38 protein-coding genes are annotated in these 44,466 nt (G+C 42.4%); 27 read left to right on the top strand and 11 right to left on the bottom strand.

All coding sequences use genetic code 11. The features are described 5' to 3' along the window. The first annotated feature begins 710 nt into the window (after positions 1–710). Positions 711–1,637, top strand: coding sequence for a cation diffusion facilitator family transporter (locus ACHUET_RS14110; protein ID WP_058025953.1), 927 nt, complete (start codon positions 711–713; stop codon positions 1,635–1,637). 186 nt (positions 1,638–1,823) lie between these two features. Here the strand turns inward: ACHUET_RS14110 and lnt are convergent, their stop codons facing one another. Beyond that, positions 1,824–3,392: an apolipoprotein N-acyltransferase gene (gene lnt, locus ACHUET_RS14105; RefSeq protein ID WP_068039556.1), complete on the bottom strand. Its 1,569-nt coding sequence runs from the start codon at positions 3,390–3,392 to the stop codon at positions 1,824–1,826. 239 nt (positions 3,393–3,631) lie between these two features. Here lnt and ACHUET_RS14100 point away from each other — a divergent pair, with 239 nt between their 5' ends. Together ACHUET_RS14100 and ACHUET_RS14095 are read left to right on the top strand one after the other, a co-directional pair. Beyond that, entirely contained in the window at positions 3,632–4,276 is a 645-nt protein-coding gene (locus ACHUET_RS14100; RefSeq protein ID WP_082894290.1) for a DUF411 domain-containing protein, read from the top strand. 796 nt (positions 4,277–5,072) lie between these two features. Continuing rightward, complete coding sequence (locus tag ACHUET_RS14095; RefSeq protein ID WP_057758750.1) at positions 5,073–5,795, top strand: CHAP domain-containing protein; 723 nt, start codon at positions 5,073–5,075, stop codon at positions 5,793–5,795. A gap of 147 nt (positions 5,796–5,942) precedes the next feature. Here ACHUET_RS14095 and cadR read toward each other — a convergent pair whose 3' ends face one another. Beyond that, a complete protein-coding gene (cadR, locus tag ACHUET_RS14090; RefSeq protein ID WP_007394845.1) occupies positions 5,943–6,353 on the bottom strand; it encodes a Cd(II)/Pb(II)-responsive transcriptional regulator in 411 nt (136 codons plus the stop codon). A gap of 142 nt (positions 6,354–6,495) precedes the next feature. Between cadR and ACHUET_RS14085 the strand changes: the two genes are divergently transcribed. The 8 genes from ACHUET_RS14085 to ACHUET_RS14615 all read left to right on the top strand — a co-directional run bounded on the left by ACHUET_RS14085 (position 6,496) and on the right by ACHUET_RS14615 (position 15,897). Further along, positions 6,496–8,697 (top strand): heavy metal translocating P-type ATPase, encoded by a 2,202-nt coding sequence (locus tag ACHUET_RS14085; protein ID WP_102083145.1) that lies wholly within the window; start codon positions 6,496–6,498, stop codon positions 8,695–8,697. A gap of 121 nt (positions 8,698–8,818) precedes the next feature. Next, on the top strand, positions 8,819–10,867 hold the full coding sequence (locus ACHUET_RS14080) for a heme lyase CcmF/NrfE family subunit (protein ID WP_114701930.1): 2,049 nt from the start codon (positions 8,819–8,821) through the stop codon (positions 10,865–10,867). Continuing rightward, positions 10,868–11,530 carry a DsbE family thiol:disulfide interchange protein gene (locus tag ACHUET_RS14075; protein ID WP_114701929.1) on the top strand — a complete coding sequence of 221 codons (663 nt, stop codon included), beginning with the start codon at positions 10,868–10,870 and terminating at the stop codon, positions 11,528–11,530. Positions 11,531–11,613: 83 nt separating this feature from the next. After that, positions 11,614–12,096, top strand: a complete 483-nt coding sequence (locus ACHUET_RS14070; RefSeq protein WP_371532842.1) for a cytochrome c-type biogenesis protein — start codon at positions 11,614–11,616, stop codon at positions 12,094–12,096. Further along, positions 12,093–13,373 carry a c-type cytochrome biogenesis protein CcmI gene (gene ccmI / locus ACHUET_RS14065; RefSeq protein ID WP_114701928.1) on the top strand — a complete coding sequence of 427 codons (1,281 nt, stop codon included), beginning with the start codon at positions 12,093–12,095 and terminating at the stop codon, positions 13,371–13,373. The genes ACHUET_RS14070 and ccmI overlap by 4 nt, the downstream gene beginning before the upstream one ends. A 141-nt stretch (positions 13,374–13,514) precedes the next feature. Continuing rightward, the gene (gene lspA, locus ACHUET_RS14060) at positions 13,515–14,222 is read left to right on the top strand and encodes a signal peptidase II (protein WP_114701927.1); all 708 of its coding nucleotides are present in this window, start codon (positions 13,515–13,517) and stop codon (positions 14,220–14,222) included. A 275-nt stretch (positions 14,223–14,497) separates the two neighbouring features. Next, entirely contained in the window at positions 14,498–14,830 is a 333-nt protein-coding gene (locus ACHUET_RS14055) for a DUF3817 domain-containing protein (protein WP_131603940.1), read from the top strand. Between the two features lie 686 nt (positions 14,831–15,516). After that, positions 15,517–15,897 carry a recombinase family protein gene (locus ACHUET_RS14615; RefSeq protein WP_265088201.1) on the top strand — a complete coding sequence of 127 codons (381 nt, stop codon included), beginning with the start codon at positions 15,517–15,519 and terminating at the stop codon, positions 15,895–15,897. A gap of 202 nt (positions 15,898–16,099) precedes the next feature. Here ACHUET_RS14615 and ACHUET_RS14045 read toward each other — a convergent pair whose 3' ends face one another. After that, positions 16,100–17,683 (bottom strand): Fic family protein, encoded by a 1,584-nt coding sequence (locus tag ACHUET_RS14045; protein ID WP_114701979.1) that lies wholly within the window; start codon positions 17,681–17,683, stop codon positions 16,100–16,102. Positions 17,684–17,847: 164 nt separating this feature from the next. Beyond that, positions 17,848–18,444, bottom strand: coding sequence for a recombinase family protein (locus ACHUET_RS14040; RefSeq protein ID WP_114701980.1), 597 nt, complete (start codon positions 18,442–18,444; stop codon positions 17,848–17,850). A gap of 679 nt (positions 18,445–19,123) precedes the next feature. Between ACHUET_RS14040 and ACHUET_RS14035 the strand changes: the two genes are divergently transcribed. From ACHUET_RS14035 to ACHUET_RS14020, 4 genes are read left to right on the top strand one after another with little or no spacing between them, the layout of a single operon-like run. Further along, positions 19,124–19,732, top strand: a complete 609-nt coding sequence (locus tag ACHUET_RS14035; protein WP_394213703.1) for a TetR/AcrR family transcriptional regulator — start codon at positions 19,124–19,126, stop codon at positions 19,730–19,732. Continuing rightward, the gene (locus ACHUET_RS14030) at positions 19,729–20,880 is read left to right on the top strand and encodes an efflux RND transporter periplasmic adaptor subunit (RefSeq protein ID WP_394213701.1); all 1,152 of its coding nucleotides are present in this window, start codon (positions 19,729–19,731) and stop codon (positions 20,878–20,880) included. Before ACHUET_RS14035 ends, ACHUET_RS14030 begins: the two co-directional genes overlap by 4 nt. After that, positions 20,877–22,079, top strand: coding sequence for an ABC transporter permease (locus ACHUET_RS14025; protein WP_394213699.1), 1,203 nt, complete (start codon positions 20,877–20,879; stop codon positions 22,077–22,079). The genes ACHUET_RS14030 and ACHUET_RS14025 overlap by 4 nt, the downstream gene beginning before the upstream one ends. Before the next feature lie 4 nt (positions 22,080–22,083). Further along, positions 22,084–22,794, top strand: a complete 711-nt coding sequence (locus ACHUET_RS14020; RefSeq protein ID WP_087814831.1) for an ABC transporter ATP-binding protein — start codon at positions 22,084–22,086, stop codon at positions 22,792–22,794. A 336-nt stretch (positions 22,795–23,130) separates the two neighbouring features. Here ACHUET_RS14020 and ACHUET_RS14015 read toward each other — a convergent pair whose 3' ends face one another. The 3 genes from ACHUET_RS14015 to ACHUET_RS14005 form a co-directional block, all read right to left on the bottom strand. Further along, positions 23,131–24,039: a viperin family antiviral radical SAM protein gene (locus ACHUET_RS14015; RefSeq protein ID WP_394213696.1), complete on the bottom strand. Its 909-nt coding sequence runs from the start codon at positions 24,037–24,039 to the stop codon at positions 23,131–23,133. A 71-nt stretch (positions 24,040–24,110) separates the two neighbouring features. Then, positions 24,111–24,830 carry a lecithin retinol acyltransferase family protein gene (locus ACHUET_RS14010; RefSeq protein ID WP_394213694.1) on the bottom strand — a complete coding sequence of 240 codons (720 nt, stop codon included), beginning with the start codon at positions 24,828–24,830 and terminating at the stop codon, positions 24,111–24,113. Between the two features lie 19 nt (positions 24,831–24,849). Next, positions 24,850–25,203 carry a DUF4258 domain-containing protein gene (locus ACHUET_RS14005; RefSeq protein WP_394213692.1) on the bottom strand — a complete coding sequence of 118 codons (354 nt, stop codon included), beginning with the start codon at positions 25,201–25,203 and terminating at the stop codon, positions 24,850–24,852. A gap of 303 nt (positions 25,204–25,506) precedes the next feature. Between ACHUET_RS14005 and ACHUET_RS14000 the strand changes: the two genes are divergently transcribed. Further along, complete coding sequence (locus ACHUET_RS14000) at positions 25,507–27,264, top strand: hypothetical protein (RefSeq protein ID WP_394213690.1); 1,758 nt, start codon at positions 25,507–25,509, stop codon at positions 27,262–27,264. A gap of 58 nt (positions 27,265–27,322) precedes the next feature. Here the strand turns inward: ACHUET_RS14000 and ACHUET_RS13995 are convergent, their stop codons facing one another. Beyond that, entirely contained in the window at positions 27,323–27,598 is a 276-nt protein-coding gene (locus ACHUET_RS13995) for a hypothetical protein (RefSeq protein WP_394213688.1), read from the bottom strand. A gap of 129 nt (positions 27,599–27,727) precedes the next feature. After that, entirely contained in the window at positions 27,728–27,940 is a 213-nt protein-coding gene (locus tag ACHUET_RS13990; protein ID WP_201530165.1) for a helix-turn-helix domain-containing protein, read from the bottom strand. 236 nt (positions 27,941–28,176) lie between these two features. Between ACHUET_RS13990 and parA the strand changes: the two genes are divergently transcribed. From parA to ACHUET_RS13955, 7 genes are all read left to right on the top strand, one after another. Then, on the top strand, positions 28,177–28,824 hold the full coding sequence (gene parA, locus ACHUET_RS13985; protein ID WP_025643757.1) for a ParA family partition ATPase: 648 nt from the start codon (positions 28,177–28,179) through the stop codon (positions 28,822–28,824). Further along, on the top strand, positions 28,821–29,024 hold the full coding sequence (locus tag ACHUET_RS13980) for a hypothetical protein (protein WP_025643755.1): 204 nt from the start codon (positions 28,821–28,823) through the stop codon (positions 29,022–29,024). The genes parA and ACHUET_RS13980 overlap by 4 nt, the downstream gene beginning before the upstream one ends. 126 nt (positions 29,025–29,150) lie before the next feature. Continuing rightward, positions 29,151–30,734 carry a type I restriction-modification system subunit M gene (locus tag ACHUET_RS13975; RefSeq protein WP_394213685.1) on the top strand — a complete coding sequence of 528 codons (1,584 nt, stop codon included), beginning with the start codon at positions 29,151–29,153 and terminating at the stop codon, positions 30,732–30,734. After that, positions 30,731–31,720 (top strand): Fic family protein, encoded by a 990-nt coding sequence (gene rhuM / locus ACHUET_RS13970; protein ID WP_025643751.1) that lies wholly within the window; start codon positions 30,731–30,733, stop codon positions 31,718–31,720. The genes ACHUET_RS13975 and rhuM overlap by 4 nt, the downstream gene beginning before the upstream one ends. Further along, positions 31,720–32,910, top strand: coding sequence for a restriction endonuclease subunit S (locus ACHUET_RS13965; protein ID WP_075103738.1), 1,191 nt, complete (start codon positions 31,720–31,722; stop codon positions 32,908–32,910). Before rhuM ends, ACHUET_RS13965 begins: the two co-directional genes overlap by 1 nt. Positions 32,911–32,918: 8 nt before the next feature. Continuing rightward, positions 32,919–35,795, top strand: a complete 2,877-nt coding sequence (locus tag ACHUET_RS13960; protein WP_025643893.1) for a type I restriction endonuclease subunit R — start codon at positions 32,919–32,921, stop codon at positions 35,793–35,795. A gap of 120 nt (positions 35,796–35,915) precedes the next feature. Further along, on the top strand, positions 35,916–37,130 hold the full coding sequence (locus ACHUET_RS13955; RefSeq protein ID WP_394213682.1) for an IS256 family transposase: 1,215 nt from the start codon (positions 35,916–35,918) through the stop codon (positions 37,128–37,130). Here the strand turns inward: ACHUET_RS13955 and ACHUET_RS13950 are convergent. Both ACHUET_RS13950 and ACHUET_RS13945 read right to left on the bottom strand, forming a co-directional pair. Continuing rightward, positions 37,127–37,711: a hypothetical protein gene (locus ACHUET_RS13950; RefSeq protein ID WP_394213680.1), complete on the bottom strand. Its 585-nt coding sequence runs from the start codon at positions 37,709–37,711 to the stop codon at positions 37,127–37,129. The two genes, ACHUET_RS13955 and ACHUET_RS13950, sit on opposite strands and share 4 nt — an antisense overlap. Positions 37,712–37,717: 6 nt before the next feature. Further along, positions 37,718–38,233 carry a hypothetical protein gene (locus ACHUET_RS13945; RefSeq protein WP_025643898.1) on the bottom strand — a complete coding sequence of 172 codons (516 nt, stop codon included), beginning with the start codon at positions 38,231–38,233 and terminating at the stop codon, positions 37,718–37,720. A 287-nt stretch (positions 38,234–38,520) separates the two neighbouring features. Here ACHUET_RS13945 and ACHUET_RS13940 point away from each other — a divergent pair, with 287 nt between their 5' ends. The 4 genes from ACHUET_RS13940 to ACHUET_RS13925 all read left to right on the top strand — a co-directional run bounded on the left by ACHUET_RS13940 (position 38,521) and on the right by ACHUET_RS13925 (position 43,522). Beyond that, on the top strand, positions 38,521–40,686 hold the full coding sequence (locus tag ACHUET_RS13940; protein ID WP_394213678.1) for a MobA/MobL family protein: 2,166 nt from the start codon (positions 38,521–38,523) through the stop codon (positions 40,684–40,686). 361 nt (positions 40,687–41,047) lie between these two features. Then, positions 41,048–41,989: a replication initiation protein gene (locus ACHUET_RS13935; protein WP_058025554.1), complete on the top strand. Its 942-nt coding sequence runs from the start codon at positions 41,048–41,050 to the stop codon at positions 41,987–41,989. Between the two features lie 140 nt (positions 41,990–42,129). Then, positions 42,130–42,426: a hypothetical protein gene (locus ACHUET_RS13930; RefSeq protein WP_025643904.1), complete on the top strand. Its 297-nt coding sequence runs from the start codon at positions 42,130–42,132 to the stop codon at positions 42,424–42,426. Positions 42,427–42,553: 127 nt separating this feature from the next. Further along, positions 42,554–43,522: a DNA-binding protein gene (locus ACHUET_RS13925; protein WP_058025952.1), complete on the top strand. Its 969-nt coding sequence runs from the start codon at positions 42,554–42,556 to the stop codon at positions 43,520–43,522. The last annotated feature ends 944 nt before the right edge of the window (positions 43,523–44,466 follow it).

The raw sequence follows: 44,466 nt of genomic DNA, 5'->3' as shown, positions 1-44,466 counted from the left end.
ATAACCTCAAATATATCATCTTGCTTTGGCTGTCACCCTCCTTTATTTCTTCAGCATACTTTCTGACACACCACCTTTTTTGTTTGTCATGTAGATTGGGTTTTTATTATCTACTTTTTCATTAGATTGCTTAGGCTTTTTTTGTCGTCATTTAGCGTAGGTATTTCAACCATTTTGAAGTTAGCACTTAGTACATCCTCACAAGACGTTAAGTTTCTGACAATACTGGGATAGTTTACTATGAAGACCGGCTTAGTCGTCAGATGCAAGGTTTTACACGCGCTGTTAAGAAGCGGTAAATCATCTTTCTGAGAGAATACGATAATGAAAAGACAAACCTACACTCCTGAGATTAAAGAACGCGCCGTTCGTATGCTGATTGAAGCATTAAACGATTACACCTTTATGTGGTCATGTCATAAAAAGCACACTAATGAAACTATACTAACCAACATTCAAGACTAAGCTACACATACTAAAGAGCTTGAACATGAGAACAAGAAGCTTACGTAAGCCAGTTAGATTACAGTAAAATCCGCTTTTTTCGCCCAAGGAGAGATAGGACACACAATCAAGTTGTGGCTCAGTTTATTGATAAAAATAAGTGGGTCTACGGTATTAGAGCAATATTGACTGTGCAATATAGAAAATATGCAATAAACTTATTTTCTACCTTTAATAAAATGCAGCAACCTAAACAAGGGTAAATTATGAGTAATTCAGATAACCACAGTCATCAAGCTCCAGACCCTAAAAATATGAATAAAGCTTTTTATATTGGGATTGGTCTAAATTCTGCATTTACGCTCATCGAGTTTATAGTGGGCTATTCAACTAATTCATTAGCTTTAATCGCAGACGCTAGCCACAACTTAAGTGATGTTGCCAGTTTAATAATCTCGTTAATTGGAATGAAATTAGCACAGAAAGCATCTACTACGCTTTATACCTATGGCTACAAAAAAGCTTCTATAATGGCGTCTCTTATTAACGCCATATTGTTAGTTACAATCGTTATAGGTATTGCGTATGAGGCCTTGGGTCGATTTGATACGATACCGGAAGTTGCAGGAAAAGTTATTATTATTACAGCTCTAATAGGTGTATTTATAAATACTGTTTCTGCTTTTGCATTCTACAAAGGTCAAAAAGACGATATTAATATCAAAGGTGCTTTCTTGCATCTAATGGTAGATGCATTGGTCTCTGTAGGTGTCGTTATCTCGGGCATTATTATTTACTATACAAGTTGGAATATCGTTGATCCTCTAGTTAGCTTGATTATTTCAGTCGTTATACTGTTATCGACTTGGGGTCTACTAAAAGAGAGTATCAAGCTTGCTATCGACGGAGTACCTCAAAATGTTGATCTCAGTAAAATCACTGCTATCTTAGAGAGCTATAATTTTATTCAAAACTTTCATCATTTACATATCTGGGCTTTGAGTACCACTGAGAATGCTCTTACAGTTCATATTGTACCGAAGACCGATATAACGTTTGAAGAGACTATTACTATGAAAGAAAACATCAAGGAAGATTTGGCGCATCAGAATATACAACATGCAACTATTGAATTTGGTACTAAGGCAGATGACAATCAAAAATCGCGTGCATTAAATGAAAGTATCAACTAAAAGATGATAGACCGTATATAGCTATCTCTTTTTAAGTATGAGGCGCGTGCCTTATGTCAACATAATTTTTTCAATCAGTTCTTATGTGATCAATAGTTTAAAACTTTTATATTTACGTGCGTTAGGACGTTACCTAGAAAAAATAAAAAACTTACGCTGATTAAATTATTATGATTAAGTTTACTATTACCCTCGTCTTCTAAGTGTGGTTAGACCTTTGCCAAAATAGCTTATTAGTAATAACAGGGTTATTATTATCAAGATAGGATAATTTCCCATAAGCATAAAGGGCGTGTTACCAACCCGTGCCTGTATCTCACCACGTAGTACAGTACGCTCAAACTGCGGTGCGCGTTTTACAATACGACCTTTATGGTTAATGATAGCGGTAACACCAGTATTGGTCGCTCGAATAAACCAGCGCCCGTTCTCAAGCGCGCGCATTTGTACCATTTGCAAATGTTGCAATGGTCCTGCTGAAGTGCCAAACCAGGCATCGTTAGAGACGGTCAACAAAAAGTCAGTATCGATGGCATTTTTACGCGTGGTATCTGGATAAGCTACCTCATAACAGATAGCCGTCCCTATATTGTGTTCACGCACCTTTAGCGGTGACTGCTGATCACTACCACGACTATAGCTCTTAATATCCTGACTACCGGCCAAACTTGGGAAAATATCGAGCACGCCTTCAAATGGAATATACTCTCCAAAAGGCACTAGACGCTGCTTCTTGTATAGGCCTTCCGCTTCTACACCTCGAGCAATCACGCTATTGTAAAATGGGGGATACTTATCCGTACTGGCATTGAATGCCGCTTTATCCTTATAAGGGATACCAGTTATCCATGTCGTATTGGTCGCATTGGCCATTTCTATCATTTCACTAATAAAGCCCGCAGCCTCATCCTGAAACATCGGAATAGATGATTCAGGCCACACCACCACATCACGTCCCCACTCAGTGCGCGTTAACTTCGCATAAATCTTTAGCGTTTCTACTTGATATTGCGTCAGCCACTTTATATCTTGTGAAATATTACCTTGAATCAATGACACTGACAGATCAGGTGTGCCCTTAGGTTTTGTCCATTGCGGATTGACCAGCCATAATGATGTGCTAATGGCTAATAACAGTACAGAAACGACGGCATAACTACTGCGTCGAAGCAGTAGCTCTACTAAACTTGCAGCCAATAGTATGGCAACAAAAGAGACGGCAAAAACACCAGCAACGGGTGCTAAGGACGATAACCAATACTCTTCAGTAAATGCATAACCAACAAATAGCCACGGAAAGCCTGTGAATAACCAAGTTTTTAACCATTCTTGTAGCACCCAAAGAGCAGCAAATGAAAAGGGTTGTTTGCCTACCATACGGTTAAAGACTAGTGCTAAAAATCCATGAAACAGTCCCATACCGAGACCCATCAATCCAATCATAATCAATGCGAGCCACGTTGGAGTATCGCTATAATCATGGATGGCAGTATAGAGCCAAAAGCCGCCGACGCACCATAGCCCCATACCGTAAGCTTCACCGATAATAAAAGCGCGACGACCACTCATATTTGGTACCAACAGCGCATATAAAATCGCTGGTGACACTATTGCTAGCGGCCAGAACCCATGAGGCGCTAGCGCAAATAAAAAAATAGCCCCTGCAAGCCATGCTGCTACTAGCGTAAACCATAGCGGTAATTGATTTGAGTGAGTACTCAAACGCTTTTGTAGATTAATAGTAGACAGGCGCATCGCAAATTATCCAAAATTATGAGTTTTGAATTTTTAGTCAAAATCCAAAACTCGGATAGACCTGTTAATACTACAGGCAGCATTTCAAAATGAAAACTGCTTATGATACCAGTCCGCACTGCTCAATGGATAAATTTACGTACTCCGTTTGATGGGTTATTATGCTACATTACCAAACGATATGAAGTGTTACTTGACCTTCTATAGCTCACAATATCTACAGTACATGAGAGAGCACTATGACCCCCTTAAAAATAAAATCCAGTCTTATATTCAATCGTTATCTGTCTAAGGGGTTGCGTAGTACGTTAGTATTACTTGCCGCCTCATCACTATTTGCTTGTAGCCAACCGAGTAGTGGCGTATCTGATGCAAGCACAACATCGGCATCAACTGAAGATGTTTTGGCTGTTCCAAAGACAGCTGAACCAAACGTTATAAATAATTCTATGATGACATCAGTAAGTAAACCAGACTTACTAAAAAACGTATCAGCCACTGTCTATAAAGATGCCAATTGCGGCTGCTGTAAAGAATGGATAAGTCATGCAGAAGATAATGGTCTAAGTGCAACCGCGCAAGATGTTGCGGACTTAGCCGTATTTAAAGAGCGCTACAGCGTTCCAAATGAAATGCGTTCTTGCCATACTGTAGTCACTACGGATGGTTACGTCTTTGAAGGTCATGTACCCGCTAAATATATGGCGCAGTTTTTAGAAAATCCGCCAGTACAAGCTATGGGTCTTGCCGTACCTGGCATGCCTATTGGTAGCCCAGGTATGGAGTATCAAAATAAATTCATGCCCTATCAGGTTATGCAGCTCAATAAAGACGGGACAACCCAAGTTTATGCTGATATTGAATCGGTAGAGCAGCAATTATAGTGTGTTAGCAGTTAAGAATACTTTGATTATAGTGTTAGCGTTAAAAGTAAATGAGGTAGGTATAAGACTGTTCTATTGCTTATAAAATGATTCTTCATCAAAAAATTCATTAGCTATTGCGACTTTAAAATTAAAAATAACTTTGAATTTGTAACTTTTGATGACAATGTAAGCGAATTTATCGGTTATTAACCCTTAAAATAGATAAATGACTAAGGGTTAATACAAGAATATACAGGATGTATCGAAACAATTACGTAATATTACATAAGCTAGTAGGGAATTAGCATCTATATTAATATTATAAATTATTATATTATCTTAATAATTAGTTAGACCCTATATAGGGTAATTACTTCATCCAATAGAAAAACGTCTGAGGGTTAAATCTAAATTATAGATTTAACCCTCAGACGTTTTTTTGCTTATAAAACAGTAGAAATTGTGGTCAATCTAGTCAGCTATATTCTGTACATGTTACACAAACTTACATTGTAAAATGTGGGATATTAGCAATTTTTTCAACATCAAAAAAGTATTTTTGGGGTTTTTAAGGGTGATGACAGGCTAAACAGCCTATGCTAAAGTCGGCTTTGTGTTTTGGTCAGCAGCTTGATTTGTAACAGCTTCGTAAGACTTCAATGAGCTGTGATCGCCAATAATTATTTTTTATATGAATAATATGCAGCAGAAGTATCAGTCACTATGACGTATATATACTTGTGTTGTTGAGATTTAATTGACTGCGCTGTTGTTGATAACAGACGATTTTGAATTAACCGTAGGTATTAGATTTATGAAACAGGCTTTATTGATTTTGTCAGTACTGGGTATGGGCATAGCACAAACGAGTGGTGCTGCTATCACAATCTCTCAAACAAATAATACCATCACCAATACTTCTGTGGCATCAAACTACGGTTCATCAAAAAACATCTATAGCACCAAAAGTGGTGCTTATGTTTCTAATAATGATGAAATTAGTCAAGCAATTAGCAACCTAAGTGCGCAGGCCAAGCAAAAAGAGAATCAGCTTTCATCATTAAACAGCCGCTTATACGCTGAAAAACAACAGCAGCAAGTCAATAAGGTTCCTGACAGCAATTCAGCCCCCGCTATCGCTGCTGCTCGCGCCTCAAAAGTGGCTTTATCTGGCAGCTCTGGATATTGTGCCCGTTACGTACGTAAAGCACTACAATCAGCTGGTTATGAATTTACACCCAATCCTTCAGCCTATCAGTACGCCACTCGTGGCACGCTTGATAAAGCAGGTTTTAGCAAAATCAGTAATGATATGCCAACCCAAGTAGGTGATGTTATTGTCTATGATCGCTCATCAAAGCGCCCGCATGGCCATATCCAAATATTTGATGGCGAAAATTGGATTTCTGATTTCCGTCAGAACAGCATCAGCCCATACAGTGGTGTCTATGCTTATACGACATGGCGCGATTCAAAATACGTGGATGACGCATCCGCATCAGATCGTAATATCTACCTTGCTATGAATGATAAATAAGACTTTCTAAGTCAGCACAACATAGTTGTTATTTCCTCCAACCCAGTAGTGATCTTAATATCATTGCTGGGTTTTTTTGTGCTTAACATCAGGGCGTATTTAACCTTTCATGATTTGATCCGTCAGAAATGAACACTACTGATATCATTACTCATGACAGGAGTTATCGACAAGCGCGTTTAAAATGCCACATGATGACGCTGGTGCACTACTTGCACATTTCTGGCGCAAAACGGTCAAGTGATGCTTTAAGTGCATCAGTTCTTCCATTCGTATTTCCACAGCATGAATGTGCTCATCTAGCAAGTTATTCACATCGCCGCAGTCCTTGTCAGGCGACTCCCAGTATTCAAGTAAGATTCGCACATCATCTAAAGCCATATCGAGCGTACGGCAATGTAGGATAAATTGTAGACGCTCAATGTGCTCTTCATTATATAAACGATAATTCCCTTCGCTACGAAAAGGCTCGGGTAATAAACGCTCTTTTTCATAATAGCGAATGGTTTCTACTGTGGCACCTGTGCGTTTAGCGAGCTCACCAATTTTGATTGTCATAACAACCTCTATGATTTAAATAATTAAAGTGGCTGTAAAGACTAGCGCTAGAGAAATTAAAATTACGAAACTGTAGATAAATAACCTTGACTCTAAAGCCACTATAGGGTTCATAATATCATTATTCAAAGGGTAAATTATTATGAAATATCATATTGAAGGTATGGACTGTGCCAGTTGCATCGGCAAGATTGAAACAGCTTTGAAACGTATGCCTGGGGTTTCTGATGTTCAGCTGAATTTCGCTACAGAAACGCTAGAGCTAAATTTAGCCCCTGGTGCGCCGACTCAGGCTAGTGATATCGAAAAAACAATCAAAAGCCTAGGGTTCGGCATCTCTGCCAATACTGGTCAACAAACTGTATCGGCTATTGATATTGACAGCGACAATCAGATGGCTCCGCAGGATAAGCAATGGTGGCAAACTCAAAAAGGCAAACAGGTTGTTGGCCTCGGTATTTTGATGGGCAGCGCTTATGCACTGTCACTACTGTTGCCCGCTTATGGGATATGGGTGTTTGCCATCGCTGTGATTGTAGGCGTTTTTCCATTTGCGCGCAAAGCCTTAGCACTGGCTAAAACAGGTTCATTCTTTTCAATTGAAACGCTGATGTCCGTCGCCGTGCTTGGCGCACTTATCATTGGTGAAGCTGAAGAGGCCGCAGCAGTTGTCTTTTTGTTCTCAATCGGTGAACTGTTTGAGAGTATCGCTGCTGATCGCGCTCGCGCTGGCATCAGAGCCTTATCATCGCTGGTTCCGAAAAGTGCAATTTTACTTGATGCTCAAGGTGGGCAGCGTAACGTTCCAGCGACTTCATTACAAGTGAATGACCTTGTGCTGGTGCGTCCTGGAGATAGGGTATCTGCTGATGGTTCCATTGTTCAAGGTGCGTCCAGCCTTGATGATTCGCCCGTGACGGGAGAGTCTGTTCCTGTTGCCAAGACGATGGGTGACAATGTATTTGCAGGGTCAATTAACATCGATGGTGTGCTCCAAGTGCGCGTAGAAAAGACAGCCGCCGATAACACCATTTCGCGCATTATTGAGCTGGTAGAGCAAGCCCAAGCCTCCAAAGCACCCACTGCCCGTTTTATTGAGAAATTCAGTCGCTATTACACACCGGCAGTGATGGCTATTGCCGCACTAATTATTATCATTCCACCGTTAGCCATGGGTGGAGATTGGTCGACTTGGTTGTATCGCGGTCTAGCACTGTTGCTGATTGCCTGTCCCTGTGCTCTTGTACTATCAACACCCGCTGCCATCGCCTCTGGTCTTGCTGTTGGTGCGCGCCGTGGCTTGCTGATCAAAGGCGGTAGTGCTTTAGAAACTATCGGCCAAGTGAAGACGGTCGCTTTTGACAAGACAGGCACTTTAACTGAAGGCAAACCACGCGTGACCGATGTTGTTGCCTTTACACAAGAGGACTCAAGTATTCAAGGTCAGAATTCTCAAGGTCAAGATGAGATATTGGCACTTTTTGCCAGTGTGGAGACTGGTTCTAGTCACCCACTTGCTGAAGCCATTGTCAGCCATGCTGAAGCCGCTAAAGTTGTTATACCTGTGGCTTCCAAAGCTTCTGCTACTGCGGGTAAAGCGGTACACGCAACTGTCGCGGAGCGCGCGCTAGCTATCGGTTCGCCTGTTTACGCAGCCGATGAGGCATTGATTTCATCCACACAACAGGCGCAAATTGAGGCGCTGCAAAATGAGGGTAAGACCGTCTCTGTTCTTTTCGATGAGCAAAACCGTGAAGTGCTTGGATTAATCGCGCTAAGAGACGAATTACGAGACGACGCTCATGAAGGTGTGGCTCAGCTCAAAGCGATGGGTGTGCGCTCCGTCATGCTAACAGGCGACAACCGCTTAACCGCTCAAGCACTTGCCAGTAATTTAGACGTGGAATGGGAAGCTGAGCTGTTGCCTGAGGACAAACTGCGCCTGCTTAACGAGATGAAGAACAACCGCAAAATAGCGATGGTTGGTGATGGTATTAACGATGCGCCAGCGCTAGCAACTGCCGATGTTGGCATCGCGATGGGTGGTGGTACCGATGTGGCCATTGAGACGGCCGATATCGCATTATTAAAAAGTCGTGTTACGGATATGGCTCATCTCATCGCACTTTCACGTGCCACCATGCGCAACATTCATCAGAACGTCATTTTCGCTTTGGGTCTCAAAGGCGTCTTTCTGATCACGACCGTATTCGGCATTACTGGACTATGGATTGCGGTTCTAGCTGATGCTGGAGCAACAGTGCTCGTTACTCTTAATGCGTTACGTTTACTGCGCTTTAAGGGAGCGCCTCCACTGGTAAATCCGCCTAAAGTAGTTAAATAAAACCCTTCGAAATCAATTAAAAACTAGAGATAGCAGCAGATTTCGGGGGTGGGTTCTAATAATAAAAATTCCACCGCCACAGTAAACTGCAACCGCATTAGAGTAAATAAGGTTAGACCGTATGTTGATTACAGAATTGGGCTATTTTGCCTTGCTTACCGCTTTTGTATTGGCGTTATTGCAGGTAATTCTGCCAACTATTGGTGTTATTCATAACCAAGTTGCTTGGCAACGACTAGCCCCTAGCTTAGCTTGGGCACAGTTTGCCGCCATGATAACGTCATTTGGCGCTTTGATAGCAGGTTTTTATTATAATGATTTTAGCCTCAGTTACGTCGCGCAGCATTCCAATACGCTGTTGCCTTGGTACTATAAGTTATCGGCGACATGGGGCGGACACGAGGGCTCTTTGCTGCTATGGATGACCATCATGGCCACATGGTGTGCACTGGTATCATACTTTAGTCGCGGCTTGCCGTTATCAATGCGTGCGCGGGTATTAGTTATTTTGGCCGGTGTACAGTTAATGATGCTAACGATGCTGATATTTACCTCGTCACCGTTTGAGCGTACCTTACCCAATCTAGCGGTCGATGGCGCTGATTTAAATCCTGTCCTACAAGATTTCGGTCTGATTATTCATCCGCCCATGTTATATATGGGCTATGTGGGTATGGTAGTACCTTTTGCATTTTGTATGGCGGCATTGTGGGAAGGGCGTTTAGATGCTGCTTGGACACGCTGGTCACGTCCATGGGCGCTCGCGGCTTGGGGGTTTTTGACCATTGGTATTGCACTGGGCTCGTGGTGGGCCTACTACGAGCTTGGCTGGGGCGGTTGGTGGTTTTGGGATCCGGTAGAGAATGCCTCGTTTATGCCTTGGCTTGTCGGCTTAGCATTGCTGCATTCATTAGCAGTCACTGAAAAGCGCGGGGTGTTTAAAGCATGGACCATTATGCTGGCTATTTTCGCCTTTGCCTTAAGCTTGCTTGGCACGTTCCTGGTACGCTCTGGAGTCCTTACCTCAGTGCATTCGTTTGCCGCTGATCCGACGCGTGGTTTGGTTATCTTAGCTATTCTTGGCATTATCATCGGTAGTGGTCTATTAATGTTTGCCGTTCGAGGTTGGCGTTTAACCGTTGAAAGTCAATATCAGCTGATTTCACGTGAGTCCTTTTTAGTGATCAACAACGCCATCATTTTGATTGCAACCTTAGTGGTGCTGCTCGGCACCCTTTACCCTATTATCGCTGATGCCTTTGGTTTAGGACAAGTGTCCGTTGGCCCTCCTTATTTTAATGCATTATTTGTACCTTTAACGTGGCTGTTATTAATAGCTATGGGTATGGGCTCAAATATTCGCTGGAAAAAAGACACCCGTCCACTACTGGGTATAGGCATGGTCATCGCCGTTAGTAGCTTAGTATTAGCTGCCATTATTACTTACTTTGTTAATCCATCGTCTATGCTTAATATTGGTGTGACTTTAGCCGTTAGCTTTTGGGCACTGCTATGGATGGCAGTTGATTTTAAAGATAAAACTAAGAATGCGCCTAATCTTTTTAACGGTTTGCGGCAGTTGCGTCTGAGCTATTGGGGTCAACAGACTGCTCATATTGGCGTATTGGTTGCTGTCATTGGCATAGCCTTTACTAGTAGCCTGAGTATTGAGCGTGACGTAGCAATGGGTATTGGCGATACAGTCAATGTTCAAGGTTACGATTTTGAAGTAACTGAATTTTTTGAAATAAAGGGTAGTAACTTTGATGCAACGCAAGCGCAAGTCGTGGTATCCAAAGACGGTCGTGAAGTGGCGAAACTGACTCCAGAAAAGCGTACTTATATTATCAGCACGATGCCAACGACTGAAGCCGCTATTGACCCCAGTCTTATGCGCGATGTTTATGTCGCACTGGGCGAACCTATTGCCGATGGTAGTAACCAATGGGCATTAAGGATTTATGTAAAACCATTAATTCGCTGGATTTGGTTAGGGGCAATTATCATGGCTCTAGGTGGATTAATTAGTATGCTTGATAAACGATACCGCATCAAAAAAGTTAAAGCTCCGTTGCTAGTTACTGGTAGTTTGGCTACTGATGGAGTCAATGAGGTAGCTATTGAGCAGGCAATCTCAGCATCGACGATGTCGACACTAAAGGAGAAATAAATGACTATGTCGAATAACACTCCTGAGCAAAAAGATAGCCAAAACAGTAAGCAGCGTAACCCAAAGGCAATGAAAAAAAAGCAGATGAAGCTATGGTTCTTAATTCCGCTTATCCTCTTTTTTGGTTTGGTAGTTATATTGTACATGCGCTTAGGTAAACCAACAGACATTGTGACCAATACCGCTCTTGAGCGTCCGGTTCCTGCCTTTGAGCTGCCGTTATTAGCAGATACTACCCGTACTATCACCAATAATAATTTGCCAGATAAGCCGTTTTTACTTAATGTTTGGGGCTCGTGGTGCCCAACTTGCATTATTGAGCATCCGTTTTTAATGCAACTAGAAGAGCGCGGCATTGATATCGTTGGTGTGAATTATAAGGATGAGATTGGTAATGCGCTCAGTTACTTAAACCAAGGCGGTGATCCATTTTCTATGTCTATTCAGGATTCATTGGGTCAGTTTGCTCTAGACTTAGGCATAACTGGTGCGCCCGAAACCTTTGTTGTGGATGGAGATGGCATCATTCGTCAGCATATTGTTGGTGAGATTAATGAAGCCAATTGGCAACAGCGTGTTAAGCCGTGCCTGACCGTACTTAATGAGGCTAATAAGAACAACGATAGTCCTGATCTCATTCAGGTTGAGGAGATGTGCAAATGAACGTTACTCGAATAAGAGCTCCTCAAATAAAACTCAATATAATTTTAAAACTAGCAAGCTTAATACTAGCGTGTCTGCTTAACATGACGGCAAACGCAGCTATTGACGTATACGATTTTGATTCACCACAGCAAGAAGCTCAGTATCGTGGATTAATAGAAGAGTTTCGCTGCCCAAAATGCCAAAATCAAAACCTTGCAGCCTCTGATGCACCGATTGCACAGGATCTAAAGCAAAAAGTCTATGATTTAATTAAAGATAGACGTAGTGATGCTGAAATACGCGCCTATATGCAAGAGCGCTACGGTGACTTTATTAGCTACAAGCCGCCTATGCGACCATCGACATGGATCCTATGGTTTTTTCCACCACTATTATTGCTCGTCTTAATTGTTGGTTGGTTTTGGCAAAGTAAACGCCGCCAAGTTGTCGCCCGTGGCCAAAACGGCGTTACAGTGAACAGTACTGCTGCCTTGACCTCTGCGGAAAAGGCTGAGCTTGATCGTCTATTATCGCAAGCTGAGAATGTCGACCACGATATTACTAGCATAGAGGACAAAAAATGACTCTATTTTCTACTTTTGGCTTATTTGTAGCTCTAAGCTTGCTGATTGCTCTTATATTTGCGCTAATTGCTATTATGCCATGGCTACGAGCACCGCGTTTGCAGTCCAAACCAATAGACAATCAACTGCTAGATATTAATGTTGCAGTATTTCGCGAACGTTTAGCTGAGCTACAAACAGATAAAGACAGCGGTACTATTAATAATAGCCATTATCAAAATCAAAAGCTGGAACTGGAGCGTCAGCTATTAGATGCGCAGCGTCAGATAACACCTATGGTCACCCCTGATGTCAAAAGCCGTTTAATTGTCGCAGCTTGGATCCCAATATTGGCTGCAATGGCGTACTTACTAATAGGCAATCGTACGCCCGTGTTTGATTTGTGGACAAGCGAGGACAAAGTAGGACAAGTGGCTGATGACCTATTGACGGCTAAGATTGATAAGCCACCAAAGTGGGCGACTGAAAACGGTCGTCAGTTGATTAGCGCTATGCAGACCAACGTCCATCGTAACGCTGATGATCCTAATCGCTGGATGCGCCTATCTGAACTTTTCTTATCGATGGAGGCGACTGACTCTGCGTTAGAAGCCTTATCGCGTGCCTATCGTTTAGCACCTGATAACGAGGAGATTGCTACTACTTATGCTCAGACTAGTTTTTTTGTTAATGAAGGTCAGTTAGACGCCAATATTCGCCGTCTATTACAAGCTATATTAGCTAAGAATCCGCAGCATGAACGGGCTCAAATGCTCATGGCAATGGGTGAGACTCGTAGTAGTAACTTTGCCCAAGCGCAAGGTTGGATTAAACGCTTACAAGGCAGCATTGTGGCCAAACCAGGTGATCATACTAAAGCTTTAGCAAGCTTAGATGAGTTAAGCAACTACGTTAGCACGCAAGAAAAGCAAGCGCTAGAAGGTATTGACGTGACAGTGAAAATTAACGCTAATTTATTACCGTTAGTGAAAGCTGATGATGTGTTGTTTGTTGCGATACGTGACGTTAAAGGAGGTCCACCGTTTGCCGCCAAACGTTTACCCATTAGTATTATCAAGCAAGGTGAGGCTAGTATCCGCTTAAGTAATCTTGATGCGATGATGCCAGATCGCACGTTAAATTCAGCTCGTAGTGACAAAACTCAGTTAGCAGTCGTTGCTCGTATTAGTCATAGCGGTAATGCCATAGCAGAATCAGGCGACTTATCGGGTAATCCTATAATGATTAGCGTTGAACAGACTCAGGTTAATGTTGAAATCAATCAACAGATTCCCTAATAAAAAATTATTACCGTAAGTTTCATAAAACCAGAGCGGTAAGTGGAGCCGTTTATGAAAGTGGCGCGATTAATAATTGTATACCAAAAACATATACGTTTAACATTGTTCATTGTATAAACATAGATAAAGAAAACAACTATGACTGAATCTACCGACAGATTAGATAGTACTAAATTGAATAGCGTTGAATCGGCTAGTACTAATATTGCTGACAATAAAGTACCTATAGCTGTGAGTAGTACTCATCAATCGATTGACTCTAAAACCATGAATCATACGCCTAAAGCTATGTACGTGACTTCAGGCAACTCAATAACACCTAAAGGTAAGTTGGACAAAATGCCAAAAATGGTTGCCAATGGCAGTCGCGCTTTTATCTGGTATTTGTTGGCGATAATGGTATTAATACTTGATCAATGGACTAAGTGGTTGGCCCAAACCACATTAGCGTTCAATGACCCCGTACCGGTCATTGAACCATTTCTCAACTGGACACTCGCTTATAACTATGGGGCAGCATTTAGCTTTTTAGCCGACGCTGGCGGTTGGCAGAAATGGTTTTTCTCAGGCTTAGCTTTTGTAATGGCTATCTTTTTAACGGTTTATTTAATCAAAGCGCCACGTGCAGCCAAGCTATTATCTATGGGGTTGGCCTTAATGCTTGGTGGTGCGATTGGCAACTTAATCGATCGTTTAAGAATTGGTAAAGTGGTTGACTTTATCCATGTGCATTATGCTGATGTATGGAATTATCCTATTTTCAATGTTGCAGATATAGGTGTCTGTGTCGGTGTCGCATTGATTATAATTGACATGATATTTTTAGAAAGTAAGCGTAATAAATAAGCACATTGATGCCGATTATCACAAACAAAATGAACTAGCGTCGTAGTCACTCTATACGGAAACATACTTTTTATACTTGAGTATGTTTATAAAATGTGAACTGGAAGATAATGTATGACTGGTATAGGTACTCACTCATTTTAGGTCTTAAAACTCAATACTTAAAAGCTCTGCGTAGAGCCATTATTATAGAGACATTGAATAATCCATAAATTCTTTATTGATCATAACAAAAGGAAAATACAGTGTCACAGGCTCAGCCAACTATTGAAAAAATTCACAGCCTTAGAAAAAAACAAGAGACAGCGTTAAAAAGTCTTACCCTTATAGGCTATCTAGAAGGCACCTCTTTCTTATTATTGCTCTTCATCGCCATGCCACTAAAATATATGATGGACATTCCAGAAGGTGTGAAATACATCGGTATGGCACACGGTATGTTGTTTATTACCTATATCATAATACTTATAGGCTCAGCTATCAAAATGAAAATGCCTCTTTGGGCAATACCTGCGGGCGTACTCGGCTCACTCTTACCTTTTGGCCCATTTATATTCGATCATTTACTAAAAAAGAACTTGCAGGAAAATGTAAGTAAAGAAGCCTAGAACAAGCTCTGCTACAAATGCCACAAACGTATCTTATTACTCAAGATTATTTTTCCTAACTAAATCACAAGCCGCCATCACTCATCATGGCGACAAATGAATAACATTGAGCAGAAATTAATCACAATAAAACTTTAATTCAGACCAAGTATGAATAGCCTCACACTCCAGTTACTTTTCGAACTTATCTTACATACTATCGACAAACCCGTCTTGTTTAAAAGCTAAACAGGTTTTGTCATTCGCGATGGCTTTCCTGTTATCGTAGGGTATACCCCAAGGGAACCATCTAAAAGGCATCAAAAACCGATTAATAGACGACTTAAAATAGACTGCTGTAATGGAACTACTTATAACAGACTATTGTACGTGTTTATGTTTATCAGAGCGTGTCTACGAGCGTCTACCAAAGAATAAGATGCCAAGCGTACCAAAAACGAGCTTATACAGTTTGCTACTGATCATGATCACAAAATTGCCGCCTTCTATGTCGAAAACGAATCAGGCGCAACTTTAATACGTCCACAGTTAATGTAAGTGATCGATGATGCCTATGAAGGCGATATAATTTTGGTAGAGCAGATTGACCGCTTAGCACGTTTAAACCAAGCTGATTGGGATACTCTCAAAAGAATGCTATTAGAAAAGAATCTGGGGTAGTATCAAAAGAGCTACCGACCTCATATATGACGCCTCAATCTGAGAGCAGCACTGAATTTATGAGCAGCGTATTACAGTCCATTAATTCGATGATGCTTGATATGCTCGCTGCTATTGCTAGAAAGGACTATAAAGATCGACATAACCGTCAGGTGCAAGGTATTGCTCATGCTAAGACAGAAGGTAAATATTTAGGGCGTAGGAAAGATACCGAAAAGCGTAAGATTATTGCTAGCCTCCTAAAATCTGGGCATAGCTATTCTGAAATACAAGCTACAGCTAAGTGTTCGCGTCAGCTGATAGCTGTTATAGCTAAACAAATACTCAAATACTCAAATACTCAAATACTCAAATACTCAAATACTCAAATTTTAGGAGCTGTAATAATTCTTGTCAAACAAAAGTAATCTGTTATCAAAGTTCCTTTAACATATTCTATTTTTAGTAGTTTATTAGCTTGAATAGGGTCAAGAAAAATATTGATTACTTTTCAGGCTACGGTATTTTCGCCGAATCGTTTTACAAACGAATCATCATTGGAACGATAATATTGAGACTAGCTTGAGCTTGATTATCAAGGCAGACTTTCCTGCGTATAGCAGGGTTCGTCTAACTATTCAAACCATCTGCTTCATCTTTAAAGGTCTCTACAACGATAGAGAAAATATCGTCCCAAACCTCATCATTTGCCAAAAACGGATAATCCTTCAGTAGCTTATTACTTTTAGCACCCTTATTTTGTAGCATGCTGCGAATGATTCTATCGGCATAGCTGTTGGGCATCTCAACAATCTCTTTTATCGCCAGTCGTGCATGGTCATGCTTTCTTAGGTACTGTGACTCGTTATGCATCTCTTTTTCAATAACATGAGCAATCAGTCCTGATAAGTACTGAACGTGAGGCGTTAGATCCATGAAGCGCCATGCAGGTTGAATCAGGTGAGTATTTCCAAAATTTAAGTTTGAGCGAATACCATCAGGGTAGGTAACTGCCTGTTTATCAAAGCTGTAATGATCACGGATTTGCTTCATGAGCGGCACAGAGACACGGTCTAAAATCTTATCATAGGCATGCCGGTCTGAGGGATGCTCGGCAATGGCTTGTGATATAGGTAGGATAATCGGCTCATGAATGACCTGGTCTCGCCTGAGGACGTCATTAATTAAAAAGCGATGTACACGGCCATTGCCATCCGCCAGCGGATGAATATATACAAAGGCAAAGGAGGCAACCGCACTACGCATCAGTGCTGATTGTCCCTCAGTCTTTTCCATAAATACCTGTAATCCTTCTAACTTATCAGCAATGTCATCAGCTGGTGGAGCAATATAATGCACAATTTCTTTAAAGCCATTGACCTGAGTATGCGACACAAAAACTGGTGATTGACGGACACCATACTGCTGGATAACCGTTTTGCTACCGAGTATCTCTTGTTGCAACTCTGCTAGTGATTCAGGATCAAGCGGAATGTCACCGGTGCCGGTACGCCGTGCCATCACATCGGCAAAACGTTCAATGCGTTTTAACTCTTTTCCCTCACCTTCTATAGTAAAGCTGGCTTTACTCTCTCGTAGGGTCATCCATACGGAGGCGCGCATCAGTAAGTCTTGCCCAAATTCATCGTTAAGTTTGTCAACCATTGTGGCAATATCGAGTGCAGCTGCTTGCGTAAAGGCCTCTGTTTTTACCAGCATCGGACAGAAATGACGGGTTCCTGCTAGATTGTCATTGATACGCCAGCGAGCGTTCTTGATGACCTGCGAAGGACTTGAAGTAACCAACTTCTTGGTATCCAAAGCATCCACATAGTTACCGCCTATATTACTCGGTACCTCTAAATGCTTATCCATGAGCCACTCATACAAGAAAGCCATTCTACGGGCATAGCTGCCTGTCGGCTCAGCGTTTACCCATGCTTGCACGTCATTTGCCCCTATCTGCTCAAATAGACGAACCAGTAACTCTAAATTCAGTACTTCATGACGCATGTGAAACTGTAAGTGCGCAATGATAGTGTCCAGTGGACGTGCGGTTTCCTGATAAGCGTTATGAATGACGTCACCGTCTTTATAGGTTTGTCTGCGCCCACCGATACTACTGCTGACATATAAAGGCGAAACCAGCTCTATGCTGGCATAACGGACAAGCCATGCTGCGCCAATAGGATCTGAGATAGGGGTATTCATCATGAGTGGCTCAAGCGATTATAGATAAGCCATTTTGCGCAAAAACAATTATGAATGCAATATAATGATTATTATAAAGCCTTATTGCATTAAAACGATTTTCTTATGACGTTGCGATGCCTTTAAATCAAGACCAAAGGTCACGTTGAGTCGATATTTAAAATACCTCAGCTATTGACCTGCTTTAAGACACGATAAACGGTAGCTACGCCAACACCAACCGCCTTAGCGATCTCTTCTTTTGTCATATTGTTTTGACTAGCCAATGCTTTAATACGATTGTGTTTTGCGGTATTGGCTTTCTTACCAGTGGGTTTATAGCCACTGTTGGCCAATCCTTGTTTAATGCGCTCTCTACGCTTGTCATTATCAAGCTTTGCCATGGTCGCTAATAAATCGATCAGCATATCGTTAATCACTTTTAGGATCTCACCTGTCATACCGTCACTCATCGTATGTGTGGTTGGTAGATCAGCCACCACCAATCGTAAGCCCTTATCTTTAATACGCTGCTTTAGAATCGAAAAATCATCTTGAGATAGTCTGCTTAATCTATCCACGCTTTCAACCAATAAAATATCGCCTTGCTCGGCGTCCTTTAGCAACTTAGCTAAGATTGGTCTATCGAGCTTTGTACCACTGAAGTGCTCAACGTAATCAACATAGCTATCACCATAGCGGCTACTGAAGGCAACCAAATCTATTAATGCTCTAGTAGCGTCTTGATCCTTAGTGCTGGCTCTCACATAAATACGAACGGTCATAATACCTCTTTGTATCAGTTAGACTTAATAATTGATGTTCATTGATAATAGCAAGATATTACTATCATTTAATATCAAATAAAAGTCAAATGATAGATAGGTTATCGTTTAGAAGTTTTATGTTTTGGGTATAGGCTAATGATAGGAAAAAAGCACAGCAACCAGTCCTATAATTCTAAAGTCTGTTATAGATGGTTCCATATTAACAGTCTATTTTGAGTAGTCTGTTAATATGTTTGAAGGGTGAGATAGCTGGTTCCGCTAAGGTATGCTCTAAATGACACACCAAATAAGCACCCAATCAAACCTTAGTATTGAAAAACTTACCTAAGAAAAACACTGAATATAAAAAAGGTTGCTAACACTACATATAAATGGCGTTAGCAACTTCTACTACTATGACAACTGAGTTACTAGAGGTATTGTTGCAGCTGACTGCTTGAAACCTTTAAAAAAATCTTTGTGAACTAAGATTTGATATTCTTAGATAGCGAACCCATCGCAGCTTTGTATGGCTCTAAGAGATTATTAAAAGCCTTCTCAAGAAATAGGAAATAAAGACGTCGAACCCATCGCTGATGCCTGATGTTGACCAGCGTGTTGAATTTTGACTTATTTCTTGCTTTAATGACACTTTTCGATAAGATAGTAATCAATTACTATCTTATTAGGAGTACTCATGAGTTTCCACTCAAAAAATCTACCGGCTGATGAACGTCGTACCGTTACTATCAAGTCCGTCGTGGAGCTCGCCGGTACGCAAAACCCAAGTAAGATTACTACTGCAGCAATCGCTAAACACATGAACTTGACCCAAGGTGCACTGTTTCGGCATTTTCCGAATAAGGAAGCAATTTGGCAGGCGGTCATGGAGTGGGTGGCAGAGCGTCTACTGGCTAAAATTGATACATCCACACAAGGAATCGAGTCACCCTTGATAGCTATGGAAGCAATGTTCATGAGTCATATTGATTTCGTGGTCGAGCATCCAGGTGTACCGAGAATGATTTTTGGAGAGCTTCAGCGTGCCGAATCGACACCAGCCAAGTGTATGGTGCAAACTTTGATTCAGCGCTACGGCGAACGCTTGCATTTACTCATTAATAAAGGTAAGACCAGCGGCGAGTTGCCGTCATCCCTTGATAACGAGGCAGCGGCAATGCTGTTCATTGGCACCATTCAAGGTTTGGTTATGCAATCGATGCTGGTAGGTGACGTGGGACGCATGCAGCACGATGCGCCACGGGTTTTTGCGATTTATATGCGCGGCATAAGGGGTATTCAATGAAGAAGTTACCCATACAAGGACGCACTTTAGCGCTGCTTGCCATCATCATTCCATTGCTGGCCCTTTTTATCTATGTCGGCCTACGATCAGGCCCACTCGCCCCCGTCGCTGTGACGGTGGCAAGTGTGGAGTCGGGATCTATCACCCCAGCGCTGTTCGGTATCGGCACGGTAGAATCACGTTATACCTACAAAATCGGACCAATATTTGCAGGTCGCGTCAAAAGCTTGGATGTGCATGTGGGCGATCAGGTCAAAGCTGGACAGGTACTTGGTGGGATGGAGCCGGTTGATCTCGATGATCGGGTTCGTTCCCAAGAATCAGTACTCAAGCGTGCGGAAGCCGTATTACAAGAGTCGAAAGCTAGGCAAGTCTATGCGCAAATACAGGCGAAACGCTATGAGCAATTATTGTCAGTGCAAGCGGTCAGTGAGGAGAGCGTCGCCACGAAAAAACAGGAACTACAGGTCGCTAATGCTGAACTATCCGTCGCTCAGGCAGACCTTGCTCGAGCACACTCCGACCGAGAAGGATTCATTGCGCAGAGAAGTAATCTACGCTTAATCGCGCCGGTCGATGGGGTCGTTGCCGTGCGTGATGCTGATCCCGGCACCACGGTCGTCGCAGGGCAAGCGGTGGTAGAGGTAATAGACCCCAAAAGTTTATGGATCAATGTGCGTTTTGACCAAATCAATGCATCGGGGCTAGCTGCAGGCTTACCGACTCGTATCATCCTGCGTTCGCGTAGCGGCCAAACCTTGAAAGGTAGCGTGCTGCGTGTGGAGCTCAAAGCCGACGCGGTAACCGAGGAGATGCTCGCCAAGGTGACCTTCGATAATCAACCAGACTCTTTGCCATCAATAGGCGAACTGGCAGAAGTCACCGTTGACTTACCGGCGCTCCCGACCGTTCCTTTGATCTCCAACGCTGCCGTTCAGCGTGAGGGGGACAAGGTCGGTGTCTGGCAAATAGTGGATGGTGATCTGCATTTTTCCCCGATCAAGCTCGGTGCATCCGATCTCAATGGCTATGTGCAGGTGCTCGAAGGGCTTAACAAAGGTGATCAAGTCGTAACCTATAGCGAAAAGGCATTGAAAGTGGGCAGTCGTATCCATATAGTCGATCGCATTTCAGGAGTGTCACCATGATCAGCTTAGCTGGTCGCGATATTCTTCATGCTTGGGGAAAGTTCATCTTTACCGGTATTGGTCTGGGTCTGCTGATCGGCGTCACTCTCGTTATGGCCGGAGTTTACCGGGGTATGGTGGACGATGGCAAAGCCTTACTCGATAATAGTGGCGCTGATCTTTGGGTGGTGCAGAAGGATACACTGGGTCCCTACGCGGAGTCGTCTAGCATCAACGATGACGTCTATCGCACCATCCTTGCCATGCCGGGCGTCGCCGAAGCAGCGAACGTGACCTACCTAACCACACAAGTACATAAAGGCGAAAGTGATGTACGTGCCATGGTAGTTGGTATTGCGCCTGGTGAGTTGGGAGCCACACCTGGATGGCCTCCTTATCTCGTTGCTGGCCGCCAAATCACGCGCAGTCACTACGAGGCGGTGGCCGATATCGCTACCGGCTTTAAATTGGGAGATTCTCTAGCTATTCGTCGCAATCATTACACTGTTGTGGGGCTAACACGGCGCATGGTATCGTCTAGTGGTGACCCAATGGTGTTTGTTCCGCTCAAGGATGCCCAAGAAGCCCAGTTTCTCAAAAACAACGACGCCATTTGGCAAAGCCGACAGCGCACTGAAGCCAATCCCGCTTTTAATCGTCCCGGTGTGCCAGGTTTGTTAGATGCTGTGATTGCTTCACAGAATACCAACTTGTCCGTCAATGCCGTACTGGTCACACTGAAACCCGGCTATGCGCAGAATGAAGTGGCCGAATCCATCCAGCGCTGGAAGCGTTTGACAGTCTACACGCGGGCACAGATGGAAGACATCCTCGTCGGCAAGTTAATCGCTACCTCAGCCAAGCAGATCGGCATGTTTCTAGTAATTTTAGCCATTGTTAGCGCGGCTATCGTTGCTTTCATCATCTATTCGCTGACCATGGACAAAATCCGCGAAATCGCGGTATTGAAGCTCATTGGCACCCGTAACCGAACTATCGCGGCGATGATCATGCAACAGGCGCTTGCACTAGGTGTGATTGGCTTCGTGGTTGGCAAGATTACGGCCACTTTCGCCGCACCTGTGTTTCCCAAGTATGTGCTGCTTACGCCAATGGATTCGGTGATCGGTTTTCTTGCCGTGCTCATGATTTGCATACTTGCAAGCATTATCGCCATTCGTATGGCACTCAAGGTCGATCCGGCCGAAGCGATAGGATAACTCAATGACTAAAAAAGGAATACACATCGAAGGCCTAAGCAAACGCTTTGGCAAAGGTGACACGGCTGTCTACGCGTTGAAGGACGTGAATATGCAGGTTGCACCAGGTGAGGTTGTTGGCTTGATCGGTCCTTCCGGATCAGGCAAGAGCACACTGCTAAAATGCCTAGGCGCGGTGATTGATCCGAGCGCCGGTCGCATGACGCTGGGCGATGAGGTAATCTACGACGATGGTTGGAAAGTTCGTGATTTGCGTGCCTTGCGCCGCGACAAAATTGGTTTTGTCTTCCAATCACCATATTTGATTCCGTTTCTGGATGTCACTGACAATGTAGCTCTGCTGCCAATGCTAGCAGGCATCTCGAATGCAAAGTCACGGGCGAAGGCATTGGCGTTGCTCACGGCACTTGATGTGCAACACCGAGCTCAAGCCATGCCTTCGCAACTTTCCGGTGGCGAGCAGCAACGGGTTGCTATTGCTCGTGGATTGGTCAATCAGCCACCGGTGATTCTGACGGATGAACCGACCGCCGCTCTCGATAGCGTGCGTGCCATGGCAGTGATTCGCATCCTTAACGACATGGCTCAGAAATTCGAAACTGCCATCATCGTTGTCACTCATGACGAAAAAATTATTCCTACTTTTAAGCGTATCTACCACATCCGAGACGGCGTAACCCATGAAGAAGTTGGCGAAGGCAGAGCGTTCGAATGAGGGAAATATTGAATGATAGAAAGGTCTTATGACCTACCACAAACATGGCCCCACAAGGCAACTTGCCTAGTGGTTGCCAGTCTGACTAGTTGTGTTGCCGGCCCTTATTTTCAATAACCCATCGCACCTAATAGGTGGACTTTTCGATGTCTTTATAGTGCACCGATCACGAACAGAATATATATGATAAGTACACCATGAAGTACACCGTAACTATTTCAGCGAGTTAAAACGTTGATACCATTAGCCCACAGCTTAGGGTTCAAGTCCTCACTAGGGAACCGAACCAGTGAAAGCACTTGACTGGTTCGCTATAGGCGTACAGTAAAATATGCGCTATGAAATTTCTCGCATATCGATACGTTTGTTTTTATAGCGCCCGTGGAATCTATTAACATCAAAATTAATCTCATTAATTGCGGCACGGATACCTATTTGTGGAATTGGTTTGCTATAAAGGTAACCTTCTCCAACATTTGAATTTTGAAAGAAGCGCCCTATAGGGTCAATCATCAAATAAGAGTCTGTCATCTCATCATTATTTTCAGAAGATATAACGTCACTAAAGCTTTGATGACGCTCTAAAAACCTAGCAAAGTCATCTTGAGAAATATTATTGTCGTGAGTTAAAACTGGTAATACTTTGAAAACCTTCCATTTATCAGGAGCGACTTGCTCAATGAACCGAGACAAGTCTTCTGATTTATTTAAACTGCTAACTACTGTATTTATTTTTATATCAATTCTTGGATTGATCTTCTTTATAGCCTTAATATCTAATAATACCTTATGAGTATCCATGACTTTACTTTTTTCTATCCTACCAATTTTTGTATTAGTATCACTATCCAATGAGTCAACACTAAAACCAATGCTGCTAAAGCTATCTGCGATAAGCTCTATTAGCTCACTATTCAACCGACTACCATTTGTTATTGCTGAAAGTACAAAGCCTCTTTGTCGAGCGTGATGAATGATTCTTATAACTTTTCTTGTATTGAGGAACGTTTCGCCACCAACAAGGTTTAGTCGCACGCTCTTAAATTCGGTCATATATTTATCGTTTAGAATCGACGGTAACCCTTGTATTTCATCCATGAGCTTACTGACAGACTCATTATCATTGAGTAACTCATTTTTTTGTTTATCCCACTTAGCAAAGCAGTAATGACAATGATAATTGCAAGCTTCCGTGATATGCCAGTTCACTACCAATTCTGTTTTATATTTTTCTTTATAATCCATGGCTATTACCTATTATGTTAAGACCGCTAAGCATATTCAGCTACTTAGCGGCTTTATAGTTGCTATATCATTTAATCAAAAAAACCGCCTAAAATACCACCTATTACCGCTCCAGCACCTACTACTGCTAGTGCTGGTAGAGCAATCGGTGCAGCTGCGGCTGTCGCAGCTCCAGTTGCCATGAAGCCTAATGCAGTCGTCCCAGACACTGCTCCTGTTGCGCCTACTAAAGCAGTGGTTCCCACAGCACCAGAAGTACCCAATGCAGCACCACCTATAGCACCCGTAGCACAACCGGCCAATCTACCTACAGCAATACCTGATGTGGTAGTTCCTGATAAGGCTTTTGCCGAACTCGCGACCAATCCAGTCACTTGTGCAGCAGTAGATGCTGTTCTTGTTGCGTGATAACCCGCCGCAGCGGCTGTTGTTGTGTATGTTAGAGCTGATCGTACTTGCTTACTTTCACCTCTTCCTGTGACACACCAAGTTGCAAAATGCTCACAGTTGTTAAATGCAAGATTATAGCTATCTTCGCCTACACGGCTAAGAGCCCTCTCTACAATCTCACTGCTCGAGTACTTTAATTTATGAGAAGGATGTTGGACTATATAATAGTCTATCTCGCCACCTAGAAACCTCTCAAGCGTAGTGACTTCCAGTGCGCCTTTTTTAAAGGCTTGTGCAAAGCCACTATAATGGACCACCCTACCATCTCCACAATAAATTCCGTGATGAGAGTAACCCAAGCGATATGTCTTGATATGTGAACCAGCTGTTAGTTTTTTCACGATAATTCCTTAAGTTTGATTAGTATTTTTTGTAACTGTCTACATCATAAGCTGTGATTAGGGCAGCGTTATCCACCACCACCACTACCCCGCCCTTTGCTAAAATTTTCAAAGCTATCTTTTTCTGCACCAATAATCTGTTACGCGCCTTATCAATAAGCCTAGCGACATTAAAGTGCTTAAACTTAGTCTTAAGGCGATCTAGTTTAGTGATACGAGCGTTCATCTTGCTGATGATGCTTCGAATAATTTTTCTTGTGGTAATGAATTTATCCCCCTTTATTTCCCCGTTATCTATAGTCCACTTAACCATGGCGCGGCTAATACCTCTTTGGGCGATGCGTTTTTCAAAATGGTAGGTTGGCTTTAGCATAGCGATCTCCGTATTAACATTAAATTCTACGTTCTAGATGAGTACATAGTACACTAGATAAAAAATTTTTCTATTGTATAATGACATTGTTACTTAGTAAATAATCATGTAATAAGCCAACCTAATAATTTAAATTAGTAAATTATAATATATAATTATTATTTTGGTTACCAATATACGTAATTTTTTATGATATTAATGGAAAATTTACTTTTTTTTCTGATTTCAAGATAAACTATATTTTTAAGCAGTCTATGTGACAACTTATCTTAGTTTACAAAATATTAACCATTAGGATTCTTTATGCATTCAAATCAACTGTTCACTGCTACCAGCTTTAACCGTCAATCGGCAAAACCATCTGACAGCACTATAAAAAGCAATCTTGAGTACTTAAAAATCAGACCCAAGGACATAGAAGACATAGTTAGAGACGCACAAAATACTTATAAGATGGTTTTTGAGCAGGTTTTCTTAGTGATGCGTTATGTTAGATACCTGATAGAAGACGAGCAGAATGCTCTAGCTGTGCGAGGAAGGATGAATTTTTTAATGACAGTTTTTAAACGTCAAGAAAATGCAGATGATGAAATACTTGATAATATTCGCAAGAACATTCTAAAAAAGTTAGAGAAAGACATAGGGAGTAATGACATCATTGCCTATCTGCAGACATTAGAGTCTAATGAGAGCAGTGCCATATTGAGAGGTATGCAAGAAAATGGTGTAGCGTTTGCACCCATTGAATGTGCTCGTGGTCAAGACGTATCAAGATCATACCCTTACTACGATATGTATATGTGCCTTCAGCACCCTTTGGATATTTTCAAGATGCTTCTGAAAAAGAATAACCATGAGGCGTCTGATATTGAAAGATCAATATATTACAAGATTAAATCTCATGCTGACCATGTCAACCCTAAAGGAATTAGGCTACAAAGCATATCAGAAGAGCAATATCAGCATATGCTTAAGCTTGATAAGGAAGGTAGCCTTGCAAAAATTGTAGACGAATATACTCCACACAATAAAGACAGTATTTTAAGCGAAGTAAGGAGTGATATAGCTATTGAGCTTGGACGGTGGGCTACAGAGGTTTTTGATAAAATCTCGAACCCTTCTTATGGTAAGACAAAAAATAAACTGGGGCAAAAACAGATAACCTTTGATAACTCATTTAAGATAAATATTGGTTCAGACCGCACGGTTATTGATATACAGTCTGGGCTAGTAGGCAATTTAAACAAAATTAATCAGCTAGATGACCTTTTTGATAGTATTAAACTCGCTGTAAAGGCTAAGCTTAAGTCCCCGAAATTTTCTGGCCGTCCACATCGAGCTGAAGAGCGCTTCAATAATGAAAATGCATTAGCTGATATTAGTGCTTGGTATGATAGGTATTCAACTGAGATGTTTAGACGGATTGATCAGATCCCCAAAGCCATTGTTTCTATCATCTATTTTGATTTAGAAAGGGGGATACCAAGTTTGAACCATGTATTTCGAGATGCGCAAGAACTTAAAAACGCTTATGAGAGTGTACAGGAAAAGCCAGCTGCGAAAAAAGCGAGCCCAGTTAAGGAGCGTAATTTACTGATTACATGTATCAACTCGTTAAATTTATACTTAAATAATGATAAAAGCCAAGACAATCTCAACAACCTAATTCAAAGAGTTCAAGATAAAGACACTCTTGGTATCAATAATTTATATCGGCTAAATAATCCAATAATGTCGTTATGGACTGTTTTTAGTGAGAATAAAGACGAAGATGATAATTTAACAGGCAGTCTAGATGCTAGTTTTGGTGAGACAGAGCAAGAGAAGATGATGTATCGCTTTAAGACCGTACCCTTCTTCTTTAAAAGAAAAGCAAACATAGAACTTCGTGAGCTAATCTATAGTATTTCAAGTCAATCTAGTACTGAGAACCCAGTACCATATCCTTACAACTCGGCATTTCCTCTACCTCTATGGATACGAAAGCCATCAATAACGCTAACTGATAGTGCTGATAGCAGTATTGATGCTGAACCTAAATCACCAGAAATAAATGATTAATATATTCAGCTGTCTCTTTCATAAGCCCAGCTATGAATTGATAGCTGGGCTTATCAACTCATAGCTCTACTTGCTCATAACTTCTCATCAAACCAATAAACGCCGCCTCAAGCACACCAATCGCCTCATCATCAACGATTAACCCCTCATCTATCTGACGCTGCACCCATACATGAAGCGCCTCATCATTATAGAAAATCGGATTCACGTCCAATATTTTGGCCAGCTGTGAGCCTTGCTGTATTTGTAAGTTTTCAATAAGTTGCTTGGTTAAAACCTTCACTTTGTGATCAAACCAAGATGACGTTGTTGGTTGCTGCGCTGACGTATACATAATAACCTCCTGTAGGTTAATTAGATTTCTTAATTAACTAAATGTTCTGCTACAGGTAAAATTATACACGCATTTTGACTCATTGCAAGATAAAATAACCTACTGTAGGTTATTTTATGTGTTTAGAGATTATATGTCTGAATCGTCAGTAAGTTCATATAGATCGCCTACCTCAATTTTAAAATAGCGGCATAGCTTTTCAATCACTTCTAAATCTACTCGAGTGGCTTCTTCATGATACATACGCGTGATTGTGCCTCTGTTGATAGAAGTTTCTCTTGCAACATCTGCAATTTTAAGGCGCTTTTCACCCATTATCGTTGATAAATGACACTTAACCATTACCCTCTCCTATTTCAAATATAGTGCTATTAGCATACAAATTATTCGCTAAACACGCATAGCGCTATTAAGCAGTGCATTTTACTACGTGTCATATCGGTTTAATAGCAAGACCTGTCCAATACTAATAAGCTCAATACTTTCAGTTGTGCTTACTAGCCCTTTGCGATAATATACTTATATGAGTACTTACTCATTTGAGTGTATAAATATATAATCATCATAAGGCCTTTACCATGAAAGTAATCGCAGTACTGAACCAAAAAGGCGGCAGCGGCAAGACCACGATAGCCACGCATTTGGCACGTGGGCTACAACTTCAGGGTCATAGTGTGCTACTCGTTGATAGTGATCAGCAAGGCAGTGCTCGCGATTGGAGAGCTGTTAATGAAGACAATCCTGTTCCTGTTATCGGCCTTGATAGGCCAACGCTTGATAAGGATTTAAAAAATGTTTCTGATAAAGAGTTCGTCGTAATTGATGGCTCACCGCAAGCGACCAATTTGGCACTATCTGCCATAAAAGCCGCTGACTTTGTGTTGATACCCGTACAGCCAAGCCCCTATGATGTATGGGCGACCAGTGATTTGGTTGATTTGGTGCAGCAGCGCATCGAGATGACCGATGGTAAGCTCAAAGCCGCCTTTGTGGTCTCTCGCGCGATCCAAAACACTAACATCGGCAAAGAAGTTGCCGCAGTGCTACAAGATTATAATCTGCCCGTTCTTGATGCCAGAATCGTGCAGCGGGTCAGCTATCCAAATAGCGCTTCAGTTGGCAAAACGGTATTTGAGACAGAATCTGCTAAGAGCAGTGCCGTGACTGAGATCACGCAACTGGTCAACGAGGTTAAAACGTTTTTTGATAAGGAAGTAGAGTTATGAAAGCTGGCCGCCCAAGTAAAGATAAAAAAGACGCGCTTGAGTTGTCTGACGTCACTGATAAGCCTAAAAAGAGCACACGAGTCAATTTCAATCTTGATGAAGATACCTACTTTGAGCTTAAACAATACGTCCTTGATAATCGCACAACCGTCACTAAGCTACTCACTGAGATGATTGAGTCACGGCTGAATGAGCGTTAATGTCCATCCATAGCGTTGATTTTTAATAATTTATTGTAGGTATATATATACACCTATACACCTATACACCTATACACCTATACACCTATACACCTATACACCTAACGATGTTAATTTAGGATAATCATGAGTCAATCACAACAGCTTCAACAGCTAAAAAAGCAGCTTTGGAATATTGCCAACGACCTACGCGGTAAAATGGGTGCAGATGAGTTTCGGGACTACATATTAGGGTTTATTTTTTATAAATACTTATCTGATAAATTCATCCGCTTTGCCAATAATATCTTGGCTGAAGAAGGCGAAGGCTTCGATAACTTTGCAAATTTTGACACCAGTAATCCTGAGCATCTTGAATATATCGAGGAAGTCAAAGAAAACGCCATTGATGAGATTGGCTACGCGCTTGCACCCAATCAGCTGTTTCATCAACTGGCCAAACGCGGCAAACAAGACCAGGCATTCATCCTTGATGATTTGGCTGATACGCTAAAGGCCATCGAGCAGGGCACATTAGGCACAGACTCAGAAGAAGATTTTGCTAACCTATTTGAAGACATAGATCTTACCTCAACCAAGCTTGGCAACAGCCCTGATGACCGCAATGAGCTGATCATCAAAGTGCTAAGCCACCTAGATGCCATTGATTTTGATCTCAGCAACACCGAAAGCGATGTGCTAGGTGATGCTTATGAATATCTGATTGGTGAGTTTGCCAGTGGCGCAGGCAAAAAAGCGGGAGAGTTTTACACGCCGCAGATGGTATCCACGTTACTTGCCAAAATCGTCACCAGCGGCAAGGACACCATAAGCTCAGTCTATGACCCAACGTGTGGCTCGGGTTCTTTGCTGCTGCGCGTCAAGCGTGAGGCGAATGACGTAGATAGAATCTACGGTCAAGAGATGAACCGCACCACCTATAACCTAGCACGCATGAACATGATTTTGCATGACGTGAACTTTACCAAGTTTGATATCAAGCAAGAAGACACGCTCAAGCGTCCGCAGCACGTCGGAATGCGCTTTGATGCCATTGTGGCCAATCCGCCTTTCTCTGCGAAGTGGTCAGCTGATCCCTTGCTGCTTCAAGATGAGCGCTTCTCAGACTATGGCAAACTTGCGCCCAAGACCAAAGCCGACATGGCCTTTGTCCAGCATATGCTACATCACTTAGATGATAATGGCACAATGGCAGTGGTATTGCCGCATGGCGTCCTGTTTCGCGGTTCCAGCGAGGGCGATATTCGTAAATACATCATCAAAAACCTCAATGCCTTAGACGCAGTTATTGGACTGCCTGCCAATATCTTCTATGGCACCAGTATTCCGACCTCTGTTTTAGTCTTCAAAAAGAACCGTAAGCATGATAAAGACGTCTTCTTTATCGATGCCAGTGACTGCTTTGATAAACAAAAAAATCAAAATATGCTACTACCTGAGCATATCGATACCATCATCAAGACCTATCAAGCCCGTGAAAACGTCGATAAATTTGCCCATGTCGCCTCTTTAAAGGACATTCATGATAATGACTATAATCTCAACATTCCGCGCTATGTAGACACGTTTGAGGCTGAGCCTGAAGTGGATCTCGCAGCCGTTGCCAAAGCGCTGCAAGATTTAGAAAAAAAGAGCCAAGAAACGGACGCTGTCATTAATGGCTTTTGTGAAGAGCTGGGCATTGATTCGCCCTTTAAGGTAGGGTCATGAGCACCGTAGACAGTCAAATCCAGCTATATCAAGTAGACAACCAAGTCAGCCTTGAAGTGAATGTTGAGCAAGACACGGTATGGCTAAGCCAAGCCCAAATGAGTGATCTGTTTGGCCGTGATGTTTCAGTGATTTCACGCCATATCAATAACGCGATTGGTGATGAAGAGGTGGATCCAAAAAGCAATTTGCAAAAAGTGCAAATTGCTTTTTCTGACAAACCCGTAACCTTATATGATTTGGACGTCATTATCAGCGTGGGTTATCGCATCAAATCCAAGCAAGGCGTGATGTTTCGCAAATGGGCGACGCGCATCTTAAAAGAGCATCTCATCCAAGGCTTTAGCATCAATCAACAGCGTTTGCAGCAAAACACCGCTGAGCTTGAGCAAGCCATCGCCTTAATCAAAAAAACGGCTCAATCTGAGCAGCATAGCAAAGACAGCGCGCTGGGGTTGGTCGAGATCATCAGCCGCTACACCCAAACTTTTTTATGGTTGCAGCGCTACGATGAGGGTTTGTTGCATGAGCCTGTGGGGCAACCAGGCGGCGAGGTTTTAGACGCACCAAGTGCCATGCAGGCACTGAATCAGCTCAAATCAAACCTGATGGATAAAAAAGAGGCCACAGACCTATTTGCTAAGCCTCGCGGTGATGGATTGGCTGCCATATTGGGTAATATTCAACAAACGGCGTTTGGTGAGGAAGTTTACCCCAGTATCGAATCCAAGGCGGCGCATCTGTTATATTTTGTCGTCAAAAACCATCCTTTTGCTGATGGTAACAAGCGCAGTGCAGCATTTTTGTTCGTTGATTTTTTATATCGTAACAACCGCTTATTCAATGATGAGGGTACTGCCATCATCAATGATACGGGGCTTGCAGCGCTCACACTGCTGATCGCTGAATCAGACCCCACTCAAAAAGAAGTGCTCATCCGTCTGGTGATGAATCTACTGGTGATACAAGATAAGGATGTAATGTGATGGCAACGCCAAAATTGCGGTTTAAAGAGTTTGATGGGTATTTAGAAAAAAACAACCTGATTAATTTAACTCTATGGGCTTCTGGTGGTACTCCCTCAAAAAAAAACAAAGATTACTGGATGGGTGATATACCACTTATTAGTGGCGCGTCTATGCATACAAGGAAAATATGCGAATCAGAATTTAATATTACTGATTTAGGACTCAAAAAAGGGTCAAAGTTAGCCCCAAAAAACTCAATACTTATTCTAGTTCGTGGGAGCATGCTGTTTAAAAAAATACCGATGGGGATGGCTTTAAAAGACGTAGCCTTCAATCAAGATGTTAAATCTATTATTACTAAAGAAGATTTGAACGAATATTATTTTTTTCAATGGTTGCTATCTCAAGAAAACATTATCCAAAATAAAGTTACATCAACAGGTATTGGGGCAGGTAAGCTAGATACTTCTGAACTACAGAATTTAGAAATCTATTATCCTGCTAAAGAAGAACAAACCAAAATCGCCACATTTCTATCCGCTGTCGATACTAAGATCGACGAGCTGACCCAAAAGCATGAACTGCTTACCGAGTACAAAAAAGGCATGATGCAGCAGCTTTTTAGCCAAAAACTGCGCTTTAAAGCCGACGATGGTAGTGATTTTGAGGATTGGGAAGAAAGTTTGATTGGCAACGTTTTCACGAACAAATCAGAAAGCTTTAATCCTAAAGTAGAAAATAATCTACCTTGCATTGAACTTGAACACTTATCGCAAGGTACAGGGACAATACTAGGCACTACTGACAGTAAAAATCAAAAAAGCACGAAAAACGTATTTGAAAGATCTAATGTTTTGTATGGAAAATTACGTCCATATTTAAATAAATTTGCCCAGCCTGACTTTAAGGGTGTCTGCTCTACTGAGATTTGGGTTCTTACAGGTATAGAGATATCTAATAATTACCTATATCAATATATACAAAGCGAAGGTTTTTCAGAGCTTACGAGTATTCAGTCTGGTTCAAAGATGCCACGCGCTGATTGGAAAACCGTAGCAAGCGCTGTTATGTCATATCCTTGCTGCGAAGAACAAACTAAAATTGCCAACTTCCTAACCGCTATTGACCAAAAAATTGATAACGTTGCCGAGCAAATCGACCACGCCAAAACGTGGAAAAAAGGCTTATTACAGCAGATGTTTGTATAAGGTATAACATGACTGAGCAAAGTGAGTACCAACTCGAAGACAGCCTAATGACGCAAATGCAGGATTTGGGTTATGAGCGCGTTACCATTACCACCGAGGCGGCACTCCTTGCCAACCTAAAGACGCAAATCGTCCGCGCCAATCAGCTGGATCAGCCATTATCTGATGATGAGTGGAAGCAAGTTATCAGTCATCTTGGCAGTGGCAGCGCCTTTGAGCGTGCCAAAAAGCTGCGCGATAAGTTCAACGTCAAATTCGATGATGGCAGCTCACGCCATATTCAGTTTTTTTGGCCAAACGCTGATGACAACATTTGGCAGCTGAGCAATCAGATTATGGTTGACCACAGCAGCCAAAACGGGCGCACCAGTCGCTTTGACGTCACCATCTTGGTTAACGGCTTGCCCCTAGTGCAAATCGAGCTTAAGCGCCGTGGCGGCATCGAGATTGCCGAGGCATTCCATCAGACCATGCGTTACTCAAAAGCCGCCTACAAGGCAGGACATGGCTTATTTGAGTTCGTTCAGCTGTTCGTCATCAGTAATGGCGCAAACACGCGCTACTATGCCAAAGGCACTCAGCACTTTAATTTTACCTTTCCCTGGGCGGACAGCGACAACAAACCGATCAATGAAATCGTTGATTTTGCTGAGGTGTTTTTAACCCCTACGCATTTAACCGAGATGATCGCTCAGTTTGTCGTGCTCTATGAGTACTCCAAGACCATGATGGTGCTCAGACCCTATCAAGTCCATGCCACCAAGCGCTTAATTGAGCGCGCCACCGCCTCAGACAAAAACGGTTATATTTGGCATACCACAGGATCAGGCAAAACGCTGACCTCATTTAAAGCCAGTCAAATCATCATGGGGCTACCCGATGTCGAAAAGGTGGTGTTTGTTGTCGATAGAAATGATTTGGACACCCAAACCGCCAATGAGTTCAACGCCTTTAAAGACGGCAGCGTAGACAGTACCACCAACACCAAAAACTTAGTCAAGCAGCTCGGCGAGACCCACGACAAGCTGATCGTCACCACCATTCAAAAGCTCAACCGCGCTATCAAATCAGAGCGCCATCAAGAAAAAATCCGCTACTTACAAGACAAAAAAGTCGTCTTTATCTTTGATGAATGTCACCGCAGCCAATTTGGTGAAACGCACCGAAACATCAAACGCTTTTTTCAACAATCGCAGATGTTCGGTTTTACAGGCACACCCATATTGATTGACAACGCTCACAACAAAGCTGGGCTTAAGCTCACTACCGCCTACCTATTTGATGAGTGCTTGCACCGCTACACCATCGTGGATGCCATTCGTGACAGAAACGTGCTGCCCTTTCAGATTGACTATGTGGGTAAATTCACCAAAAACGACAGTGCTGCCGATGAAAAAGTCACCGCCATTGACACTCAAGAGGTCTATAACGACCCTAAACGCATTGATGATATCGCTCGCTATATCATCGAAAAGCATGACACCAAGACCAAACGCCGCGAGTTTAACGCCATATTTTGCGTCAGCTCCGTTGATATACTCACGCAGTACTACGACGCTTTTGAGCGTATTCAAGCGCAAAAGCAAGCCGATGACCCTACATTCAAGCCACTCACCATTGCTACGATATTTTCTTATGCGGCCAACGAAGCGACCGATGCCAGTTTCGAAGACAATGGGCTCATTGCAGAGTCCAGCTTTGAAACCCCTGCCCAAATTGATGAGAGCAGCCGCGACAAGTTAGATCGCTACATTGGCCAATACAATCATACATTCGCTACAAACTTTGATTCAGGCAAGAACTACTATCCTTACTATCGTGATATCGCCACCAAAGTAAAACAGCGCAAGATCGATATTCTGATCGTCGTGAACATGTTTCTGACAGGATTCGACGCCAAAACCTTAAATACGCTATACGTGGATAAGAACCTAAAGTACCATGGTCTGGTACAAGCCTTCTCACGCACCAACCGTATCTATAACGATAAAAAGCCCTTTGGTAATATCGTCTGCTTTCGTAACCTAAAGCAAAACACCGACGACGCTCTAGCCCTGTTTGCCAACAAGCAAGCGAAAGATATCGCCGTCATTCCTGAAATGCATGAGCTACGAAAGCACTACGATCAAGCCGCTAAGACCCTTTTAGACATCTGCGCTGATTATAAGGCCGTTGATACACTAGAGACTGAAGATGAGCAGTTAGCATTTATCAAAGCCTTTCGTGAAGTGATGCGCTATAACGAGCAGTTAGGTACCTTCGTAGACTACGACCAGGCTGATACAGATCTGAATAAAGAAGACTTCGCCAATTTTGCCAGTAAATATATAGACCTATACCGCAACATTCGCACCCAGAACAAGAATAGCCAGGATAAAACCTCAATACTCGATGACATCAACTTTCAGATTGAAATGCTACATAGCGATCGTATCAATGTCGGCTACATACTAGAGCTACTCAAGCAAGCCAATAAGCAGCAAGACGATGGCAACGAAGAGAAGGCAGCCCAGTACCAAGCCCAGGTGAACGATTTAATCATGAATGAGCCGACCTTCCGCGACAAGCAAGAGCTTATCCAAAAGTTCATCAAGGAGCAGATGCCTAAAATGCCAGATGGTCAGACAGTAGAGGAGGCTTTTGCACACTTTTGGGACGTAGAGAAGGAGGCTGCGTACCAAGAGCTATGTAAAGATAACAATCTGAAAGCCGATGTCATGCAAGAGATCCTCAGAAAGTATAAGACTAGCAAGCGGCTACCTGACCGTAACGAAGTGAAAGCGCTACCTAACTATAAAGTTAAGCTATTTGAGCGCAAACCCCTTCACGAGCGACTCATGAGCAAGACTCGTGACTTTATCCAGAAGTTTTATGCTGATATGTAAAAGACTATCCATGATCCTGTGCAACTGCACTTTAACCTAAACCCATCACCAGGGCATCATGGTCGAGCCTTTCCCAAACTCTGTGTAACTGCTTATAATCCACTAACAGGAGAATAAGCAATGACTACTCAATCTGACATTAAAAAGCTGGCTGAGCAAATGGCTGGTAGCATGAAAAGCTTTGATGACATCAAAGACTTTCAGAAGCAGCTCATGCAGTCGTTTATCGACACCGCACTTGAAGCCGAGATGGAAGACCACCTCGGCTACCCCAAACATGAAAAGGCGGATAAACCTAATAAGCGTAATGGGCACACTAAAAAGACCGTCCGAAGTGGCACAGGTGATCTTGAGATCTCCACCCCAAGAGACCGTGATGGCGCTTTTGAACCTGCACTAGTGCGTAAGCATCAAACCCGTATCTCAGGCCTTGATGACAAGATCATATTCCTTTACGCCAAGGGTCAAACCACCACTGAGATCGTAGAGAGCATTAAAGAGCTCTACGACGTTGATATATCAAGCTCTCTTGTCTCAAGAGTCACTGACAACATCTTAGAGGACATCACCGCTTGGCAGAACCGGCCGCTGAGCAGTGTTTATCCTATCGTCTGTCTAGACTGCATCGTCGTGAAGATACGTCAAGACAAGCAGATCATCAACAAAGCCATTTACTTAGCGCTAGGTGTTGCTCTTGATGGTAAAAAAGAGCTGCTTGGTATGTGGCTGTCAGAGAATGAAGGCGCTAAGTTCTGGCTAGGCGTTCTCACTGAATTACAAAACCGCGGGGTGCAAGATATCCTCATTGCCTGTGTCGACGGCTTAAAGGGCTTCCCTGATGCTATCAACACGGTTTACCCCAACGCTCAGGTTCAGCTGTGTATCGTGCATATGGTTCGCTATTCGATGAAGTTCGTACCGTGGACGGATAAAAAGAAAGTATCGGCTGATTTAAAGGCCATCTACGGCGCTGATACGCTTGAAATAGCAGAGGCCAATCTTGAGCACTTTGATGAGGTATGGGGCAAGGAATATCCGCATGTCATCAAGTCTTGGCGCAATAACTGGGAGGGCTTAACGGTGTTCTTTAATTACCCTAAAGACATCAGAAAAGCCATCTATACCACCAATGCGATAGAGTCGCTAAACAGTGTGATTCGGACAGCGGTGAATAAGCGTAAGGTGTTCCCATCTGATCACGCAGCTTTCAAGGTAGTCTATCTAGCAACTCAGCAGGCATCCAAAAAGTGGTCGATGCCAATCCGTAACTGGACGTCTGCTTTAAATCGCTTTATGATTATGTTTGATGACCGTATCAGTAAGCATTTAATCTAAAGGGCAGTTACACAGAATCTGGGATGGTCTCTCATGGTCAATACACGTTGGCCATTTATGTAATAGCTCATCAGCATCAAAACCTTCTCAGGGGGCAGAGTCAGCTCTTTAGTTGTTCCATTGAGATGAGTTATGCAAGTGATATCATCTGTATAAACCTTAGTCTCTTTATCATAAAACCCAAAAATTCCACCAATCAGCCGAACATCACTCAAAAGCTTTGCATGTTTTTTATCCACTGCCTTACTTATGGCAAGGGTTCCTAATGGCTTATCAGCTATTAGCATCAGAGTAACGAACTGCATCACACGATCATATAATTTTGGATTTTCCATCATCTCATTGTAAAAAGCGTATGCTTGATCGCTTGTGCAGAAGTTTTCAAACAAAGTAAATGCACGAGCTACCATTTCCGCAACGCTATGATCATCTTCTGCAAATTTAATGGCTATCGTATTTCTTGCAAGTGGCAGCATCACAGATAAAGCGCCTTCACTATCTGCCACTACACCATCGACCATATACGGCTCTATATTTGCATCAAAGCTTGATAGCGCAGCTTTGTGGCTTTCAATAAACATAACCTATTACCCATGATAGTTTGGATTACTTCCACCAGTAGCATGACTATTGTCATCTAGTAGCGAATCCTGTTCTCTATAATTAGCCAGAGAGTCAGATTGCGTTTGGTTATTGCTATCAGTATTTCTGCCTTCAACGCCTGTATTTTGATCAGTAGCTTCTTTATTATTTTCTTTTACGTTGGCTAAAAATGGATCCTCTTCCTCACCCAATCCTATATCACCACCTAAACTCTCGATCATACTTTTGAATAAAAACTTATCTGATTTCCTTGTTAAAAAATCTGGAAAGTGAATGGCGAAGTAATCTCGAATCATTTGCTCAGTTTCACCTTCAGTTGCCAATACTTGACCCAAAAATGCCCCCATTAGAATCTTCTGCTTGTTTAATCGTTTATCCAGCTTCACCTGCTGAACCTTAGCTTGGCGTTTTAACTCTTCTAACCGTTGACGCTCTTTTAGCTCATTAGAGTCTTGACTATCAAAAATAGACATAGGTGCTTTATTATTAGATACTGACATCAGATTTACCCTTATCGATTAAATTTTACTCAGCATAGCAAGCACCTCACTATCATTCAATCGCTTGTGGTAAGCTTTAACACAACCGCATCAGACACCTCAGATATATTATTTTAGTATTTGATGGTGGCGTCTCCCTGACTAAGGGCGAAGTAACGACTCAAAATTTAATCTATCCACTTCGTTACTATCTTAATTTTGAATCCTTCTTCGTTGGGGAAACCCCAAACCCCGCACACCACAAAAAGCGGTGGTGTGCAAAAAGCAAAAATAGCAGGTGACTCTTTATGACGATGGTACACATTGCAACAAAGGCAATTTCTCGAAAAGCAGGGCAGTCGGCTGTGGCGTCGGCGGCCTATCGTGCTGGCGATGTGCTTGATGATGCCAAATATGGCAAGACCCATGACTATAGTAAAAAGTCTGGGGTGATGAGTAGCGATATTGTTTTACCATTTTCATTAAAGGCGCTGGGTGTGAGTGTGGATCGGGAGACGCTTTGGAATACCGCTGAAGCGGCAGAGACCCGTTCGGACAGTCGGGTGGCGCGTGAGTGGCTGATTAATTTGCCTCATGAGTTGTCTGAGGAAGAGCGCCATTCACTGGCCATAAACTTTGCCCAAAAGCTTTGTGACGATATGGATGTGATTGCGGATGTGTGTATCCATCGTCCGGTGATGAAGTTGCCATTCGATCCTAATGTACCGCCAAGTTCTAAGTATTTGCGTGAGGGTGAGGAAAACCCTGATCCCCGTAATTTTCACGCGCATATTTTAGTCACTACTCGAGCGCCTACCATTGGACCAAATAAAACCTTGGCATTTGATCCAAAGCTTAAGACCCCGTTTGAGTGGTCCAACAAAAAACGTAAGGCGCATGATCTGCCGTCATCGATGCAGGAGATTAAGCGTGTTCGGGAGATGTGGGTAGATACCGCCAATAAGGTATTGGCCGAATATCATCTACCGCTGATGGATGCGCGCAGTTACAAGGATCAGGGGCTTGATCAGCAGCCCACCATTAAAATGGGGGTAGAGGCGACAGCAATGGAGCGCCGAGGCATCACAACCGAAAAAGGTAATACCAACCGCGCCATCAAAGCACGTAATAACTTGGTGGCTGACAACCATATCAAACAGGAAGCAGACAATGAGCGACGAATTAGCGCACTTAGAAAAGGACTTGCTTGGGCAACTGAGAAAAATGCAAGACTACCTGGCAGCATTGGAGGCACAAAACAGCGAGCTGATTTTGCAAAACACCTCTCTGGAAGCTCAGAACCTCACATTACGTACTGCACAGAACAAAATAATAGAACGGCAATTCGAGTTGACGACACAAAACGATGCGTTGAAGAGGCAAAATCAGGCATTGCTTGGGCAGCTAAACGATGCGAAAACCTACCAAAGCGATGTGATGACACAAAACAAAGAATTAATGGCACAGCACAAGCAAATAACAAGCTCACACAAAGAATTGACGACACAAAACAAGCAATTGAGGGAATCACTGAAGCTATCGGAAAGTCAAATATTGAAATTAACAAAGCAACTGAGCGAAGTGCAAGACCAGCCCCCAACCCCTTCGATGACGCAGCACGACGAGCAAGAGCTGCTCGACTTGATCGACAGCAAAGACAAGTTGATCGAGACACTCGAGCAAACCGTCACAAAGATGAGAGAATCTTTGAGTATGCTGAACGTATGAAGCTGCACTTAGCCATGCGTTTAATTCAACGCCATCACAATTCAATGGCAATCAGCTGGGCACAAGGAGAAACGATAGAGGATGCCCCTGATAAATTTGATAAGCGTCAAGTTGCGATACTTAGCGAGTTTGCAAAGCGCCTTGGTATTGAAGATAAAGATAAAGCGCTAGGGTTTAGAGATCACTTACAGCAAGTGGGCAAACGTTTTGATTACACGCTAGTTGAAAATAACAAATCCATTATCAAGCTTTTGCGTGATCCTAAAGCTGAACGAGAGCGGTATCTGGCGCTTATTAAGCATTTTGAGGACTTTAGGGACGATATTGATCAAAAGCGTGCGACATTTAAAACTAGTATCATCAATAAGCTAGGCGGTAGCGCAGGAGACGTTGGTAGACTGACTCGAGACGTTGTCTCCTCATTCAACTATACAGAATGGTTAACTGATTATATTGATAATGATAATCACCCAGCTGAGGCGAGGAAATGTGCTAAAGAACATCTTGCAGATACCTTAGATAAAACGTGTCAGCAGTTTAAATTTGCGTTTCGTGATATGAGCTCATTACCAACTACCCAGCGTAAAGCTTACTCAGAGACTCTTAAAGCCGCTTTAGAGACGTTTACCGAGCAATACGACGGAAAGCTTTCTGAAAGCCAACACAGAGCACTACAGGACGGTTTAGAGTCCTATCAGCATCAAGTGAGTAGAACTAATGCACCCAGTCGAGGATTTAGCCCTTAATCTAATCCTTAAAAAAACATTACACAGGGTTAAATTGCTTAGGCAAGCTGCGTGGTTTAAGTGATGATTTTTCACTTATCCACAAAAAAATTTATCACCCGTTTCTTTGAGGGTTTTTATTTGATCCTGTTTACTCCTGTTTATTCCTGTTTGAGAGCTATTTTTCCCTGTTAAAATCAATACCTTACAAGAAAGAAAAAGAGTAAATGAGCAGAAAACAGAGTAAATGAGCAGAAAACAGAGTAAATGAGCAGAAAACAGAGTAAATGAGCAGAAAACAGAGATAAATAAAAAACACTCTTTTTATAACTCTATTTTATGATAAGATCTTGTTAAATGTAACTATGGGCGCAGAGTTGAAATGGAAAATAACTTAGTTGTTCAGTCAAATGATTTAATCCTAGCAACGTACACAATGCAAAAGACGGATAAAGAGCTCATGCTTGCTTGTATCAGTCAAATTGACAGTAGGCCTGATGCACCAAATGTCACGCAAGACACAGAATATAAAGTAACAGTTGATGATATTAAATCATTGTTTTTTGGTAAGAAGTCTAAGAACGAACAGAATGTTTATCGTGACATAGAGAACGCAAGCAAACGTTTATATGACGTCGATATTGTTATGAGCTTGCCCGAGAATAAAACGCTTCAAACAAGGCTTGTTAGTAGTATTGTTTATGATCCGGATAACGGAGAAGTCGTATTATCATTCGCAAATAAAATACTGCCATATTTGACGCAACTTAAAGCTAATTTCACTAAATACAAGCTATTAGAAATAGGTGAGTTATCGAGTATTCATTCAATAAAAATGTATGAATTGGTGGTAATGTGGGTTAATCAATACCAGTACAGCAAAGAGTTTACGATAGAAGAGTTTAAACACGTAATGTGTGTTAAAGATAAGTATAAGCAATTTAGTGAGTTGCGAAGATATGTTATTGAAACAGCTATCAACGATATAAATGAAAATACGAATTATAAAGTCAGTGTAGAGTATCAAAAAAAAGCAAGAGGGAAGGGCTATAAAGGCTTAAAGCTCAAATTTCACAAAAAGTTATTAGATAAAATTGCTGGTAAAGACGGTAAATTGTCAGAAGATAAGATCAAATCAATTGTTGATAATGTGCAGTTTATGAACGACTATAACGATCACCCAGGTTTAAGCTATGACGGTAAAATGAGTACTGATAGTTTTAAGCGTGAAATGATTAACATCATACAGCGGGAGCCTGAAAGCTTTAACAAGCCAAACAAAGCGCTTGAGAGCTACTTACCAAAAGTCAGTCAAGGTAAGTAATTACTATGTTTACTACCAATTATGATATATGGCTTACTTAAGAGTCAAAGGCCAATGCTTTTGCAGTGTTTGAAATCTATGGCCTGAGGTTATACGCATTATCTCTGCCAGGCGTGCCACAAAGATTGAAAGGAGACAATATGAACAAGGTTAGTTATCACATAGATAAGTTGCCGCCATTAACGGCTAAGCAGCAAGCGGACTTAGAGTACTTAGCAACGCTTAGCGATGACGACATTGATCTATCGGACATTCCAGAAATCACCGACTGGTCAGGCGCGATCCGTGGCAGTATCAAACCACAAACGCTTACTACAGAAGCCAGTGTTATCAGCCCAAGCATTCTTGCTAAGTTTAAGGACAGAGCCAAGCAGACAGGCGGTAACTATCAGGACATGATCAATGATGCCCTAGAAGAATACCTAACTGATCATTAAGTCTTAGCCAACAAGTTATAACCTCAAGACGACTTGGGGTTTTTTTACACCTTGCATTGTAGTATGTTGTATATTGTATTATACTATATACAACATACTACAATGCACTATCAAGGAATACAAAATCATGGCACTCACCACACAAGATATTCATGCAGCAGCTGACCGATTACAGGAGCAAGGGATAAAGCCGACACTGGCAGAGGTGCGTAAGGCGCTAGGCGGTGGCTCATTCACTACCATTAGTGATGCGATGCAGAGTTGGAAGCGAGAACAGCAGGAAGAGCAAGAGCTGCAACAAGTGGATTTACCTAGCGGTATCACTGAACGCTTGCACACGCTTGGCGCTGATATGTGGCAGACAGCTATTGATATGGCGAACGATAGGCTGTCTAAGGAGCGTGAAGCTCTAGAGGTGGTTAAGGTTAAGGCACAAGCAGAGACGGACGAAGCGCAAGAAGCAGTTAAAACCTTAGAGGGTGAACAAGCAGATCTACTACAGCAGCTGGACGAAGTGGCCACTACTGCGGAGACAGCAACTAAAGCGGCTCAGCAAGCCACAGCTGACCATGATGCTACCAAACAGACGCTATCAGATACTAAGCATCAATTAGAGCTTGAACGAACTAAAGCAGAAACAGCACAATCACAGCTTGTAGAGACACGTAGCGCATTAGATAAGCAATCTGTAGAGCTTACTAGTAGTCTTGGTGAGGTAGCCACGCTTAAAGCTACAGCTGATAGCGATAAAGCAGAGATTGCACGTTTAAAGGCGGAGCTTAAAGCCACTAAGTCAGAGCTAAAGACGGTCACAGCTGAACGCAATGAGATACAAACTGCTACCGCAGAGATCAAAGGAGAGCTAAAGGCGGTAACCTTTGAACGTGATAAGCTATCAGGACTTTATGAGCAGCTGACTCAAATACAGGCTAAACTTGAAGCTGAACATAGTATATTGAATAAGCAATATGGCGAGCTATCGAGCCGTCACCTATCAGAACAAGAACAAGTGACTGTGTTACAAAATAAACTCAAGAAAGCTCAAGATAATCTAATACTTATTCAAAACAAAGATAACGCCTTGGATGTTGATTAAATAAAAGTATTCAAGGTTCCAAGATAAAGAATAGTTATGAGCTAGGAAGAGACTTTACCTAAAGCGTAGATCTCGTTCTATTCACACTAAGCTTATGAATCAACTATGACAATATCGACTCACTGAATAAATGACTGTTGTATAAGAACTATTCTAAATTTTTCTCTGAAGTCTAATAGTATATAGCCTAGTGGGCTATATACTATTTAAATTAGCCTAAGTAAGTTCCGATGCTGATTTTGGAGCCTTGAGCAGATTTCAAGGAACACTCACCCTAAAGCATCTATGAGTATTTTCTAGCATACTCACAAACACTTTAGTGCATTCCTTGGATTTGATGTGATTAGTCATGCCGACTTCATCGCCCATCGCGTCATCAAGACCGTATCACTGTATCAAGCTACGGTTGTTAAGATTACGGCTGATAGCACCGCCTAGACACGCTCTTAACCGCTACTGTGCTGTCATACGCTAGCAAGGGCAATACACCCAATATACCGCTACGATATGCACAAATAACCACTCATTGCGTTGCTCAATATGTCTAGAACCCCCTGTCGAGAGCTTTACCCTTCTGTCAAACGCAGTCGTCGCCTTAGCCTGCCACCCATTTGACGGGTAACGGTTATAAAGAGAGCAGCACGAGGATGTAACGAGCGAACAAGCGGTTTTTAAAATGTATAGTGAATAAAGTTGATATGAAAGCAAATTTTGGATAAAATGCACCTACACGGGCATTTAATGCTGTTCAAATAACGCAGTTCAGGTGCTTATTTGTTCGTTACAGTGTGCGTCAACACGCTGTAACCGTTAGCTATATTTAAAACTAAATGCCTCTGGGAGTCAACTCCCAGAGGCATTTTTTTGTGGTGGTGTTCTAAAAAGTATGCTGGCATCAGACGTAGCCATAATTGACATAAAAGAACACCAGATCGAATACTTTA

The organism is Psychrobacter piscatorii, assembly GCF_043641605.1.
Classification (GTDB): domain Bacteria; phylum Pseudomonadota; class Gammaproteobacteria; order Pseudomonadales; family Moraxellaceae; genus Psychrobacter; species Psychrobacter piscatorii_C.
The sequence above is the reverse complement of the archived record's forward strand: the minus strand, read 5'-3'. Positions and strand labels throughout refer to the sequence as shown.

What these genes read in the sequence shown, in the direction of transcription:
- ACHUET_RS14110 (WP_058025953.1), top strand. Translation starts at nt 711, where the DNA reads ATGAGTAATTCAGATAACCACAGTCATCAAGCTCCAGACCCTAAAAAT.
- lnt (WP_068039556.1), bottom strand. Translation starts at nt 3,392, where the DNA reads ATGCGCCTGTCTACTATTAATCTACAAAAGCGTTTGAGTACTCACTCA.
- ACHUET_RS14100 (WP_082894290.1), top strand. Translation starts at nt 3,632, where the DNA reads ATGACCCCCTTAAAAATAAAATCCAGTCTTATATTCAATCGTTATCTG.
- ACHUET_RS14095 (WP_057758750.1), top strand. Translation starts at nt 5,073, where the DNA reads ATGAAACAGGCTTTATTGATTTTGTCAGTACTGGGTATGGGCATAGCA.
- cadR (WP_007394845.1), bottom strand. Translation starts at nt 6,353, where the DNA reads ATGACAATCAAAATTGGTGAGCTCGCTAAACGCACAGGTGCCACAGTA.
- ACHUET_RS14085 (WP_102083145.1), top strand. Translation starts at nt 6,496, where the DNA reads ATGAAATATCATATTGAAGGTATGGACTGTGCCAGTTGCATCGGCAAG.
- ACHUET_RS14080 (WP_114701930.1), top strand. Translation starts at nt 8,819, where the DNA reads ATGTTGATTACAGAATTGGGCTATTTTGCCTTGCTTACCGCTTTTGTA.
- ACHUET_RS14075 (WP_114701929.1), top strand. Translation starts at nt 10,868, where the DNA reads ATGACTATGTCGAATAACACTCCTGAGCAAAAAGATAGCCAAAACAGT.
- ACHUET_RS14070 (WP_371532842.1), top strand. Translation starts at nt 11,614, where the DNA reads ATGACGGCAAACGCAGCTATTGACGTATACGATTTTGATTCACCACAG.
- ccmI (WP_114701928.1), top strand. Translation starts at nt 12,093, where the DNA reads ATGACTCTATTTTCTACTTTTGGCTTATTTGTAGCTCTAAGCTTGCTG.
- lspA (WP_114701927.1), top strand. Translation starts at nt 13,515, where the DNA reads ATGACTGAATCTACCGACAGATTAGATAGTACTAAATTGAATAGCGTT.
- ACHUET_RS14615 (WP_265088201.1), top strand. Translation starts at nt 15,517, where the DNA reads ATGACGCCTCAATCTGAGAGCAGCACTGAATTTATGAGCAGCGTATTA.
- ACHUET_RS14045 (WP_114701979.1), bottom strand. Translation starts at nt 17,683, where the DNA reads ATGATGAATACCCCTATCTCAGATCCTATTGGCGCAGCATGGCTTGTC.
- ACHUET_RS14040 (WP_114701980.1), bottom strand. Translation starts at nt 18,444, where the DNA reads ATGACCGTTCGTATTTATGTGAGAGCCAGCACTAAGGATCAAGACGCT.
- ACHUET_RS14035 (WP_394213703.1), top strand. Translation starts at nt 19,124, where the DNA reads ATGAGTTTCCACTCAAAAAATCTACCGGCTGATGAACGTCGTACCGTT.
- ACHUET_RS14030 (WP_394213701.1), top strand. Translation starts at nt 19,729, where the DNA reads ATGAAGAAGTTACCCATACAAGGACGCACTTTAGCGCTGCTTGCCATC.
- ACHUET_RS14025 (WP_394213699.1), top strand. Translation starts at nt 20,877, where the DNA reads ATGATCAGCTTAGCTGGTCGCGATATTCTTCATGCTTGGGGAAAGTTC.
- ACHUET_RS14020 (WP_087814831.1), top strand. Translation starts at nt 22,084, where the DNA reads ATGACTAAAAAAGGAATACACATCGAAGGCCTAAGCAAACGCTTTGGC.
- ACHUET_RS14015 (WP_394213696.1), bottom strand. Translation starts at nt 24,039, where the DNA reads ATGGATTATAAAGAAAAATATAAAACAGAATTGGTAGTGAACTGGCAT.
- ACHUET_RS14005 (WP_394213692.1), bottom strand. Translation starts at nt 25,203, where the DNA reads ATGCTAAAGCCAACCTACCATTTTGAAAAACGCATCGCCCAAAGAGGT.
- ACHUET_RS14000 (WP_394213690.1), top strand. Translation starts at nt 25,507, where the DNA reads ATGCATTCAAATCAACTGTTCACTGCTACCAGCTTTAACCGTCAATCG.
- ACHUET_RS13995 (WP_394213688.1), bottom strand. Translation starts at nt 27,598, where the DNA reads ATGTATACGTCAGCGCAGCAACCAACAACGTCATCTTGGTTTGATCAC.
- ACHUET_RS13990 (WP_201530165.1), bottom strand. Translation starts at nt 27,940, where the DNA reads ATGGTTAAGTGTCATTTATCAACGATAATGGGTGAAAAGCGCCTTAAA.
- parA (WP_025643757.1), top strand. Translation starts at nt 28,177, where the DNA reads ATGAAAGTAATCGCAGTACTGAACCAAAAAGGCGGCAGCGGCAAGACC.
- ACHUET_RS13980 (WP_025643755.1), top strand. Translation starts at nt 28,821, where the DNA reads ATGAAAGCTGGCCGCCCAAGTAAAGATAAAAAAGACGCGCTTGAGTTG.
- ACHUET_RS13975 (WP_394213685.1), top strand. Translation starts at nt 29,151, where the DNA reads ATGAGTCAATCACAACAGCTTCAACAGCTAAAAAAGCAGCTTTGGAAT.
- rhuM (WP_025643751.1), top strand. Translation starts at nt 30,731, where the DNA reads ATGAGCACCGTAGACAGTCAAATCCAGCTATATCAAGTAGACAACCAA.
- ACHUET_RS13965 (WP_075103738.1), top strand. Translation starts at nt 31,720, where the DNA reads ATGGCAACGCCAAAATTGCGGTTTAAAGAGTTTGATGGGTATTTAGAA.
- ACHUET_RS13960 (WP_025643893.1), top strand. Translation starts at nt 32,919, where the DNA reads ATGACTGAGCAAAGTGAGTACCAACTCGAAGACAGCCTAATGACGCAA.
- ACHUET_RS13955 (WP_394213682.1), top strand. Translation starts at nt 35,916, where the DNA reads ATGACTACTCAATCTGACATTAAAAAGCTGGCTGAGCAAATGGCTGGT.
- ACHUET_RS13950 (WP_394213680.1), bottom strand. Translation starts at nt 37,711, where the DNA reads ATGTTTATTGAAAGCCACAAAGCTGCGCTATCAAGCTTTGATGCAAAT.
- ACHUET_RS13945 (WP_025643898.1), bottom strand. Translation starts at nt 38,233, where the DNA reads ATGTCAGTATCTAATAATAAAGCACCTATGTCTATTTTTGATAGTCAA.
- ACHUET_RS13940 (WP_394213678.1), top strand. Translation starts at nt 38,521, where the DNA reads ATGACGATGGTACACATTGCAACAAAGGCAATTTCTCGAAAAGCAGGG.
- ACHUET_RS13935 (WP_058025554.1), top strand. Translation starts at nt 41,048, where the DNA reads ATGGAAAATAACTTAGTTGTTCAGTCAAATGATTTAATCCTAGCAACG.
- ACHUET_RS13930 (WP_025643904.1), top strand. Translation starts at nt 42,130, where the DNA reads ATGAACAAGGTTAGTTATCACATAGATAAGTTGCCGCCATTAACGGCT.
- ACHUET_RS13925 (WP_058025952.1), top strand. Translation starts at nt 42,554, where the DNA reads ATGGCACTCACCACACAAGATATTCATGCAGCAGCTGACCGATTACAG.